At 71.4% G+C, this 43,992-nt stretch carries 43 protein-coding genes and 1 riboswitch; of the genes, 12 read left to right on the top strand and 31 right to left on the bottom strand.

The genetic code is table 11. The annotated features are described in order from the left end of the window. Positions 1–173 precede the first annotated feature (173 nt). The 8 genes from AB0F11_RS28935 to AB0F11_RS28900 all read right to left on the bottom strand — a co-directional run bounded on the left by AB0F11_RS28935 (position 174) and on the right by AB0F11_RS28900 (position 6,713). Positions 174–662, bottom strand: coding sequence for a hypothetical protein (locus AB0F11_RS28935; RefSeq protein WP_362179759.1), 489 nt, complete (start codon positions 660–662; stop codon positions 174–176). A 134-nt stretch (positions 663–796) separates the two neighbouring features. Beyond that, on the bottom strand, positions 797–1,465 hold the full coding sequence (locus AB0F11_RS28930; RefSeq protein WP_362179756.1) for a uracil-DNA glycosylase: 669 nt from the start codon (positions 1,463–1,465) through the stop codon (positions 797–799). A gap of 159 nt (positions 1,466–1,624) precedes the next feature. Further along, entirely contained in the window at positions 1,625–3,208 is a 1,584-nt protein-coding gene (locus tag AB0F11_RS28925) for an ABC transporter substrate-binding protein (RefSeq protein ID WP_362179747.1), read from the bottom strand. 152 nt (positions 3,209–3,360) lie between these two features. Continuing rightward, entirely contained in the window at positions 3,361–4,122 is a 762-nt protein-coding gene (locus AB0F11_RS28920; RefSeq protein WP_362179745.1) for an SDR family oxidoreductase, read from the bottom strand. A gap of 20 nt (positions 4,123–4,142) precedes the next feature. Beyond that, complete coding sequence (gene fabG, locus AB0F11_RS28915) at positions 4,143–4,904, bottom strand: 3-oxoacyl-ACP reductase FabG (protein WP_362179742.1); 762 nt, start codon at positions 4,902–4,904, stop codon at positions 4,143–4,145. A gap of 141 nt (positions 4,905–5,045) precedes the next feature. Beyond that, positions 5,046–5,429, bottom strand: a complete 384-nt coding sequence (locus tag AB0F11_RS28910) for a DUF3037 domain-containing protein (RefSeq protein WP_362179739.1) — start codon at positions 5,427–5,429, stop codon at positions 5,046–5,048. Then, a complete protein-coding gene (locus AB0F11_RS28905) occupies positions 5,426–6,271 on the bottom strand; it encodes a HipA family kinase (RefSeq protein ID WP_362179736.1) in 846 nt (281 codons plus the stop codon). The genes AB0F11_RS28910 and AB0F11_RS28905 overlap by 4 nt, the downstream gene beginning before the upstream one ends. Positions 6,272–6,290: 19 nt before the next feature. Then, positions 6,291–6,713: an ATP-binding protein gene (locus AB0F11_RS28900; protein ID WP_362179732.1), complete on the bottom strand. Its 423-nt coding sequence runs from the start codon at positions 6,711–6,713 to the stop codon at positions 6,291–6,293. A 329-nt stretch (positions 6,714–7,042) separates the two neighbouring features. Here AB0F11_RS28900 and AB0F11_RS28895 point away from each other — a divergent pair, with 329 nt between their 5' ends. Continuing rightward, positions 7,043–8,413 carry an NAD(P)/FAD-dependent oxidoreductase gene (locus tag AB0F11_RS28895; RefSeq protein ID WP_362179729.1) on the top strand — a complete coding sequence of 457 codons (1,371 nt, stop codon included), beginning with the start codon at positions 7,043–7,045 and terminating at the stop codon, positions 8,411–8,413. Between the two features lie 27 nt (positions 8,414–8,440). Here AB0F11_RS28895 and AB0F11_RS28890 read toward each other — a convergent pair whose 3' ends face one another. Then, positions 8,441–9,064 carry a TetR family transcriptional regulator gene (locus tag AB0F11_RS28890; RefSeq protein ID WP_362179726.1) on the bottom strand — a complete coding sequence of 208 codons (624 nt, stop codon included), beginning with the start codon at positions 9,062–9,064 and terminating at the stop codon, positions 8,441–8,443. Positions 9,065–9,163: 99 nt separating this feature from the next. On the opposite strand from AB0F11_RS28890, the gene AB0F11_RS28885 reads away from it, so the two are divergent. Together AB0F11_RS28885 and AB0F11_RS28880 are read left to right on the top strand one after the other, a co-directional pair. Continuing rightward, a complete protein-coding gene (locus tag AB0F11_RS28885) occupies positions 9,164–9,355 on the top strand; it encodes a hypothetical protein (protein WP_362179753.1) in 192 nt (63 codons plus the stop codon). Beyond that, positions 9,352–9,624, top strand: coding sequence for a DUF4190 domain-containing protein (locus tag AB0F11_RS28880; protein ID WP_362179723.1), 273 nt, complete (start codon positions 9,352–9,354; stop codon positions 9,622–9,624). Before AB0F11_RS28885 ends, AB0F11_RS28880 begins: the two co-directional genes overlap by 4 nt. Positions 9,625–9,640: 16 nt before the next feature. On the opposite strand, the gene AB0F11_RS28875 is transcribed toward AB0F11_RS28880, so the two are convergent. The 3 genes from AB0F11_RS28875 to AB0F11_RS28865 are packed head-to-tail and all read right to left on the bottom strand — an operon-like array spanning position 9,641 to position 14,160. Further along, positions 9,641–10,615, bottom strand: a complete 975-nt coding sequence (locus tag AB0F11_RS28875; protein ID WP_362179720.1) for an antibiotic biosynthesis monooxygenase — start codon at positions 10,613–10,615, stop codon at positions 9,641–9,643. 3 nt (positions 10,616–10,618) lie between these two features. Further along, entirely contained in the window at positions 10,619–13,336 is a 2,718-nt protein-coding gene (locus AB0F11_RS28870; RefSeq protein WP_362179717.1) for a molybdopterin-dependent oxidoreductase, read from the bottom strand. Further along, positions 13,333–14,160 (bottom strand): FAD binding domain-containing protein, encoded by an 828-nt coding sequence (locus AB0F11_RS28865; RefSeq protein ID WP_362179715.1) that lies wholly within the window; start codon positions 14,158–14,160, stop codon positions 13,333–13,335. Before AB0F11_RS28865 ends, AB0F11_RS28870 begins: the two co-directional genes overlap by 4 nt. Positions 14,161–14,501: 341 nt before the next feature. On the opposite strand from AB0F11_RS28865, the gene AB0F11_RS28860 reads away from it, so the two are divergent. Continuing rightward, on the top strand, positions 14,502–15,704 hold the full coding sequence (locus AB0F11_RS28860) for an IS110 family transposase (RefSeq protein ID WP_362179712.1): 1,203 nt from the start codon (positions 14,502–14,504) through the stop codon (positions 15,702–15,704). Between the two features lie 111 nt (positions 15,705–15,815). Here AB0F11_RS28860 and AB0F11_RS28855 read toward each other — a convergent pair whose 3' ends face one another. Further along, positions 15,816–16,454, bottom strand: coding sequence for a cysteine hydrolase (locus AB0F11_RS28855; RefSeq protein WP_362179710.1), 639 nt, complete (start codon positions 16,452–16,454; stop codon positions 15,816–15,818). Between the two features lie 76 nt (positions 16,455–16,530). On the opposite strand from AB0F11_RS28855, the gene AB0F11_RS28850 reads away from it, so the two are divergent. After that, the gene (locus AB0F11_RS28850) at positions 16,531–16,998 is read left to right on the top strand and encodes a pyridoxamine 5'-phosphate oxidase family protein (RefSeq protein WP_362179707.1); all 468 of its coding nucleotides are present in this window, start codon (positions 16,531–16,533) and stop codon (positions 16,996–16,998) included. A 140-nt stretch (positions 16,999–17,138) separates the two neighbouring features. On the opposite strand, the gene AB0F11_RS28845 is transcribed toward AB0F11_RS28850, so the two are convergent. After that, a complete protein-coding gene (locus AB0F11_RS28845; protein ID WP_362179704.1) occupies positions 17,139–18,038 on the bottom strand; it encodes a LysR family transcriptional regulator in 900 nt (299 codons plus the stop codon). A 74-nt stretch (positions 18,039–18,112) separates the two neighbouring features. Between AB0F11_RS28845 and AB0F11_RS28840 the strand changes: the two genes are divergently transcribed. Then, positions 18,113–19,165, top strand: a complete 1,053-nt coding sequence (locus AB0F11_RS28840; RefSeq protein ID WP_362179702.1) for a DMT family transporter — start codon at positions 18,113–18,115, stop codon at positions 19,163–19,165. A 256-nt stretch (positions 19,166–19,421) separates the two neighbouring features. On the opposite strand, the gene AB0F11_RS28835 is transcribed toward AB0F11_RS28840, so the two are convergent. After that, positions 19,422–20,753 carry an aminotransferase class I/II-fold pyridoxal phosphate-dependent enzyme gene (locus tag AB0F11_RS28835; RefSeq protein ID WP_362179699.1) on the bottom strand — a complete coding sequence of 444 codons (1,332 nt, stop codon included), beginning with the start codon at positions 20,751–20,753 and terminating at the stop codon, positions 19,422–19,424. A 37-nt stretch (positions 20,754–20,790) separates the two neighbouring features. On the opposite strand from AB0F11_RS28835, the gene AB0F11_RS28830 reads away from it, so the two are divergent. Next, complete coding sequence (locus tag AB0F11_RS28830) at positions 20,791–21,486, top strand: pyridoxamine 5'-phosphate oxidase family protein (protein ID WP_362179696.1); 696 nt, start codon at positions 20,791–20,793, stop codon at positions 21,484–21,486. Here the strand turns inward: AB0F11_RS28830 and AB0F11_RS28825 are convergent. Both AB0F11_RS28825 and AB0F11_RS28820 read right to left on the bottom strand, forming a co-directional pair. Next, positions 21,468–22,442, bottom strand: a complete 975-nt coding sequence (locus tag AB0F11_RS28825) for an EamA family transporter (RefSeq protein WP_362179693.1) — start codon at positions 22,440–22,442, stop codon at positions 21,468–21,470. The genes AB0F11_RS28830 and AB0F11_RS28825 overlap by 19 nt on opposite strands. 163 nt (positions 22,443–22,605) lie before the next feature. Continuing rightward, positions 22,606–23,568: an EamA family transporter gene (locus tag AB0F11_RS28820; RefSeq protein ID WP_362179691.1), complete on the bottom strand. Its 963-nt coding sequence runs from the start codon at positions 23,566–23,568 to the stop codon at positions 22,606–22,608. A gap of 170 nt (positions 23,569–23,738) precedes the next feature. Between AB0F11_RS28820 and AB0F11_RS28815 the strand changes: the two genes are divergently transcribed. Then, positions 23,739–24,170, top strand: coding sequence for an SRPBCC family protein (locus AB0F11_RS28815; RefSeq protein ID WP_362179688.1), 432 nt, complete (start codon positions 23,739–23,741; stop codon positions 24,168–24,170). A gap of 81 nt (positions 24,171–24,251) precedes the next feature. Here the strand turns inward: AB0F11_RS28815 and AB0F11_RS28810 are convergent, their stop codons facing one another. Next, positions 24,252–24,878, bottom strand: a complete 627-nt coding sequence (locus AB0F11_RS28810) for a PadR family transcriptional regulator (protein ID WP_362179685.1) — start codon at positions 24,876–24,878, stop codon at positions 24,252–24,254. Between the two features lie 182 nt (positions 24,879–25,060). Here AB0F11_RS28810 and AB0F11_RS28805 point away from each other — a divergent pair, with 182 nt between their 5' ends. Then, on the top strand, positions 25,061–25,879 hold the full coding sequence (locus AB0F11_RS28805) for a PhzF family phenazine biosynthesis isomerase (RefSeq protein ID WP_362179683.1): 819 nt from the start codon (positions 25,061–25,063) through the stop codon (positions 25,877–25,879). Between the two features lie 26 nt (positions 25,880–25,905). Here AB0F11_RS28805 and AB0F11_RS28800 read toward each other — a convergent pair whose 3' ends face one another. Further along, positions 25,906–26,706 (bottom strand): type II CAAX endopeptidase family protein, encoded by an 801-nt coding sequence (locus AB0F11_RS28800; protein WP_362179680.1) that lies wholly within the window; start codon positions 26,704–26,706, stop codon positions 25,906–25,908. A gap of 128 nt (positions 26,707–26,834) precedes the next feature. After that, on the bottom strand, positions 26,835–28,376 hold the full coding sequence (locus AB0F11_RS28795; protein ID WP_362179677.1) for a glutamate-cysteine ligase family protein: 1,542 nt from the start codon (positions 28,374–28,376) through the stop codon (positions 26,835–26,837). A gap of 494 nt (positions 28,377–28,870) precedes the next feature. Between AB0F11_RS28795 and AB0F11_RS28790 the strand changes: the two genes are divergently transcribed. Both AB0F11_RS28790 and AB0F11_RS28785 read left to right on the top strand, forming a co-directional pair. Further along, the gene (locus AB0F11_RS28790) at positions 28,871–29,488 is read left to right on the top strand and encodes a hypothetical protein (protein WP_361916323.1); all 618 of its coding nucleotides are present in this window, start codon (positions 28,871–28,873) and stop codon (positions 29,486–29,488) included. Positions 29,489–29,755: 267 nt separating this feature from the next. Further along, the gene (locus tag AB0F11_RS28785) at positions 29,756–29,962 is read left to right on the top strand and encodes a DUF5999 family protein (protein WP_356852505.1); all 207 of its coding nucleotides are present in this window, start codon (positions 29,756–29,758) and stop codon (positions 29,960–29,962) included. A 119-nt stretch (positions 29,963–30,081) separates the two neighbouring features. On the opposite strand, the gene gcvP is transcribed toward AB0F11_RS28785, so the two are convergent. Further along, positions 30,082–32,967, bottom strand: coding sequence for an aminomethyl-transferring glycine dehydrogenase (gene gcvP / locus AB0F11_RS28780; protein ID WP_362179674.1), 2,886 nt, complete (start codon positions 32,965–32,967; stop codon positions 30,082–30,084). 198 nt (positions 32,968–33,165) lie between these two features. Next, a riboswitch (glycine riboswitch) is annotated at positions 33,166–33,264 on the bottom strand. A 113-nt stretch (positions 33,265–33,377) separates the two neighbouring features. Here gcvP and AB0F11_RS28775 point away from each other — a divergent pair. Further along, positions 33,378–33,752: a PRC-barrel domain-containing protein gene (locus tag AB0F11_RS28775; RefSeq protein WP_362179671.1), complete on the top strand. Its 375-nt coding sequence runs from the start codon at positions 33,378–33,380 to the stop codon at positions 33,750–33,752. Here AB0F11_RS28775 and AB0F11_RS28770 read toward each other — a convergent pair. The 10 genes from AB0F11_RS28770 to AB0F11_RS28725 all read right to left on the bottom strand — a co-directional run bounded on the left by AB0F11_RS28770 (position 33,749) and on the right by AB0F11_RS28725 (position 43,829). After that, positions 33,749–35,155: a DNA polymerase IV gene (locus AB0F11_RS28770; RefSeq protein ID WP_362179668.1), complete on the bottom strand. Its 1,407-nt coding sequence runs from the start codon at positions 35,153–35,155 to the stop codon at positions 33,749–33,751. The genes AB0F11_RS28775 and AB0F11_RS28770 overlap by 4 nt on opposite strands. Positions 35,156–35,223: 68 nt before the next feature. After that, positions 35,224–35,862, bottom strand: a complete 639-nt coding sequence (locus AB0F11_RS28765; RefSeq protein ID WP_362179666.1) for a MerR family transcriptional regulator — start codon at positions 35,860–35,862, stop codon at positions 35,224–35,226. Between the two features lie 180 nt (positions 35,863–36,042). Next, positions 36,043–36,516: a bifunctional nuclease family protein gene (locus AB0F11_RS28760; protein ID WP_030009777.1), complete on the bottom strand. Its 474-nt coding sequence runs from the start codon at positions 36,514–36,516 to the stop codon at positions 36,043–36,045. A gap of 52 nt (positions 36,517–36,568) precedes the next feature. Next, positions 36,569–37,321: a MerR family transcriptional regulator gene (locus AB0F11_RS28755; RefSeq protein ID WP_362179663.1), complete on the bottom strand. Its 753-nt coding sequence runs from the start codon at positions 37,319–37,321 to the stop codon at positions 36,569–36,571. A gap of 44 nt (positions 37,322–37,365) precedes the next feature. After that, positions 37,366–38,307, bottom strand: coding sequence for an FHA domain-containing protein (locus AB0F11_RS28750; protein ID WP_362179750.1), 942 nt, complete (start codon positions 38,305–38,307; stop codon positions 37,366–37,368). A gap of 82 nt (positions 38,308–38,389) precedes the next feature. Further along, on the bottom strand, positions 38,390–39,313 hold the full coding sequence (locus AB0F11_RS28745; protein WP_362179660.1) for a DUF881 domain-containing protein: 924 nt from the start codon (positions 39,311–39,313) through the stop codon (positions 38,390–38,392). Positions 39,314–39,320: 7 nt separating this feature from the next. Further along, positions 39,321–39,653, bottom strand: coding sequence for a small basic family protein (locus tag AB0F11_RS28740; RefSeq protein ID WP_030158423.1), 333 nt, complete (start codon positions 39,651–39,653; stop codon positions 39,321–39,323). Beyond that, the gene (locus AB0F11_RS28735; protein ID WP_362179657.1) at positions 39,650–40,549 is read right to left on the bottom strand and encodes a DUF881 domain-containing protein; all 900 of its coding nucleotides are present in this window, start codon (positions 40,547–40,549) and stop codon (positions 39,650–39,652) included. Before AB0F11_RS28735 ends, AB0F11_RS28740 begins: the two co-directional genes overlap by 4 nt. A 93-nt stretch (positions 40,550–40,642) precedes the next feature. Beyond that, complete coding sequence (locus tag AB0F11_RS28730; protein WP_362179654.1) at positions 40,643–43,138, bottom strand: mannose-1-phosphate guanyltransferase; 2,496 nt, start codon at positions 43,136–43,138, stop codon at positions 40,643–40,645. Between the two features lie 100 nt (positions 43,139–43,238). Beyond that, entirely contained in the window at positions 43,239–43,829 is a 591-nt protein-coding gene (locus tag AB0F11_RS28725) for a CDP-alcohol phosphatidyltransferase family protein (RefSeq protein WP_361919386.1), read from the bottom strand. Positions 43,830–43,992 lie beyond the last annotated feature (163 nt).

The raw sequence follows: 43,992 nt of genomic DNA, 5'->3' as shown, positions 1-43,992 counted from the left end.
AGGTCCGGGCGGAGCCCGGTGCCCGGCGAGCCGGGATCCTTGGGGCGCCGCCCCAGACCCCGCGCCTCAAACGCCGGCGGGGCTGATTTGGCGGACCCACCTCCCAGAAGAGGCGGGCTGCTCCGGCAGCCGGGGTGGGGCTGGGATTGCCCCCGCTTCGGCGGCGCGGGCTGCTAAGGGTGCTGGGACGGGAAGGGGCCCGGGGGTGGGTCCGGAGGGCTCGCGAGGCGGTGTTCCAGGCGGGTGATGGCGGTGCGGATGCCATTGGCCCAGCCGTCGTCCGGCAGGACCCCGGCGGCGGCCCGGGCCCGGGCCAGGTGGACCCGCGCCTCGGCCGGCCGCTGCAGCTTCGCGTAGTCCGCGGCCAGGCTGAGGTGCAGGGAGGGGTAGAACCCCCGGACGGCGGGATGCGGCTCGTCCCGTACCCCTGGCCCCTCCCCCGCCCCCTCCCGCAGCCCGTCGGCGGCGGTCAGGGCCCGCAGGTCCCAGGACAGCTCGTCGGCGGGATCGTCCTGGGCGTCGGCCATGTAGTGCGCGAGCGTGCACCGGTGGAGCCCGTCGCCGTCCTCCCCGATCTCGGTCCACAGCTCGCGCAGCCGGTTGCGGGCCTCCTCCCGGTCCCCGGCGTGCAGCAGGATGACCGCCTGGCCGATCCGCGTCATGACCGCGTCCTCCGACGCCTCCTGCTGCTGCTCCCGCACCGCGGCCTCCGGCTGGCTCCGCCGGACCCGCTGCGGTCCGGTCGTCCCGACGCTAGCCGGAGGCACCGGGGATGGCGCCGAGGCGCGGTCGGCCGTCAGCCCAGGTTCGGGATCGTCCAGTCGATCGGCTCATGGCCCTGCGCCGCGACGGCCTCGTTGATCTGGGTGAAGGGCCGGGAGCCGAAGAACTTCTTCGCCGACAGCGGGGAGGGGTGGGCGCCCTTGACGACGACGTGCCGCTCCTCGTCGATCAGCGGGAGCTTCTTCTGGGCGTAGGCGCCCCACAGCACGAACACGGCCGGGTCGGGGCGGTCGGCGACGGCGCGGATCACCGCGTCGGTGAACTTCTCCCAGCCCTTGCCCTTGTGCGAGTTGGGCTCGGCCTCGCGGACGGTGAGCACCGCGTTCAGCAGCAGGACGCCCTGCTCGGCCCACGGCATCAGGTAGCCGTTGTCCGGGACGGGGGTGCCGAGATCCTGGTGCATCTCCTTGTAGATGTTGCGCAGCGAGGGCGGCGTCTTGACCCCGGGCCGGACGGAGAAGCACAGGCCGTGGCCCTGGCCGGCGCCGTGGTACGGGTCCTGGCCGAGGACGAGGACCTTCACCTTCTCGAAGGGGGTGGCCTCCAGGGCCGCGAAGACCTGCTCGCGGGGCGGGTAGACCGGCCCGTTCGCCCGCTCCTTCTCGACGAACTCGGTGAGCTCCTTGAAGTAGGGCTGGTCCAGCTCTCCGCCGAGGACGGGGAGCCAGGACTCGGGCAGCATCTGGGTCACGTCTACAACCTCCGGTAGTACAAGTACACGCCACTGCGCGGTGCAACAGCTCAGAACCTACCGGGGGCCACTGACAACGCCGCACCCGCCGGGGGTCGAAGCCCCCGGCGGGTGCGGCCGCCGGCTGCCGTGGCCGGCTGCGGACGCCCGCTACCAGCTGGTCTTGCGGTACAGCTCCCACATCTGGAAGACGGTCTGCGGGTCCAGCGCCCGCTCGCCGCCCGCGATGTCCTCCCGCGCGGCGACGTACAGCTTGCCCTGCCACAGCGGCAGCAGCCGGACGTCGTCGGCGAAGATCTGCTGCGCCTGCTCGAACTGGTGGATGCCGGCGGCGCGGTCGCTCTCGCGGCGGGACTTGGGCAGCAGGTCGGTCAGGATCTCGTTCTGCTCGTACGGGGTGCCGACCGCGTTCTCCTTGCCGACGAACGGCGCGATGAAGTTGTCGGGGTCCGGGAAGTCGGGGAACCATCCTCGGCCGAACACCGGGAACTGGCCGTTCTTGTAGCCCTCCTGGAAGGTCTTCCAGGGCTGCCCGCGCAGAGTGATCTTGAACAGGCCGCTCTCGTCCAGCTGCCGCTTGATCTCGGTGAACTCGTCGGCGGTGGAGGCGCCGTAGCGGTCGGTGGTGTACCAGAAGGTCAGCTCCACCTGCCCGTTGATCCCGGCGTCCTTGAGGATCTTCTTGGCCTTGGCGACGTCGGGCTGGCCGTACTTGTCGAAGAACGGCGTCTTGTGGCCCACGACGCCCTTGGGGACCATCGAGAACAGCGGCTCGGCGGTTCCCTGGTAGACCTTGGACACGAGCGCGCCGCGGTCGATGATCTGCGCGATCGCCTGGCGCACGGGGAGCTTGTTGACGTTGGGGTCCTGGGGGTTGAACACCAGGTAGCGGATCTCCGAGCCAACGTTCTCGACGACCTGGACGCCCAGCCCGTGCGCGGCGGGGCTCTGGAGGTCCTTGATCTCCGTGGCCGACAGGCCTCGGTAGGTGGCGTCGATCTCCTTGCTCTTGAGCGCGGCGACCATCTTCGTGGAGTCCGTGAAGTAGCGGATGGTGACCCCGTCGTTACGGCGGTTGGCGAAGCCGTTGTAGGCGTCGTTCTTGCCGAGGACGGCCTCGCTGCCCTCCTTGTACGAGTCCAGCAGGTACGGGCCGGAGCCGGTGATCTTGCCGTCCTCGCGGACCTTGTCCGCGGGGTAGTCCTTGGGCGCGACCAGCGAGGCGGCCGGCGAGCCGAGGACGAAGGGGAAGGTGGCGTCCGGGACCTTCAGGTGGAAGACGACGGTCTGGGGGTCCGGGGTCTCGATCTTGTCGAGGTTGCCGAAGAGGTCCTTCGGGCCGACCTTGGAGCCGATGGTCCGGATCCGGTCGAGGGAGTACTTGACGGCCTTGGCGTCGAGCGGCTCGCCGTTGGAGAACTTCAGGCCCTTGCGCAGCGTGCAGCGGTACGACTCGTTCGCGGAGTCGGTGAAGTCACAGGCCTGGGCCGCGTCCGGCTGGGGCTTGCTGGAGCCCGTGGGGAAGGCCAGGAGGGTCTGGTACACGTTGCGGTACAGCTCCCAGGAGCCGTCCCAGGCCGCGGCGGGATCGAGGGTGCTCGGAGCGCTCGTCGTGCCGACGACGATGCGCTTCTGGGCGTCTTTGCTGTCATCCGAAAGCAGACCGCATCCGGCGAGCAGGGATATGGACGCCAGGGCCGCAGTGATCTGCAGGCTTCTGGTCCGGTTGAACACGTGCACGCTCCTCGATCAGCCAGGGGTGCCGCAAACCCTAGCGCAGTGCGTCACAAATCCAAGGGGCAGGTTTGGTGTGACACTTGACCGATTTCGCGCATGTTCGATACGTATTTGCCTCCCCGACGGAGGCAAATACGTCCGATTATCGATCAGTGAACTCCGGCATTGAGGAACATTCCTCCGTCAACGACCAGAGTTTGACCGGTGATCCATTCCGCTTGTGCAGATGTAAGAAAAGCCGCAGCCCCGCCGATGTCCTCCGGCCGGCCCAGTCGGCCCAGCGGATAGGCCGCAGCGGCCTCCGCCTCGCGCCCCTCGTAGAGGGCCTGGGCGAACCTGGTCTTGACCACGGCCGGCGCGATCGCGTTGACCCGGACCCCCGGCGCCATCTCGTGGGCGAGCTGGAGGGTGAGGTTGACCATGGCGGCCTTGCTCATCCCGTACGCCCCGATGAAGGGCGAGGCGGAGACCCCGGCGATGGAGGCGATGTTCACGATCGCCCCGCCGTTGTCCTTCTGCCAGGCGTGCCAGGTCCGCTGGGCGAAGCCCAGCGCCGAGATCACGTTCGTCTCGAAGACCTTGCGCGCGACCCCGAGGTCCAGGTCCGCGATCGGGCCGAAGACCGGGTTGGTGCCCGCGTTGTTGATCAGGAAGTCGACCCGCCCGAAGGCCTCCATCGTGCGCTCGACCGCGACGGCCTGGTGGGCCTCGTCGTGCGCCTTGCCGGCGACGCCGATCACCCGGTCCGCGCCGAGCGTCTCGACGGCCTCCTTGAGGGCCTCCTCGTTGCGACCGGTGATGCACACCCGGTCGCCGCGGGCCACCAGCGCCTCGGCGATGCCGTAGCCGATGCCCCGGCTCGCGCCGGTGATCAGCGCGACCTTGCCGCTGTCCGTTCCTTCGTACGCCATGTCGGTGCCCTTGCCTCTCGTCAGTTGAGCGGGCCGCCGGCCACGTACAGGACCTGGCCGGAAACGAACCCGGCCGCATCGCCCGTGAAGAAGGCGATCGCGTTGGCGATGTCGTCGGGGAAGCCGACGCGCTGCACCGGGATCTGGGTGGCCGCGGCGGCCTTGAACTCCTCGAAGCCCATGCCGACACGGGCGGCGGTCTGGGCGGTCATCTCCGTGGCGATGAAGCCGGGGGCGACGGCGTTGGCGGTGACGCCGAACTTGCCGAGCTCGATGGCCAGGGTCTTGGTGAAGCCCTGCAGACCCGCCTTGGCGGCCGAGTAGTTGACCTGGCCGCGGTTGCCCAGCGCCGAGCTGCTGGAGAGGTTGACGATGCGGCCGAACTTGGCGTCGACCATGTACTTCTGACAGGCCCTCGACATCAGGAACGCGCCGCGCAGGTGCACGTTCATGACGGTGTCCCAGTCGCTCTCGCTCATCTTGAACAGCAGGTTGTCGCGCAGCACGCCCGCGTTGTTGACCAGGATGGTCGGCGCGCCCAGCACGCCCGCGACGCGCTCGACGGCCGCCTCCACCTGCGCCGCGTCCGAGACGTCGCAGCCGATCGCCACGGCCTTGCCGCCGGCCGCGGTGATGGCCTCGACGGTGTCCTTGCAGGCCGCCTCGTCGAGGTCGAGTACGGCGACCGCCCGGCCCTCTGCGGCCAGACGCACGGCGGTGGCCGCGCCGATGCCCCGGGCCGCCCCGGTCACGATGGCGACGCGCTGCTCGGTGGTGGACATGCTGGATCTCCTCGCGCTTGGAATCCTCTGGGCGGCCCTCGAAGGTGAGCAACCGCTTAGTAGCTTCAGCTGAGGAGACGCTAGGAGCCCTGGCACCCGGTGTCAACGGCACCGGGCCCAGGGCCCCTCGGGTCGTCCGGATCAGCGCACCAGCAGGTCGAGCAGGCGTTCCACTTCGGCCTCCGGATCGGCCGTCAGCCCGGTGTGCACCGGGCCGGGCTGCACCACCGTGCTGCGGGGCGCGATCAGCCAGCGGAACCGGCGGCCCGCGTCGTCGCCCGCCGCCTGGCCGGCCTGTTCACCGCCGGTGCACACGCCCTCGACGCCGTGCAGGGCGGCCCGTACGCCGACCACGTCGGCCTCCGGGTCGAGCGCGAGGAGCTTGGCCTCGTCCAGGTGGGTGCGGGCGGCGACGTACGAGCGCGCCCGGCAGTAGACGATCACGCCGGCGTTGAAGCACTCGCCGCGCTCCACCCGGGGCACCACGCGCACCAGCGCGTATTCGAACACGTCCCGCTTGGTCACTCGTCGCCGCTCTTCTGCTTGTTCTTGTCGGGCTGGGGAGGGAGGCGCTCGGCGAGCCAGCCCGGCGGACCGGACTGCGGCCTGACCTCGCCCTCCATGGTGATCCTCTCGTGGATCGTGGCCGCGCGCGGCAGCAGTGCCTCCACATAGGCGCGTCGCACCGCGCCGGTGGAGTCGAAGCCCGGCTCGTCGACGAGCCACTCGTCGGGGACGTCCGCCGCGACCTCGGTGAGCAGCTCCTCGGTCACCAGCGGAGCCAGCTCTGCGGCCGCGGCCGCGATGTCCGGGCCGACGGGGGCCAGGACGTGGTCGGAGGCGTTGTAGGGCTTGGCTGCGGCGGCCTGGGCGGTGGGCCAGTTGTGGTGCCAGATCATCGTGGCGCCGTGGTCGATGAGCCACAGGTCCCCGTGCCAGACCAACATGTTCGGATTGCGCCAGGACCGGTCGACGTTGTTGATCAGCGCGTCGAACCAGACCACGCGTCCCGCTTCGAGGGGGTCGGCCCGGTACGCGAGCGGGTCGAAGCCGATCGAGCCGGGCAGGTAGTCCATCCCGAGGTTGAGCCCGCCGCTGGCCTTGAGCAGCTCCTGGACCTCCTGGTCGGGCTCGCCGAGCCCGATGACGGGGTCGAGCTGCATCTGCACCAGCCGCGGGACCCGCAGGCCGAGCCGCTGGGCCAGGCGGCCGCAGATGACCTCCGCGACCAGGGTCTTGCGCCCCTGGCCGGCTCCGGTGAATTTCATGACGTAGGTACCGAGGTCGTCGGCCTCGACGATCCCGGGAAGCGAGCCGCCCTCACGCAAGGGCGTAACGTAGCGGGTCGCTGTCACTTCTGTAAGCATTTCCCGAGGTTAAGGGGCGTCAGGCCGTTCGGTCGTGCGGGGAGGGCCGGTCCGGCGGGTGGAAGCAGGCCGTGATCGCCTTGCCGCCGTGGACCGCGTGGGCGTCCCACTCGTCGGCGAGGGCATCGATGATCGCGAGGCCCCGGCCGGAGGTCGCCTCGCGGGACGCCTGGCTGGGGGCAGGCAGCTTCGGGTCCTCGTCCGCCACGCTGACGTGCAGACACGTACCGTCCCAGGTCAGGACGAGGTGGGCGCTGCTGTCGGCGTGCACGTGCGCGTTGGTGACCAGTTCGGACACCGTGAGCACGATGGAGTGGACCGTGTCGGGGGCGCGCTCGGTCCACGGCAGGGTCCTCAGATGTGCCAGACACCACCGACGGGCCTCGCGGGCCCCGTGGTGGACGGGAAACGACCGGGCCCAGCCCACTGCTCGCACCGGCACGGTCCCACCTCGCCCTCACTCGTCGGGTCGTTCGTCAGCTGCGGCCGGCCCGGTGGCGGGGACGGCGGCCGGCCGACCCGCGGGTGACCAGCAGCAGGGCCAGCAGCATCGGCGCGATCAACAGAATCATGGTGGCCACGGTGGTCCGTCCCCTCGCGATCGGTACCTCTTCGACCTGCTCGACCTCTTCTCGTATTGCCGCCCGGCCGTGGCCGAAACTTCCGATTCGGCAGCCCGCTCTCCCCGCTGCGGAGCGCCTTCGCGTGCAGAGCGGGCTCCGGGCGGGCATGTGCGGATGGACCTGGCAGGCCCGAGAAAGGACGGACACCGTGGTACGACCGAGGATCCTCGTGGTGGGAGCCGGATTCGCCGGGGTCGAGTGCATCCGGCGGCTGGAGCGCAGGCTGTCGCCCTCGGAGGCCGACATCGCCCTGGTCACGCCGAGTTCCTACCAGCTGTACCTGCCGCTGCTGCCCCAGGTGGCCTCCGGCGTGCTGACCCCGCAGTCCGTCGCCGTCTCGCTCCGCCGCAGCAGCCGCTACCGGACCCGGATTATCCCCGGCGGGGCCGTCGGCGTGGACACCCGGGCGAAGATCTGCGTCGTGCGCACCATCACCGACGAGCTGACGAACCATGCGTACGACCACCTGGTGCTGGCCCCCGGCAGCATCACCCGCACCTTCGACATCCCCGGCCTCATTGAGAACGCTCGTGGCATGAAGACCCTCGCCGAGGCCACGTACCTGCGCGACCACGTCATCTCCCAGCTCGACCTGGCGGATGCGAGCGAGGACGAGGCGGAGCGGGCGGCGCGGCTCTGCTTCGTCGTGGTCGGCGGCGGGTACGCCGGCACGGAGACGGCCGCCTGCCTCCAGCGGCTCACCCACCACGCCGTGAAGCGCTACCCCCGGTTGGACCCCCGTCAGATCACCTGGCACCTCCTCGACCTCGCCCCGAAGCTGATGCCCGAGCTCGGCGACGCACTGGGACAGGCGGCCCTGGGCATCCTGCGGCGCCGCGGCATCCAGGTCTCCCTCGGCGTCAGCGTCGCCAAGGCGGGCCCCACGGAGATCACGCTGACCGACGGCCGGGTGCTGCCCAGCCGGACCCTGATCTGGACCGCCGGAGTGGCCGCGAGCCCGCTGATCGGCACCCTCGACATCGACGCGGAAACCGTCCGCGGCCGGCTGCTGGTGACTCCGGAGATGACCGTGCCCGGTGCGCCCGGCGTGTTCGCGCTGGGAGACGCGGCGGCCGTCCCCGATCTCGCCGCGCAGGAGGAGGGAGCAGTGTGCCCGCCCACCGCGCAGCACGCCCTGCGCCAGGGGCGTACGCTCGCGGACAACCTGATCGCGACGCTGCGCCACCAGCCGCTGCGGCCCTACGTGCACCAGGACCTGGGGCTCGTCGTCGACCTCGGGGGCACCGACGCGGTGTCCAAGCCGCTGGGCGTCCCGCTGCGCGGCCTCCCGGCCCAGGCCGTGGCCCGCGGCTACCACTGGTCCGCGCTGCGCACCAACGTCGCCAAGACGCGCGTGCTGACCAACTGGCTGCTCAACGCGCTGGCCGGGGACGATTTCGTCCGGATCGGGATGCGGTCCGCCAAGCCGCCGACCCTGCGGGAGTTCGAGTACACCGACGCCTACCTGAGCCCCGAGCAGGTGAGGGCCCACACTGCGGCGCTGCGCGCCACGGGCTGAGGGACGGCGGCTCGCGCCCTTTGCGGATCACCCCGGCCAGTGCACGCGCCCGAGATGGATCAGGCGGAGCTGGCTGCGGGCCGTGGCTGTGGCGGCCGACCAGTCCTCACCTCGCAGCGAGGCCGCGAGGAACGCCGAAGCCGTCATGAACATGTGGTCCACCAGGAGCCGGGACAGCATCGTCACGTCGGGGGCGTCCCAGCCCGCGCTCGTGGGGTCGGCTCCCAGCGCCACCCCTATCTCGTCGGCCAGGGCGTCGAGTTGTCCGGCGATGGCTTCCCGTACCGCCGGGACCCCGCCGTGGCGTTCGCGGACCAGGAAGCGGACGTGGGCGGGTCGGCCGCGCACCAGTTCCGCGACGAGCCGTACCACGGCGTCGCCGCGCCGTTCAGCGTCGCCGGTTGCGGCGAGGATGCCCCGCACCGTCTCGTGCAGGCTGGCCAGCGCCTCCTCGACCAGCGCGGCACCCAGCTCGTCCATGCCCCGGAAGTGGCGGTAGAAGGCGGTGGGGGTGACTCCGGCCGCCCGGGCCACCTCCCTGAGGCCGAGACTGCCGAGGCTGCGCTCCTCCAGCTCCGCCAGGGCGGCGTCGAGGAGGGCGCGGCGGGTACGGCGGCGCTGGGCTTCACGGACCCCGGTGGACGCACTCATGACGCGAAGTCAACCTCGTCACAGTCAACCGACGCCAGCATGAGGCAAACTGAACCGGGTAGTCAGTGAACAACTGTTACCTGAATGGAAGGACGTCTCATGCTCTTCCTCGTAGGTGCGTTGCTGGTCCTCGGTGTCGTGATCGGGGCCGCGGCGCACGTCCCCGTGCCCGTCAGCGTGGTCGCCGGCTGCGCCATCGCCCTGTGGCTCGCTCTCTTCGCCGTGCGCGAGCGCCTCTGGGGCCACCGCCGGGCCGGGCGTCCGGACCACGAGCGCGGAGGTCTGCGATGAGCCGGACCGAATCCCGCGTGGGCGCTGTGAATCCGGGCCGTGATGCCGATGCGATGGCGGTCACCGCGTTCGTGCTCGGTCTGGTGGGGCTGCTCGTGATGAACCTCGTGCTCGGTCCGACCGCCGTCGTCCTCGGCGCCCTCGCCCTGTGGCGGCGGACGAGCAGGCCCGGCCGGGCCCGCCTGGGCATCGCCCTGGGCGTGGCCGACGTGGTGGTCCTCGCCTTCCTCGTCACCGCCGACGGGACCTGGTCGTGGAGCCTGGCCTGAGCGTCGCCCCACGCGGTCAGGGCAGGGTCCAGATCTGAGTCGTCATGAGGTAGAAGACGGCGACCCAGAACACCGTCACCGCGGCGACGAGGCCGAGGCCGATCCGGTTGCTCTTCGCCCGCGGTTCGTCCGGGCGCGGGCGCAGCCACCGCTTCAGCAGCGGGTTGACGTAGTACGGCATCGTCAGGAAGGTCATCAGGAGGCTGGAGAGCAGGTTCCCGACCAGCATGCCCAGCCAGAACGGCATGTGCAGCGGCGACAGGGCGAGCGTCAGGAACACGACGGTCGGGTACAGGCCGACCCACACGGCGATGGCGGTCTTCGTCTCGGAGGGGGCAGGCGCCGCTGTGCCGTCCTCCTCGAAGGCGAACCAGCTGCCGAACGAGTTGTCGATCGTGCTCAGCTTGAAGTCGCTGAACTCCCGGCCCTCGGCCAGTATTTCCTGCCGCCTGGACGAGGTCAGCCAGGCGTCGAGGTGCTGGGCGCTGTCGAACCGGTACATCGTGGTCCATTCGTCCTGGAGCCCCTCGATCGGCCGGAACATCTCGGTTCCGCGGAAGCCCTCGAACGTGCTCTCCGCTTCGCTCATGCGGCGCTGCCACGCGAGGAACTCGTCCACGCGGTCCGGGTGGACGCGGTGGGTGATCACCACGGTCACGAGCGGATCAGGGGTCTTGGTGTTGCCGCCGGTGAGGACCCGCTGGGTTCCCGGGCCGTCGAGATAGGTGTCGCCGACCTCCAGCAGCCGCTGCCTGGTGGCGCTGTTGATCCACGCCTGGAGGTGGGGTATCGAGTCGAACCGGTAGACGATGACCCATTCCGGCTGCAGGGCGGTCGGCCGGGAGACCTCCACTCCGAGGTACCCGGGGTAGTCGGCCGCAGCGGCGTTGACCTCGTCCTGCCAGAGCTCGTAGTCGCGCTCCCGGCCCGGCAGGACCTTCTGGCCGATGATGGCCGTCGCCGCGGCGTCCTCGTGCTTGTCGGTGTCCATGGCTCAGGCCTTCGAAACGGGCTGCTTCTCATCGAGCCGGCTGTAGATCCGTTCGGGGGTCAAGGGCAGGGCACGGTAGCGGATGCCGGTGGCGTCGTGGAGCGCGTTCGCCAGGGCGGGGGCCACCGGGTTGATGCTGCACTCCGCCATCCCTTTCGCCCGCAGGGGGCCGACGGAGTCCGCCGAGTCCACCAGGAGCACCTCGGTGCGCGGGACGTCGGCGTAGGTGGGGATGCGGTAGTTGCGGAAGTTCGGGTTGACCACGGCCCCGTCCGCGTCGACCTGGAAGTTCTCGGTCAGCGCGAAGCCGATGCCCTGGGCGACGGCGCCCTCCACCTGCCCCCGGACCTGTTGCGGGTTGATGACCACGCCGGCGTCGGTCGCCTGGACGCTGTACAGGATGCGGATCTCCCCCGTCACCCGGTGGACCGCGATCCGGAACCCCTGGGTGTTGGAGGTGACGCTGCGGGGCGAGCCGTAGGCCTTGCGGGCGGCGGTGAACCGGATGCCGCGCGTTCGGGCCAGCGCCACGAGCTCGGCCAGGGTCACGCGCCGGTCGCCGCAGGTGACGCCGTCGTCGTCCATGGAGCACATCACGAGGTGGACGCCCGTGTGGGCGGCCGCGAACTCCAGGATGCGGTCGCGTACGGCGTTGGACGCGCGCAGCACCGCGTTGCCCGACACGAACAGACCCGCGCTCGCGAAGGCGCCGGTGTCGAATCCGGTGCGGTCGGTGTCGGACTGCACCAGACGGATCCGGGAGGGGGTGGTACCCAGTTGGCCGGCCGCGATCTGGACGTGGGCGGTCGAGGTGCCCTCTCCGAACTCGCTGGTCCCGACGGCCACCTCGTAGACGAGGTCGTCGCCGAGGGTGACCCAGGCCTCGGAGATGTGCTCGGTCGGTGGTGCGGTCTCGTGCAGGGAGCTGGCGACGCCGGAGCCGATGAGCCAGCCGGGGCCGAGGTTCGGCTCCGGCGCCGGCCGGGCCATGGCCCGGTCCACCAGGTCGATGCACTTCGCCAGTCCGTCCTCGGTGAACGTCACGTCGTCCGGGCCGTCGTGCATGGCGACGAGCGGGTCGCCGGGCCGCACGATGTTGCGTCGCCGCAGTTCGAGCGGGTCCATGTGCAGGGCGAGGGCGAGCTCGTGCATCGCGGACTCCATGGCGAACGCCGGCTGCGTCATGCCGTAGCCGCGCAGGGCCCCGCTGGGCACGGTGTTGGTGTAGACCGAGTACGCGTCGTACTTCTTGTTGGGGCAGCGGTAGATCATCACGGCGGCGCCGCCCGCGTACAGCGTTTCGCCGCCGTGGTTGCCGTAGGCGCCGGTGTTCGACACGTTGCGGACCTGGACGGCCGTGAGCGTTCCGTCCGCCTTGGCACCCAGTCTGACCGTCAGCTGCATCGGGTGCCGCGGCGAGGCGGTGGTGAACTCCTCCTCGCGGGTGTACTCGAAGCAGACGGGCCGCCCGGTGTCCAGCGCGGCGAGCGCCACCAGGTCCTCCGAGATCACTTCCTGTTTGCCGCCGAAGCCGCCGCCCACCCGCTTGCAGAACACGCGCAGCTGGTCGGGGCGCAGCGCGAACAGATAGCTCAGCTTGACCTTGGCGATCGACGGCGACTGCGAGCTGGTGCGGACGTTCAGCCGCCCGTCCTCCATCCAGGCGATCGAGCCGTGCGTCTCCAGGTGTGCGTGTTGCACGCGTGGTGAGAAGTACGTGCCTTCGTGTATCACGTCGGCTTCGGCGAACCCCGCCTCCACGTCCCCGATGTGGGAATGGAGTTCGAGCAGGATGTTGCGGACGGGATCGCGGACGAAGGGATCGGGCGTTCCGTGTATCTGCGGTGCCCCCTCGGCCATGGCCTCCTCGGGGTCGAACACCGCCGGCAGCCGCTCGTACTCGACGTCCACCTTGCGGCAGCCCTCCTCCGCCGCGCCGGGGGTGTCGGCCAATACCGCGGCGACGCGCTGGCCCACGAAGCGGACCGTGTCGTCGAGGATGTAGGTGTCGTCCGGATCGACCAGGTGATCGGTGTGGATGGCCGTGGTGAAGCGCCTGCGCGGCACGTCCTGCCAGGTGTAGACGCGGTGCACACCGGGCACCGCGAGGGCGGCGGTCTTGTCGATCGAGACGATGCGGGCGTGCGCGTGGGGCGAGTGCACCACCTTGAGGTGCAGCATTCCCTCCATCCGGGTGTCCATCGTGAACTCGGCCCGGCCGGTCACCACGTCGTTGGCCGCGGGTGCGCCGACGCTCGTTCCGACGGCCTTTCCCGGCTTGGCCGTCTCCACGCCGACGACGCCCTTCACCGCGTCCTCCACGGCTCGGTAGCCGGTGCAGCGGCAGAGGTTGCCCTTCAGCGCCCGGGGCAGGTCCCCCTTCTGGGCCTCGGTGAAGGCCGCCGAGGTCATGATCATCCCTGCGGTGCAGAAGCCGCACTGGAATCCGGGCGCGTCGCGGAACCGGCGCTGCATCGGATGGAGGTCGCCTGGCGAGCCGAGACCCTCGATGGTGGTCACCTCGTGGCCGTCCGCACGGAACGCGGGAGTGATGCAGCTGTGGATCGGACTGCCGTCCAGCCACACCGTGCAGGCGCCGCAGTCGCCCGCGTCGCACCCCTTCTTGACGCCGTGGTGGCCGAGCGAGCGCAGGAAGGTGCGCAGGCACTGGCCCGGCTCCGGCTCCCGGTCGAAGGCCTTGCCGTTGACGCTGTACGTCATGACGGGTTCCCGTCCGTGAGTTCGCTGCGGATCTCTTCGACGAAGTGCTTCGTCAGATGGCGGCGGTGGTCCGGGGTCCCGTTGGGATCGGCGAACCAGACGTCGCCCGGAATGGCGTCGATGCTCTGCTGCAGGCCGGGGGCATCGGGCATGGTGTCGAAGGCCAGGCGCACCGGTCGCGTGGTGCCCGCCGTGACGGTGAGCAGCAGGTCGTTCGCGCCGGGCGTCCGGGTACCGATGATGAAGACGGTCGAACGGCCGAGGTGGGTGAGGGTGAAGCGGCGGTGGGCGGCGCGTTTCCTCAGGGCGCTCGCCGGGATGCGGACGCGCCGCAGTACCTCGCCGGGAGTGAGGATGTTGCGGTGGTCGCCGGTCACGAAGTCGAGGGCGTCCACGGTGCGCTGGGAGCCGTCCGGGGCCCAGAGTTCGTACGTGGCCTCCAGTGCCACCGTCAGCGTGATCATGGGGCCGGCCGGCAGCGACATGCAGATGTTCCCGCCGACGGTCGCCGCGTTCCAGACCTTGAAGGAGGACAGGAAGGCCTCGCAGCTGGCGGTGAACAGCGGGCCCGCGGTCCAGTCCTCCGGATACGCGAAGGCGTAGAGGTCGCGGATGGTGCACGTGGCACCGATCTCCAGGCCCCTGTCGCTCGGGACGAGGGGATCCCAGCGCAGTGCGGTGAGATCGATCAGGCGGCGCAGGTCGGGCTGGTCCGCGGAGTACAGCCAGGTTCCGCCCGCCAGCCAGGCGTCGCCCTCGCGCCAGTCGGCGGCCGGCCGCTCGGAGGGCCGCCGGACGACTTCGGTGATGGTGTTGAGGTCCAAGGGGACCGACCTCCCTCAAGACGAGCGTGGTGCGACCGAGGGGCGGCCTGGCGACTGCCGTTCCAGTCTAGAGAGCGCAGCCGCGCGACGCAGGGCGACCGGTACCCCCATTACCTTCTTGGTGGCCCGCAATGGGGCGCCCGGCCTCCGGAGTTGGCATGACTTTCTCCCCCTGTCGAACGCATGGCCTGGGGGGTGGTGTCACCGGCTCCGGAGGCATCGACAGACCGCTGATTAGGGGCATGACCACCGACCTTTCCGCAGGTCGGGAGGCTCTTCGTAATGTGGATGTGGCGATCGGTGCCGTGGGACGGCCGGGCAGGGACGACCGGAGGACGCACGTGATCGACGTCAGCGACATCGGTGTCTTCCTCGGCCTGGACGTCGGCAAGGGCGAACACCACGCCACCGCCGTCACCCCGGCCGGGAAGAAGACCTTCGACAAACGGCTCCCCAACAGCGAGCCCAAGCTCCGCGAGGTCTTCGGCAAGCTGCAGGCCAAGCACGGAACCGTGCTCGTGGTGGTCGACCAGCCGGCCTCCATCGGGGCCCTGCCCTTGGCGGTCGCCCGGGACATGGACTGCCCGGTCGCCTATCTGCCCGGACTGACAATGCGGCGGATCGCGGACCTCTACCCAGGCGAGGCCAAGACCGACGCCCGCGACGCCTTCGTCATCGCCGACGCGGCCCGTGTCATGCCGCACACCCTCCGCTCGGTCGATCTCGAAGACGAGACGATCGCCGAGTTGGAGATGATCGTGGGCTTCGACGACGACCTGGCCGGCGAAGCAACGAGGATCAGCAACCGGCTGCGGGGCCTGCTGACACAGATCCACCCGTCGCTGGAACGGGTGCTGGGCCCGCGAGTGCAGCACCCGGCGGTGCTCAGGCTTCTCGACCAGTTCGGCTCCCCTGCCCAGATCCGCAAGGCCGGACGCCGACGGCTCGTGACGTTGATACGCCCGAAAGCACCGCGGATGGCCGAGCGACTGGTCGAGGACATCTTCACCGCCCTGGACGAACAGACCGTCGTCGTTCCTGGCACGGACGCGGCCGCACTGATCGTCCCCAGCCTCGCCAACTCGCTGCAGGCAGTGCTTGACCAGCGGAAACTCCTCGCCGCCCGGATCGAGGAACTGCTGGAGAGCCACCCTCTTTCCAAGGTCCTGACGTCCATGCCGGGGATCGGCGTCAGGACCGGAGCACGGATCCTCATCGACGTCGGCGACGGCACTTCGTTCCCGTCCGCCGCCCACCTCGCCGCCTACGCCGGCCTCGCCCCGGCGACCCGCAGCTCAGGCTCCTCGATCCGGGGCGAACAACCCTCCCGCCGCGGAAACAAGCAGCTCAAACGGGCCTTCTTCCTATCCGCGTTCGCGGCTCTGGCCGACCCGACGTCCCGGGCCTACTACGACAAGAAGATCAGCCAGGGCAAGCACCACACCCAAGCCCTCCTCTGCCTCGCCAGACGCCGAGTCGACGTGCTCTTCGCGATGCTCCGCGACGGCACCTTCTACGAACCCCAACCCGCCCCCACGGGTTGACGAAACCCATAGGGGCACCCCCCCGCCCCCCTCACGCAGGGGCGTCAAGCGGCGGCTTCACGCAGCGCGGCGCGACCGCTTCGGACAGCAGCCGCCCCGGGCCGGCGGCGGTCACCGCGCCGCACCCCACCGTCGTACGAGCGCCTCGGTGGTGGTCACCTCGGCGACCAGGGCCAGGCAGTGGCGGACCACCTCGGCGGTGTAGGCGGCGGGCACCCCGGCGATGGCGTCGGCGGGGACCACGGCGCGGTAGCCGAGGTTGACGGCGTCGAAGACGGCGTTGGGGACGGCGATGTTGGCGGAGACGCCGACCACGACGAGGGTGCGGATGCCGAGGTTGCGCAGCAGGGCGTCCACATCGGTGCCGGCGATCGGCGAGAGCCCGTGCAGCCTTCGGACGACCAGGTCATGTGGCGCCACCTCGATGGGGGCGGCCACCTGCACCGCGGGGCTCCCGGCCAGCTGGCGCACGGGCAGCCGCCCGGCGGCCCGGAACAGCCGGGCGTTGGCGTTGGCCCCGAGCCCGTCGGGCCGCCGCTCGGCCACCGCGTGCAGCACCTGTACGCCGGCCCCGTGCGCGGCGTCCACCAGTGCGGCCACGCGCGCCAGCATCCCGGAGTCCCGGGCCTCTTTCGCGAGCTCGGGCAGGGCGCTCTCCTCGCCGACGACGCCGCTCTGGCACTCGACGGTGAGCAGTGCGGTGGTGGCGGGATCGGCAGCGGGTTCCCGCAGCGGTCCGGATTCCGTCATGGCTCCCCCTGGCGTGGCAACGGCGGAGCCCGCATGCTTCCTGACACACAGTCAGATGTGAAGGGGCGTGGGACGGATGGACACGGCACGCGGGACCCAGCGGCGGGGCCGCCGCATCATGATGACGGACGAGGAGGTGGGCGCCTTCCTGCGCGAGCAGCGCACCTGCCGGGTGGCCACCGTCTCCCCCGACGGCCGCCCCCACGTGGGCGCCCTGTGGTTCGCGTGGGACGGCCGCTCGCTGTGGCTGTACTCGATCACCCGCAGCCGCCGCTGGTCCGACCTGGCCGGGGACCCGCGGATCTCGGTGGTCGTGGACGCGGGCGAGGAGTACGGGGAACTGCGCGGGGTGGAACTGTCCGGCAGGGCCGTCTTCGTGGGCGAGGCCCCGCGTACGGGGGAGCCGTGCCCGGAGCTGGCGGAGGTGGAACGCATCTTCCCGGCCAAGAACTTCGGGATCCCGGACATGCCGCACGACGGACGCCACGCCTGGATCCGCCTCACCCCGGAGTCGGTGGTCTCCTGGGACTTCCGCAAGCTCTAGTGTCGCGAGTCGGAGATGTGCCGGCGGATCGGCCAAAGGAATCTCCGACTCAGGCACCAGGGCAGAAGTGTCGACGATCGGTCCCGGCCTTGCCCTGGCGCCGCAGTGGACCGGACAGGACCTGGCCCAGGAGGTACGCGTCAGAGGTCGGCGGCGACCTGCTCGAGGGCCTCGACGGCCGCCCGGATCGAGGGCCGCCGGTCGGCGTCCGCCCGCCAGACCACGTACACGTGCCGCCGGACCGCCTCCGCCACCGGCAGCAGCCGGACCCCGGGCGGCACCGGGCCGCGCCCGAGCCGGGGCGTCACGCACACCCCGAGACCGGCCTCCACGAAGGCCAGCTGTGTGTGGTGCTCCTCGGCGATGTGCCGGACGCGCGGCTCGATGCCGATGCCGCGCAGGGTGAACACCAGCCACTCGTGGCAGAACTGGCCCTCGTTCCAGGAGATCCAGTCCTCGTCTGCGAACTCCGCGAGCGAGATCCGGGAGCGGCCGGCGAGCCGGTGGCCGGCCGGGACCGCGATGTCGCAGGAGTCGTCGAGCAGGTGGGCCCGCGCGAGCTCCGCCGGCACCGGCATCCGCTTGTTGTGCCAGTCGATGGCCAGGGCCAGGTCCAGGTCCCCGCGCACGACCGCCGCCATGCTCTCCTCGGGCTCCTGCTCCCGCACCAGGGGCCGCAGTTCGGGGTGGGCCCCGCCCAGCACGGTCAGGGTCTGGGGCAGCAGCCCGCGCATGGCGGTCGGGAAGGCCCCGATCCGCAGCTCGCCGATGGCGCAGCCGCGCCGGGCCTCGACATCGGCCTGGGCCAGCTCCACCTGGGAGATGATCCGGGCGGCGTGGTCGGCGAGGAGCCGCCCGGCGTCCGTGAGGCGGACCCCGCGGCCGTTCTTGGCCAGCAGCGGCTGGCCGACCTCGCGCTCCAGCTTGGCCATCTGCTGGGACACCGCGGAGGTGGTGACGTGGAGCCCGTCGGCCGCGCCGCTGACCGAGCCGTGGCGGGCGAGGGCGTCGAGGGTGCGCAGGCGCTCCAGGTTCAACATGTAAGCAATGCTACGCGGTGGTACCAAAAGAGTCTCGCTTGTCCTACGTAGTTGCGCCGGGGAGAGTACTCCTCATGAGCACACCCACCACCGCGCGCCGCCTGCTCGGGACGACCTCCGCCCTCTCCCCCACCGCCCGTACCGCCCGCAGCGCCCGTGTGGACTGGCGGCTGCGGTTCGCCCTGCTGTCGGTGGTGTGGGGCTTCAGCTTCCTGTTCATCAAGCTGGGCACCCAGGCGTACGCGCCCTTCCAGGTCGCCCTCGGCCGCGTCTTCTTCGGCTCGCTGGCCCTGCTCGCCGTGCTCCTGGTCCGCCGCGAGCCGCTCCCCAGGGGCCGCCGTACGTGGGCCCACCTCACCGCGGCGGCGCTCCTGCTCAACACCGCCCCCTTCGCGCTCTTCTCGTACGCCGAGCTCAGCATCCCCTCCAGCCTCGCCGGCATTTGCAACGCCACCTCCCCGCTGTGGGGCATGGCGCTGTCGCTGGTGGCGCTGTCCGAGGACCGCCCGACGCGGCGCCGCTTCGCGGGCCTGGGCCTGGGCTTCCTCGGCGTGCTGACCGTCCTCGGCGCCTGGCAGGGCTTCGCGGGCATCGACGCCACGGGCACCGCCCTGGCCCTGCTGGCCTCGCTCTGCTACCCGATCGGCTGGATCTACGTCCGGCGCACGCTGGCCTCGGTGCCGGGCTCGCCGGTGGCGCTGACCGGGGCGCAGCTGATGGCCTCCACGGTCCAGCTGCTGCTGCTCAGCTCCCTGTTCACGTCGGCGCCCGCCTCGTTCCCGCTGTGGCCGACGCTGTCGGTGGTCGCGCTGGGCGCCCTGGGCACGGGGATGGCCCTGCAGATGCAGTACGGGCTCGTGGCGGAGATCGGCCCGACCACGGCCCAGATGGTCACGTACTTCATCCCGGTCATCGCCACCACGGCGGGCGTGGTCCTGCTCGGCGAACAGCTCCACTGGAACACCCCGGTGGGCGCGGCCGTCATCCTGGCCGGCGCGGCCCTCAGCCAGACCCGCGCCCGCCCCCGCGCCACCACCGGCGCCACCGGCGCCACCGGCACCAGCACCAGCACCAGCACCAGCACCAGCACCAGCACCAGCACCAGCACCAGCACCAGCACCAGCTGACCGGCTCGCCGCCACCCCGCGCCGGAATCCGACCCGCCCCGCCGCACGGGGCGGGTCGCCGGACATCCTCCGGCGACCGTTCACCACGCATGGGGGGATCCATGCCGGTCTTCTAGCTCCTGCTCGCGCCTGCGGGCCGGCTTGGCGTCCCGCAGGCGCTGCTGAACGCGACGGCCGCCCGCTTCCTGGGCGCCGTCCTGGCGGTCCTCGGCACGCTCACGGCCCTGACGGCAGCGCGGGCACGAGACCGCGGCGGTCAGCCGAAGCGGCTGCCCGGGGAGGGGCGGACCGCGGCCGCCAGGGCGTCGGCGAGCTCCACCACCTGCGCCGGCTGCAGCCGGGACACGGAGAGCCGTACCGCCGGCGGCGACTCCAGACGGAACCGGCCGCCGGGGGCCACGACCCAGCCCGCGGCCAGCAGCCGGGCCACGACCGCCGTCTCGTCCGCGACCGGCACCCACACGTTCATCCCGCTGCGCCCGTGCGCGGGCACGCCCCGCTCGCGCAGCGCGGCCACCAAGGCGTCCCGCCGCTCCCCGTACGACCGGGCCACCGCGGCGTGGTCGACCGCCCCGGACTTCCACAGCTCGACCACCGTGTACTGCAGCAGCCGGCTGACCCAGCCCGGGCCCAGGCGCTGGCGCCCGCGGACCCGGTCCATCGTGACCTCGTCGCCGGTCAGCACCGCCAGCCGCAGGTCCGGCCCGTACGCCTTCGCCGTCGAGCGGCTCAGCGCCCAGTGCCGGGTGACGCCGACGAGCGGGTGCAGCGGGACGTCCACGATGCCGTGCCCGTGGTCGTCCTCGATCAGCAGCACCTGCGGATACCGGGCGAGCACGGCCCTCAGCTCCCGGGCCCGCGCGGCGCTCACGGCCGCCCCGGTCGGGTTCTGCGCCCGCGCGGTGACCACCACCGCCCGCGCCCCGTCCGCGAGCACCCGCTCCAGCGCCTCGACGCGCGGCCCCTCGTCGTCCAGTGCCATAGGCAGCACGCGCAGCCCGAGCGCGGGCACGAGGTCCAGCATGCTGCCCCAGCCCGGGTCCTCGACCGCCACCGCGTCCCCCGGCCGCAGGTGCGCCGACAGCACCCGCTCGATGCCGTCCAGGGCACCCGAGGTGAGCGCCACCGGCCCGGCCGGCACCCCGGCGGCGCCGAAGTCGGCGCGGGCCAGCCGCTCCAGCTCGGGCACGACCGGCTCCTGCCCGTACAGGGTCGGCTCAGCCGCGTACCGCCGGGCCGCCGCGGCGAGGGGCGCATCCAGGGAGGGCAGCAGCGAGACGTCCGGGTTGCCCTCCTGGACGTCGCGCATGCCCGGCGGCACCTCCATCCGCATCGCGTCGCGCGGGGTGGTGGCGGGGCGCGAGCGCACCCGGCTGCCGCGCCGGCCGTCAGTCTCGATGACCCCGCGCTCGCGCAGGGTCCGGTACGCGGCGGCGACGGTGTTGGGGTTGACGCCCAGCGCCCCCGCGAGCTCCCGCATGGGCGGCAGCAGCGTTCCCGGCACCAGGGCCCCCGAGGCCACGCCCGCTTCGACACTGGCCGCGATATCCGATGCGCGGCGCCCTTCGATCCGATACTCTCCTAGCACAAACAACATTATGCACTAGTGCAATGGAGTTCGCACCATGACCGCCACGCCCGAGACGACCGAAGCGCACGCAGCAGCCGACGGCGGCTACGCGCCCACCGACCGCACCGTCCCGAGCCGGGCGCGCGAGCGGGCGCACTACGACCGCGAAACGGTCCACGCGATACTCGACCAGGCCTACGTCTGCCACCTCGGCTTCGTCCGCGACGGCGCCCCCGTGGTCCTGCCCACCCTGTACGGCCGGGTGGGCGAGACCCTCTACCTGCACGGCTCGACCGGCTCCCGCCCGCTGCTCGCCGCCGGCAAGGCCGACCCGGGGCTCCCCGTCTGCGTGACCGTGACGCACGTCGACGGCCTGGTGCTGGCCCGCTCGGCCTTCCACCACTCGATCAACTACCGCTCGGTGGTCGTACACGGCACCGCCTACCAGGTGACCGACGAGGACGAGCGCCGCATGGCCCTGGACGCCCTCGTCGACCACGTGGTCCCGGGCCGCTCGGCGGACTCCCGGCCCGCCAACGCCAAGGAGCTCGCCGCCACGGCCGTGATCCGCCTCGACCTCGCCGAGGTCTCGGCGAAGATCCGCACCGGCGGCCCGAACGACGAGCCCGAGGACATGGACCTGCCGTACTGGTCGGGCGTGGTCCCGGTCGCGCCGGTGCACGGAACCCCCGTCCCGGCCGACGACCTGGCGCCCGGGATCGCCGCCCCGGACTACCTCGCGGCGCTCTGAACCGGCACGGCGGCAGGCCTCGGCCCGGGCCTGCCGTCCGCCGGCCGCCGCGCCTCGGCGGCGATCAGCGCCGCCACCGCGGTCAGCAGCAGTACGGTGCCCAGCACCACCGCGCCGGTCAGCCGCTCCCCCAGCAACAGCACGGCGATCACCGCCGCGCTGACCGGCTCGATCAGCATGATCACGGACACGGTCGCGGCCCGCACTGCCGCGGCCCCGGTGAAGTAGAGGGCGTACGCGAGGGCCGTCGGCACGGTGGCGACGTACGCCAGCAGCCACAGCACCCGCCCCACCTCGGCGGTGTGCGGCCACAGGCCCTCCGCCGCGGCGAGCGGCAGCAGGCACAGCGCGCCCACCCCGGCCGACCAGGCGGTGGTGACCAGGGGATCACCGCCGGCCCCGCGCCGCCCCAGCAGGCGGGCCCGCAGGGTCATCCCCGCATACCCGGCGGCCGAGAGCAGCGCCCAGCCGACGCCCAGCGGCCGGACCTCGCCGCCGCCGCTGCCCAGGACGAGCACGGCCAGCCCGGCCAGCGCCCCGGCGACGGCGGCCGCGCCCCCGCGGCCGAGCCGCTCGCCCATCCAGCGGCGGGCGCCGAGGGCGATGAGCACGGGCCCGGCGCCGAGGGTGACGACGGTGCCGACGGCGAGGCCGGTCTCGCGCACGGCGGCGAAGTACGCGGCCTGGAAGACGGTGAAGAGCAGCCCGGTGCCGATGAGCGAGGCCACCGACGGGCGGGCGCCGCCGGCCGCGCCCCCGCGGGGCCTGCGGCGCACGGCGAGCACGCCGAGCAGCACCGCCAGCCCGCCGGCGCACCGCCAGAAGGTCAGGGAGAGCGGTCCGAGGTCACTGGCCAGGAACAGCAGGGAGGCCGCCGCCCCGGCGGTGCCCCAGGCGGCGCCGGCGACGACGAGGTACAGGAGGGAACGCCCGGCAGCGGGCGAGGAATGTGACACGTTGTTCTCCGCGCATGCGTGAAGGATGAGGAAGAGAAGGTCATCGCTTCGCGGGCAGCGCCGACCGGCCCGGGGACCACCCGGGTCGGGCTCTCGTCTGGCCGAGGGCGGCCCGCGCTACGCGGCAGGCGGCGGAAGAACGGTCGAATGCATGGTTCGCACCCTATGCGGCGGTCGTCGCCCGGTCCAGCGGAGCCGGATCGGTTCCTTCCGCCCCCGCCGGGGCCGACCGCGAGGACTGGGCGATGAAGGCCCCGCCCAGCACCAGCGCGCCGCCGACGACCTGCGGGGTCGAGAGGTGCTCGCCGAGCAGGATCCAGGCGAAGACGGTGGCCACGACCGCCTCCAGGCAGGCCACGACGCCGGCCACCTGCGGCGAGAGGCTGCGCACCGAGACCACTCCGGTCAGGTACGCGAACACCGTCGCGACCAGCACGACCCAGGCGAGCAGGAGCGCCGCCGGCACCTCGGTGGAGCCCATCAGGGCCTTGCCGGCCAGCACATCCCAGTCGATCTCCCAGGGCCGGGCGATCACCGTCATGACGAGCGCGCCGACGATCATGCCGTACGCGATCACGCCGATCGGGTCGGGCGCGTCGTCGCCGTCGGCGCCCTGGTCCGCGAAGATGAAGTAGAAGGCCTGGCAGCAGGCGGCGCACAGGCCGAGGAGCACGCCGAGCGGGTCCAGGCTCAGCCCGGACCAGACCTCGACCACGCAGGCCAGCCCGACGACGGCCACCGCGGCACCGGCCGCGGCCGCCCGCGTCACGGGCTTGCGCTGCACGAAGCGGATCCAGCCGAGCAGCAGCGCCGGGCCCAGGTACTCGAGCAACAGGGCCACCCCGACCGGGATCCGCGAGAGCGAGGCGAAGTAGAAGGCCTGCACGCCCGCGACGGCGACGATGCCGAACCCGGCGAGCAGCAGGGGTTTGCGCCGCAGCAGGCCGCGGTGGCGCCAGGCCAGCGGCGAGAGCACCAGCGCCGCCCCGCCCACCCTGAGCCAGACCATGTGGAGCGGGTCGATACCCGCCTCGATCAGCGGCTTCGCCGCCACTCCGGAACCGCCGAACGCGAACGCCGAGACCAGCGCGAGGACCAGCCCGGAGTTCTTCCCTGTCGCCTGCATCCGGCCATCATGTCAGGGCGGGTAAGGAGCGTCACGATCATGACACCTGTTGAGACGCACACAACACCCACGGCGACTGGGCGGCCACTTCTGACAGGTCGTCAGTATTGAATGTTCCGCCCTCCGGGGCTACGTTCCGCCGCACGTACCCGACGGGAAGGGGTGGCCCCATGGCCGAAGTCACCGCGGAATCACGCATCGAGGCGTCCGCCGCGAAGCTCTGGGCCCAGCTGACGGACTGGGCGGCGTACGGCCAGTGGAGCATGACGCACACCGGCTTCCCGAAGGGCGGACCCGAGACCCTCGCGCTCGGCGTGACCTTCGAGGAGAACATGAAGATGATGGGCTTTCCCGCCGAGGTGCTGTGGACCGTCTCGGAGCTGGAGGAGGAGCGCGTCTTCGCCATCACGGGCAAGGGCCCGATGGGGGTCGCCGTCCTGACCCGCTACACCCTCGCCCCCGACGGCGACGCGACCACCGTCCGCATCGACGGGGAGTTCACGGGCGCGGCCGTCTCCCTCATGGCGGGCAAGCTGAAGGACTCCGCCACCGCCGCCCTGAACGAATCGCTGCGCAGGCTGGCCGGCCTGGTCACCGCCTGACCCGCCACCCGCCCGCACGTACGCGAGCGCGCCCCGCGAGAGGACTCGCGGGGCGCGCTGCGCTGCAGTGGCCGGACGGGCTCAGTGCTCGTCGGCCAGGATCAGGTAGAGCTTCCTGCGGGCGTCGTTGATGACCGCGAGGGCCTTCTCACGCTGCTCGGCGCTGCCGGTCTTGAAGACCTGGCCGAAGGCCTCCATCAGGCCGACCCCGGCCGTCCGCACCTCGTGCATCGCCTCGAAGTCGAAGCCGCGCCCGGCCTCGGCCCAGGGGGCCTCGGACCCGGACTCGGCCTCGGTACGGCCGGCGTCGGTGAGCGTGAACAGCTTCTTGCCGCCCTCGCTCTCGCTCGCGATGAGCCCCTCGTCCTCGAGCAGCTGGAGGGTCGGGTAGACCGAGCCGGGGCTGGGCTTCCAGGCCCCGCCGCTGCGCTCGCCGATCTCCCGGATCATCTCGTAGCCGTGCATCGGCCGGTCCTTCAGCAGCGCCAGGATCGAGGCGCGCACGTCGCCGCGCCGGGCCCGGCCGCGCGGTCCGCCGCGGCCGCCGCGCCCGCCGAAGGGGCCGGCGCCGAAGGGCGGCCCGAACGGGCCGAAGGCAGCGCGCCGCCCCGGGAACTCCTCCCGACGATCGGGCCCGCAGTGCCCGTGGCCCCGTCCGTGCTCGTGCCCGGTGCCGTTGCCGTGTCCGTGCTTTCCGCGTGAACGCATGGCTGCGCTCCTTTCGCCTTGGTGTCTTCTCGTGTCGCTGTTTGCGATGCTCCAACTATCACCGACCGTTCGCGATGCGTCAACGATATATCGGAAACTCGTACCGAACATGTCTCTGACCAGGCCAGTCATCCCGAATTGGCCTTTGTTGACGATCAGATGCGGCCCCTACCGTCGGGGGCATGCGCCTGAGAATCGTCGACGCCTTCACCGACCGGCCCTTCCGCGGCAACCCCGCCGGGGTCCTGCTCCTGGAAGACGGCTTCCCCGCGGACGCCTGGCTCCAGCAGGTCGCCACCGAGGTCAACCTCTCCGAGACCGCCTTCGCCCATCCCCTGCCGCCGGGCGGGGAGGCCGACTGGGCGCTGCGCTGGTTCACCCCGGTCGGCGAGGTCGACATGTGCGGCCACGCCACGCTCGCCACGGCGCACGTCCTCGCCTCGAACGGCCTGGCCGAGGGCCTGATCCGGTTCACGGCCCGGTGCGGCATCCTCACCGCCGAGTCCGCGCCCGACGGGACCGTCACCCTGGACTTCCCCACCTCGTCCCTGACGCCGGTGGCCCCCGAGGCCGCCGTACGGGACGCACTCGGCGCCGAGATCAGGTCCGTCCACGACACGGCCGGGCACATCGGCGACCTGCTCGTGGAGCTGGCGGACGAGCGGACCGTGCGCGAGCTCACCCCCGACATCGCCGCCCTGCGCGGCTACGCCCGGCGCGGCGTCGTCGTCACCGCACCCGCCGAGGACCCCTCCCGCGGGTACGACTTCGTCTCGCGCGGCTTCTTCCCGGCCTTCGGGATCGACGAGGACCCCGTCACCGGCAGCGCCCACACCGCCCTCGCCCCGTTCTGGGCCGCTCGCCTGGGCCGCACACAGCTGACCGGCCTGCAGGGCGGCGCCCGGACCGGGCTGGTACGGGTCACCCTGGCGGGCGAGCGCACGCTGCTGACGGGCAGCGCGGTCACGGTCATCGACGGCGAGCTCCTCGCCCGCCCCTGAGGCCAGACCGCGGGGCCGGCCGCCGGCTACGGGGTGGGCAGCCAGCCCACCTTGCCGGCGAGCAGCGCGTACCCGCCGAAGGCCACGATGTCGAGCAGCGCGTGCGCCACGACCAGCGGAGCCACCCGGCCCCACCGGCGGTAGGCCAGCACGAAGACCGCGCCCATCACCATGTTGCCGACGAACCCGCCGATGCCCTGGTAGAGGTGGTAGGAACCGCGCAGCACCGAGCTCGCGACCAGCGCCCCGGCCGGGGACCAGCCCAGCCGGTCGAGCCGGCGCAGCAGGTAGGCCAGCACGATGACCTCCTCCACCACGGCGTTCTGCACCGCGGAGAGGACCAGCACCGGGAACTTCCACCACACGTCGGGCAGCGCCTCGGGCACCACCGTGAGGTTGAACCCGCTCGCCCGGGCCGCCAGGTAGAAGGCCAGCCCCGCGCTCCCGATCCCGGCGGCGACCAGGGCCCCGCGGCCCAGGTCCCAGCCGGGCCGGGTGCGGTCGAAGCCCAGGACCCGCAGCCCCGGGACGCCCTCGCGGGTGAGCAGGTGGGCGACCAGCAGCACGGGCACGAGGGCGGTGCAGATGCCGAACAGCTGCCAGGCGAGGTCCAGCCAGGGGCGGCCGGGGGCGTACGAGCCGTTGAGGGTGGCGGCCTGGTCCTTCAGGCCGCCGGGCTTGGTCAGCGAGCCGATGAAGCTGATCAGCGAGGAGACGGCGCTCGCCCCCAGCGACAGCGCCAGCACGAGCAGCGTCTCGGCGCGCAGGATCCGCCGCTGCCCGTCCTCCTGCAACGACCCGACCACCGGCTCCGGCTGCGCCCGCACGTCCGACTCCCGTCCGCCCTCTGCGTTCCGACCACCCCATACTGCCTCGTCGCCGGGGCAGCGGGATCACCGGCCGGTGCCGGGGCACGCCGGGCCCGGTGGCGGAAGCACACCGGACCCGGCGCGGTTCAGGGCCGGCGGGCCGGTACGGGGGCCGGTGCGGCCTCCTCCTCCACCAGGCCCACGGGCCAGGTGTGGACGGGATCGCCCTTGTGCATCAGCTCGCTGTAGCGCCGGGTGATCGCGGCGAGTGCGCTGTCCCGGTCCATGCCGCCCGCGAGGGCCCGGTGATAGGTGTCCACCTGCCAGGTCGCCCCGTTCACCCGGCGCTGGCAGCGCTCTTCGATGATGCCGAGGTAGTGGTCGCGGTCGGCCGGCTCGATGCCCCACGCGTCCAGGCCCGCCGCCGCCATCGGCAGCAGCTCGTCCAGGACCAGCCGTACGGCGGGGACGCTCGCGAGGCCTCCGCCGCGGCCGCGGCGCGGCCACCGCAGCCGGGCGTCGATCCCGTACCGGCAGGCGGCGTCGAAGTTGGCCTCGGCCTCGGCGAACGGCAGCCGGGTCCACACCGGGCGCGGCTCGTCGGCGAGGGTGCGCACGAGTCCGTAGTAGAAGGCGGCGTTCGCGACGACGTCGGCGACCGTCGGCCCGGCGGGCAGCACCCGGTTCTCCACGCGCAGGTGGGGCACCCCGTCGGCGATCCCGTAGACGGGCCGGTTCCACCGGTAGACGGTGCCGTTGTGCAGGACCAGTTCCTGCAGGCTCGGCACCCCGCCCTCGGCGAGCACCCGCAGCGGCTCCTCCTCGTCGCAGATGGGCAGCAGGGCGGGGAAGTAGCGGACGTTCTCGGCGAAGAGCTCGTACACCGACTCCACCCAGCGCTCCCCGAACCAGGTCCGCGGCCGTACTCCCTGCGCCTGGAGCTCGGGCGGCCGGGTGTCGGTGGCCTGGGTGAACAGCGGCGGCCGCGATTCGCGCCACAGCTCGTGCCCGAACAGGAAGGGGGAGTTGGCGCCGACGGCTATCTGTACGGCGGTCACCGCCTGGGCCGCGTTCCACACGTCGGCGAACCGGGCCGGCGTGACCTGCAGGTGCAGCTGTACGGAGGTGCAGGCGGCCTCCGGGACGATCGACCCGGTGCTCCAGGTGAGCCGCTCGACCCCGTCGATGTCGAGCAGGAAGTCCTCTCCGCGCAGCATGAGGATCTGCTCGTTGAGCAGCGAGTAGCGGTCCACCGCCGAGAGGTTGGCGGTGACCAGGTCGGAGCGGGTGAGCGTGGGCAGGATGCCGATCATCACCACCCCGGCGTCGATCTCCGCGGCCTGCCGGTGGGCGTAGCCGAGCCCGGCGCTCAGTTCTTCGGCGAGCTGGTCGAATACCCGGCCGCCGAGCCGGTGCGGGAGGACGTTCACCTCCAGGTTGAACATTCCGAGTTCGGTCTGGAAATCCTGGCTCGCAATCCGCTCAAGAACCTGTGCATTCACCATGCGCGGCATCCCGTCGGCTCCCGCGAGATTCAGCTCGATCTCCAGCCCCATCATGTTCTTGGGGCGATCGAACCTCTTCTCCGCCAGAAGCCGCTCCAGTCCCTCCAGGCACTCGTGGAGCTTCCTCCGATACCGTTGCCGATCGGACAGGTCGAATCCGCCCGCCACGACCTTCTCCCCCATCGAAGCGTCCCTCCTCGAGTGGGCGTCGCCCGGGCACCCGGGCGCGCGTGTACGGTCGATGATGCCCCGGCGGCGTGATCGATAACGCGGCGGGGGCATGCACGGCGGGGAGCGTGCGCCGGTTTGGCCGAAGGGCGCCATGGCACATTCACCTGGCAAGGCGTCGTATGCAATTTCCACATCGGATTTGCCGGCTCCGCATATTCGGCGCTTTTCAGCCGAGCCCCTTTCCGGTAACCTCCGAGGTCAGCGCGACATGTTCGCGTGTATCCGACATGAATGCCATGACAGCGGGACCGGTAAGCGCCTTGTCGGCAATGGGCGGGACAGCTAGCCGAAACACTGTGTGAACACATGTCGTATAAACTCCGCAAACGAGGCAGAGAGTTGGCGCGCGGCCATTGCCCCTCAGCCCCCCTCTGGCCCCAGAATGCGACAGCGCCGTCCGCACCTGCCCCCGTTCCACAGGTCTCCCAAGTGAGAGGCGACCCACCATGCCGCTGCATGTCCCCCCGGCTCCCGCGCCCGCCCTGCGCAGCGTCCTCGCGGCACTCGGTTCCCCCACGGCCCTCGCGGCGGGTACTCCCGCCCTGCGCGCCTTCCAGGGTCCGCTGACCGCCGAACTGCCCCTGCCGGTCCACGTACTCGACCGGCTCGGCATGGCCCAGCCGGCCGTCGGGGCCCGCCCGCCCCGCACCCGGCTGACCGGCTGGCGGTTCCTGATCCGCGGCGGCGACCGCCACGTCGCCGCCGCCGACACCCGGCTGACGCCGGACGGCTGGGTCTTCTCCCATTTCTTCGAGGGCCCCTACGTCGCCGCCACCGAGCGCGCCCTGCGCCAGGCGGAGTCGCTCGGCAAGAACTACCAGCCCCGGCTGCTGTCCGTACCGGAGCTGTACATGCTGACCCTCTGGCTGCACGGGTCGGTGGGCGCCGATGCCTCCGCCGGGCTGCCCGCCGCCGCGGACCTGCTGGTTCCACTGGCGCCGGCGCCGCCCGGGATCGCCGCGTACCGGCCGCATCCGGTGTCCGAGCTGCTGCCCGTGATGACCCACCGGCTCACCCCGCCGGCCCCGCCGGTCCGCCCGCCGCTGGCCGCGCCCGCTGCCTGACCGGCCGCACCACCCGCACGACCCATTCGGTCTAGCCCGCTCGTGCCATCCCCGAACCATCCGAAATGACAGGGGAGTTGGGCTGAACCGCCCGCACGAGTGATGCGTCATCAATCTGTGAGGACAGCTGCCGGAAATCCCTGCGGACGCGAGTCCCGAGGGGAACACTGGGACCCTGACCACACCGAGACGTTGATACGGGGGGCGGCCATGAACAAGGCATCGAGCCGCAGCACACAGACCACACCGCAGCGAAAGAACGCATCCATGTGCCAGCACCAGCCAGCGTGCCCGTCAGCCGACTCCGCCGACCGGGAGGCCGCCAAGCCGGTGGCCAACCACCCGGAACAGGGCTGGAGCCTGCTGTGCAACGGCGTCCTGCTCTTCGAGGACACCGGTGAGCTGCTGCCGGACGGCCAGATCATCGCACCGCACCGTCCGTTGGCGGCGGCGCACGTGGTGAAGGCGGCCTAGGCGGCCCGGTCGACCACAGCGCTGACGAGAACAGTAGAGAAGCCGGCCCGGGAGCGTCGCTCCCGGGCCGGCTTCTGTGTCAGTTCACACCGTGGTGTGTCAGGTGTGGATCAGGTGTGTCAGTTGTCGTACTCGTCCAGCGGCGGGCAGGAGCAGACCAGGTTCCGGTCGCCGAAGGCACCGTCGATGCGGCGCACCGGCGGCCAGTACTTCTCCGCGGCCACGACACCGCCGGGGAAGACGGCCTCGTCGCGGGTGTACGGGTGGTTCCACTCGCCGCCCAGCGAGGCAGCGGTGTGCGGGGCGTTCGCCAGCGGGTTGTCGTCCGCCGGCCACTCGCCGCCCGCGACCCGCTCGATCTCGGCGCGGATGGCGATCATCGCGTCGCAGAACCGGTCGATCTCGACGAGGTCCTCGGACTCCGTCGGCTCGATCATCAGCGTGCCGGCCACCGGGAAGGACATGGTCGGGGCGTGGAAGCCGTAGTCGATCAGACGCTTGGCGATGTCGTCCACGCTCACGCCCGTCGCCTTCGACAGCGGGCGCAGGTCGATGATGCACTCGTGCGCGACCAGGTTGCCCGGGCCGGTGTAGAGCACCGGGTAGTGCGGCTCCAGGCGCTTGGCGATGTAGTTGGCACCGAGCACCGCGACCTGGGTCGCGCGCTTGAGGCCCTCGCCGCCCATGAGGCGCACGTACGACCAGGAGATCGGCAGGATGCCGGCCGAGCCCCACGGCGCGGCCGAGATCGGGCCGACGCCCGTCTCCGGGCCGGCGGTCGGCTGCAGCGGGTGGTTCGGCAGGTACGGGGCCAGGTGCGCCCGGACACCGACCGGGCCGACGCCCGGGCCGCCGCCGCCGTGCGGGATGCAGAAGGTCTTGTGCAGGTTCAGGTGCGAGACGTCGCCGCCGAAGTGACCCGGCTTGGCCAGGCCCACCAGGGCGTTGAGGTTCGCGCCGTCCACGTACACCTGGCCGCCGGCCTCGTGCACCTGGGCGCAGATGTCGGCGACGTGCTCCTCGAACACACCGTGCGTCGACGGGTAGGTGATCATCAGCACGGCGAGCTCGTCGCGGTACTGCTCGATCTTGGCGCGCAGGTCGTCCGCGTCCACCTCGCCGTCGTCGGCGGTCTTGACGACGACGACCTTCATGCCGGCCATCACGGCGGAGGCCGCGTTGGTGCCGTGCGCGGAGGACGGGATCAGGCAGACGGTGCGCTGCTCGTCGCCGTTGGCCCGGTGGTAGGCGCGCACGGCCAGCAGGCCGGCGAGCTCACCCTGGGAGCCGGCGTTCGGCTGGATGGAGACCTTGTCGTAGCCGGTGACCTCGCAGAGACGTTCCTCCAGCTCGGAGATGAGCGTGAGGTACCCCTCGGCCTGCTCGACCGGGGCGAACGGGTGCAGCTGGCCGAACTCGGGCCACGTCACCGGCTCCATCTCGGTGGTCGCGTTGAGCTTCATGGTGCAGGAGCCCAGCGGGATCATGCCGCGGTCCAGCGCGTAGTCCTTGTCGGCGAGCTTGCGCAGGTAGCGCAGCATCGCGGTCTCGGAGCGGTGCTGGTGGAAGACCGGGTGGGCCAGGTACGCGTCCGAGCGCAGCAGGCCCTCGGGCAGCGCGTCGGCGGTCGTCTCGTCCAGCGCCTCGATGTCGGCGGTGACACCGAAGGCGGTCCAGACGGCCTCGACGTGGGCGCGCAGGGTGGTCTCGTCGACGGAGAGGGAGACGTGGTCGGCGTCGACCTGGAACAGGTTGACCCCGGCCTCGCGGGCGGCGGCCACGACCTCGGCGGCCTTGCCGGGCACCTTGGCGGTCAGGGTGTCGAAGTACGAGCCGTGCACGAGCTCGACCCCGCCGGCCGTCAGACCGGCCGCGATCAGCGCCGCGTAGCGGTGCGTGCGGCGGGCGATCGAGCGCAGGCCGTCCGGGCCGTGGTAGACGGCGTACATGCCGGCCATGACGGCGAGCAGCACCTGCGCGGTACAGATGTTGCTGGTGGCCTTCTCGCGGCGGATGTGCTGCTCGCGCGTCTGCAGCGCGAGGCGGTACGCCTTGTTGCCGTCCGCGTCCACGGAGACGCCGACGAGGCGGCCGGGCAGCGAGCGGGCGTGCTTGTCCTGGACGGCCATGTAGCCGGCGTGCGGACCACCGAAGCCCATCGGGACGCCGAAGCGCTGCGTGGTGCCGACGGCGATGTCGGCGCCGAGCGAGCCCGGGGAGGCGAGCAGGGTCAGGGCGAGCAGGTCGGCGGCGACGGCGACGATCGCGCCGAGCCCGTGCGCCTGGTCGATGACCGGCTTGATGTCCCGGACGGCACCGGAGGCGCCCGGGTACTGGATCAGGACGCCGTAGACGCCGCGCTCGGCGATCTCGGCGGGGATGCCCGCGGACAGGTCGGCGACGACGACCTCGATGCCGATCGGCTCGGCGCGGGTCTCGATCACGGCGATCGTCTGCGGCAGGGCGTCGGCGTCGACGAGGAAGACGTTGCCCTTGGCCTTGCCCACCCGGCGGGCCAGGGTCATGGCCTCGGCGGCCGCGGTGCCCTCGTCGAGCAGGGAGGCGCCGGAGGTCGGCAGGCCCGTCAGGTCCGCGACGACGGTCTGGAAGTTGAGCAGCGCCTCGAGGCGGCCCTGGGAGATCTCGGGCTGGTACGGGGTGTACGCGGTGTACCAGGCCGGGTTCTCCATGACGTTGCGCAGGATCACCGGCGGGGTGAAGGTCCCGTAGTAGCCGAGACCGATCATCGGGGTGAGGACCTGGTTGCGGCCGGCGAGACCGCGCAGCTCGGCCAGCACCTCGGCCTCGGTCAGTGCCTCGGGCAGGTTCAGCGCCTCGGCGCTCTTGATCACATCCGGCACCGCGGCGGCGGTCAGTTCGTCCAGCGAGCCGTAGCCCACGTGGGCGAGCATCTTCGCCTGCGCCTCGGCGTCCGGGCCGATGTGGCGCTGCTCGAAGGGAATGCCTCGCTCAAGCTGGGAGAGCGGAATGCGGTTGGCGGTCATGTACGGAGGCCTCCTGGGTCGTACGACCTGCGAGGGGCACCACGGCGCGGGCGCCCGGACGGCCTCCCCCTCTGTCATCTCAACCTGAGAGCTTCACCGGGTCCTGCGGGGGTCACCCGAAGGATCCGGCTTTCACCGTCGGTGAGGAGCAGAACCGGCACTGCGCGCCCGGTACCCGCACCTGCTTTCCAGAGTGGCCTCGTCCGTGCGGTACGTATGCCTGAGAGATTCCGGGGAGGATTTGCTCCTTCGGCGCCTCCGTCGAACGTCGGTGGAGGACTCTCCCGCACAGGGTCAGCAGCCGACACCCAGCCTACCAGCGCGGTTCCCGGGCCTCCCTCGAGTGGCCCCCTCCCCGGATATGCCCTTTTGTAGTCATTACCGAGGAGCTGCGACCACGTGGAGGGACCGTGCAGACCGACATCGATCCGCGCAGCCTGATCGGCCGCAAGGCGTTCGACCGCAACGGCACCAAGATCGGGACCGTCGACGAGGTCTACCTCGACGACGCCACGGGCGTGCCGGAATGGGCCGCCGTACGGACCGGCCTGTTCAGCCGGGACGCCTTCGTTCCCCTGGAACCGAGCGAGGTGGTCGGCGACTCCCTGCGGGTCCCGTTCGAGCGCTCCCTGATCAGGGACGCCCCCGACTTCGGTGTCGGCCGCCACCTCTCCCCCGAGCAGGAGCTGCAGCTCTACCACCACTACGGACTGGACGTCTCCCTCCCGTCCGACTTCCACAGTGATTTCGGCCACCTGGCGAAGGGCGAACGCGAGGAGGACTAGCCCGCAGCCCGAGCCGAAGGCGACACCGAAGCCGGGCCGACCAGCGGCAGCGGGTCGGACGGCTCCAGCTCGGGGTCGTCCACCAGGAAGGTCCGGACCCGGCCGGGCTCCGATCCGGGCTGCTCGAACCGCACGGTCACCCGCCCGACCCCGCTGCCCTGCACCCACCCCGGCCCGTACACGGTGTGCCGTACGTCGCTGCCGGCCGCCCAGTGCCGCTCACGGGCCGGCTCCGGCGTCCCGGGCGCCCCAGGCGCCCCAGGGGCCTCCTCCGCCTCCAGAGCCCCTGTGGACCCCGCAGACTCCCCTTCTGCGGCCGGCTCCTCGGCGGCCAGCGACTGCGCGAACAGGTCCTCCTGCGTGTAGTCCGCCAGCCCGGTCACGCCGACGCCGAGCAGCCGCACACCGCCGGTGGTGTCCACGGCCTCCAGCAGCCGCCCCGCGGCCTCCCGCACCACCGACGGGTCGTCGGTCGGGCCGCGCAGCGTCTCGGAGCGGGTCAGGGTGGAGAAGTCGTAGCGCCGGACCTTCAGCACGATCGTCCGCCCGGAGTGCCCGGAGGCCCGCAGCCGCTGAACGCACCGGTCGGCGAGCCGCTGCACCTCGCCCCGGATCCGCACCCGGTCGTGCAGGTCCACGTCGAAGGTGTCCTCCACCGACACCGATTTCGCGTCCCGCTCGGCGACCACCGGCCGGTCGTCGAGCCCCAGGGCCATCCGGTACAGCCCGACCCCGTGCGCCCGCCCGACCATCCGGACCAGCTCGTCCTCGCCGGCCTCCGCCAGCTCCCCGATCGTCGTGATCCCGGCGCGCCGCAGGTGTTCTCCGGTGGCCGGCCCCACTCCCGGAAGGGTCCGCACGGACATCGGGGCGAGGAGCTCGCGTTCGGTCCCCGGCTCGATCAGCAGCAGCCCGTTCGGCTTGGCCTCCTCGGACGCCACCTTGGCCAGCATCTTCGAGCCCGCCAGCCCCACCGAGCCGCTCAGGCCGGTCGCGGCCAGGATGTCCGCCCGCAGCTGCTGCCCGGTGGCCAGCGCCGATTCGGCGTCCCAGGCCACCCCGCCGGCTTCGAGGTCCACGAAGGCCTCGTCCAGGCTGAGCGGCTCCACCAGCGGGGACAGCTCCCGCAGCAGGCCCATGACCACGTCGCTGACGGCCCGGTACAGGGTGAAGCGCGGGACCAGGTAGGCGCCGTTCGGGCACATCCGCCTGGCCTGGGCCATCGGCATCGCCGAGTGCACCCCGAAGCGCCGGGCCTCGTACGAGGCGGTGGCGACGACCCCGCGCGGCCCGAGCCCGCCGACGATCACGGCCTTTCCGCGCAGGCTCGGCTTCGACGCCTGCTCCACGGAGGCGTAGAAGGCGTCCATGTCCAGGTGGAGGATGGTCGGCGCGGCTCTCACGGCCCCGATGCTGCCTTACGCCACTGACAATGCGGTGGCCCGGTACGGGCGGCCGGCTGCCCCGGGGGTCAGCCGGCCCGGTTGCGGCGCGCCGCCAGCTCGTCCGCAGGGTTGTGCCCGACCACCGTCTCACCGGTGTCGACCCGTTCCCCGTGCAGCTGCGACAGCGCGTTCTCGACGTCGCGCCAGACGACGCCCACGGCGATGCCGAAGATGCCCTGGCCGCCCTGGAGCAGGCTGACGACCTGGTCCGGCGAGGTGCACTCGTACACGGTCGCGCCGTCGCTCATCAGCGTCATGCGCTCCAGGTCGGAAAAGCCCCGCTCCCGCAGGTGCTGGACCGCGGTGCGGATGTTCTGCAGCGCCACGCCGGTGTCCAGGAAACGCTTTACGATCTTGAGGACGACGACGTCGCGGAAGCTGTACAGGCGCTGGGTGCCGGAGCCGTACGCGGGCCGGACGGTGGGCTCCACCAGCCCCGTCCGCGCCCAGTAGTCGAGCTGCCGGTACGTGATGCCGGCCGCGGCGCAGGCCGTCGGCCCGCGGTAGCCCACCTGCTCGCCGGCCGGGGAGCCGACCGCCGACGCGGCCGGCGCGGTCTCCGGCTGACGGCGCGCGGAGCCCGCCGCACTGCCGTGGAGCGGGTACGGCCCAGCGTCACTCCGTGCGGGGATGCCCCCGGTCGTACCGTCGCCCGTGACTCTCACGCCGACCCTCCGTCCTTGACCTGCCCCCTCGAAGGTAGGCAGTCACCCGGGGTGCGTCAACGATCGCCACACTCGGCACGCCGAGTGATAATCACCCTGAGAGTGGTTTCCCGTGCCCCTTGACGGGGCAAGGCTAACCGAATGGGCCGACAGTCCCTGCGGCTTTCCGGATCCGGCCCCTCACTGGGGGCCGGTACCGAAGTCCTCGGGGGAAATCTGGTCGAGGAACTCGCGGAACTTCTCCACCTCGTCCTCCTGCTCGTCCGGAATGGCGATTCCGGCGTCGTCCAGCACGCCGTCGCTGCCGTAGATCGGCGTCCCCGTACGCAGGGCCAGCGCTATGGCGTCGGACGGCCGCGCGCTCACCTCGACCCCGCTCGCGAAGACCAGCTCCGCGTAGAAGACGCCCTCCCGCAGATCCGTGATCCGGACCTCGGTGAGCTCCTCACCGATCGCTTCCAGCACGTCCTTGAACAGGTCGTGGGTCAGCGGACGGGCAGGGGCCATGCCCTGTTGCGCGAAGGCAATGGCGGTCGCCTCCCCGGGTCCGATCCAAATGGGGAGGTACCGATCGCCTCCCACTTCACGCAGGAGCACGATCGGCTGGTTCGAGGGCATTTCCACCCGGACACCCACAACGTCGAGCTCGTTCACACAGCAACCCTAGGACCTGCCCGGCAGGTTTGGGTAGTCGGGCTCCCCCTGCTCAGTGCAGGCGGACCCCCAGAGCCGCCTGTACGAGGGCCTCGTGGAGCCGTACGGAGAGCCCGGCGAGCTCCTTCGCGGTGGCTTCGGCATGAGCCCGGGTCTGCGGGTTGCGGTGCCGGCGCAGCGGTGCCACGACCTGCTCCACCAGGCCCGCCTCCCGGTCCGCGGCGGCCTTCACGGCGCGCAGGTGCCGCGGCTCCAGCCCGTACCGGCCCAGGTCCGCCACCAGCCGGGCCACGGTCAGCGCGTCCGCGTCGAATCCGCCGCCCGGGGCCTCGGCGAGCAGCCCGTACGACTCCCACTCGGCCAGCTGGGCCTCGTCCACCTCGGCCGCGGCGATCAGCTCCGCCCGGCCCACCCGGGCCGTGGACGGCCGCTCCCGGCCCGTCCCGCCCTGGGCCGGGCCGTCGGGCGGTCCGTCCCCGTGCGCCGTGGGCGCCGGGATACGGACCTGTTCACCTCGGTCCAGTGCCTCCAGCTGCTCCCGGATGACCTTCAGGGGCAGGTAGTGGTCGCGCTGGAGCCGCAGGATGCGGGCCAGCCGCTCCACGTCCTCCGTGCTGAACTTGCGATATCCGGAGGGTGTGCGTCGGGGCTCGACCAGCCCCTCCGCCTCCAGGAAACGGATCTTCGAGATCGTGACTTCGGGAAACTCGTCGCGCAGCATCGTGAGCACCGTGCCGATGCTCACCAGCTGCCCGGCCGAGCCGGCGGTGCCGTTTCCGGCACCGCCCGTGGGAGTGCGCAGCATGGGACCTTCCCTGGGGTTCCCCCGGACACCGTCCGGGGGAAGGGTCAGACGCCCCGCAGGCTCGCGTAGAAGACCAGCCGGTACTTGCCGATCTGGACCTCGTCGCCGTTGTGCAGCGGCACCGAGTCGATCGGCTCGCGGTTGACGTACGTGCCGTTGAGGCTGCCGACGTCGGCGACGGTGAAGCCGCCGTCCTGGCTCCTGCGGAACTCGACATGCCGCCGGGAGACGGTGACGTCGTCCAGGAAGATGTCGCTCTGCGGATGGCGGCCCGCCGTGGTCAGCTCACCGTCCAGCAGGAAGCGGCTGCCCGAGTTGGGGCCGCGCCGCACGATCAGCAGGGCGGAACCCGGGGGCAGCGCCTCCACCGCGGCCTGGGCCTCGGGGGACAGCGACGACGACACGTGTTGCCCCGACACCTCGGCCTCGTAGGCCTCGAGGCCCGAGATCGAGATGGTGGACGTGGTCTCCGAGGCACGCTCCGGCGTCAGACCCGCCCGCAGCGGCGCACCGCAGTTGGAGCAGAACCGGCTGGCCGCATCGCTACGGTGCCCGCACCTGCTGCAAACCTGCTCGGCCGACATGGACGGCTCCTCGCGCCGCGGCTGCCCCGCGGAGGCATTGGTGGCATACGGGTCGGGAGCAAACCCTCCACCCGTACTCGAGGTTGATGGTTCACCGAAACCTATGCGGCCGGAACCGGCAGGGTCAACAGCCGACGCGCCCTGCGCACCCGAAACACCACCCGCACCCGCGACCTCGTCCCGGAAGAGCGGCCGATCCCCCTGGCCCTGCGCCTCTCCCTGACCCGCGCGGTGCGACTGCGCACCGCTTTCCCCGCGGTTCTTCTTTCCGAACAACTTCTCAAACAACTTCACGGGCGATTCCCCTTGAACGAAACAGACCCGCCCGTGGGGCAGGACGAACTCCGAATGCACACACCTGCCGACCCGGACATCTTCACAACGTCCGAAACCACCAGACAGTTTCCACCACGCACCACAACTTCGGTGCGCCGACCCCCCGCAGGCACCAGCCCGCGTGAGCCCGTCCGCTCTCCGTCCCGCATCACTGCGATGACGACCGAGCGTAGTCAGGCTGCTTCGCAGCCCGCAAGGCGTCCACAACGATCTTCGCCGACCGTGTGACGGCGACGGTGGCCTGTTCCTTCTCCAGCGTCTGCACGACACCGCCCGGGATGTTGAGCGCGGGCTCAAGATCCTGCGGCTTGCCGATCACCTTGAACTCGTAGGGCTGTGTGATCTTCTTACCATCGATACCGATCCCGCCGCCTTCGTCCGAGAAGTACGAGCCCGCCACCATCCGCACCCCGTTGACCTGGATCGCCTCCGCCCCGGCCGCCCGCAGCTCCTGGAGGGTGTCCAGCAGCTGGTCGGACTGCACCTGGCCCCGGGGATCGGTGATCCGCAGCGTGATGCCCGGCCCCTGGGCTGCCACCGTACCGGCCAGGATCCCGAGTTGACGCTCCTTCTCCACCGTCTGCTTGCGCGCCTCCTCGGCCTGGTTCGAGCTGCTCTCCAGCTCCCGGCGCTGCGCCTCCAGCTGCTGCTTCTCGTCCTCCAGGCGCTTGGTCCGCCCGTCCAGCTCGTCGAGGATGCGTACGAGGTCCTCCTGACGGGCCCCGCGCAGCGCACTGGAGTCGCTGTTGGACCGCACCTGGATGGCCAGGCCCAGCCCCAGGACGAACAGCAGCAGCGCGACGATCAGTTGGGCCCGGCTCACGCGTGGCGGCCACAGACCCGCCGCGAGCCGCTGCCGGCCCGTCTGCCCGGGCTGCGGCGCGGCCTGCGCCACGGGCTCCTCGCCGGGCCCGCCCGCCCCGGCCCCGGCCGGCGGCTCGGACTGCGCCGGCGACTCCTCGCCGGGCGGCGTCGCCGCGCCCCGGACCTCGTCGTGCTGCTGCGCCCGCTCGTCCCGCGGCGGCTGCTCCGGGCCCTTCGGCTCCTCGGACGGGATGTCGTTCGTACTCATCGGTGCCTCACGCCCGGAACACGTGCCGGCGGATGGCCGCGGCATTGGAGAAGATGCGGATGCCGAGGACGACCACGACACCCGTGGACAGCTGCGAGCCCACGCCCAGCTTGTCACCGAGGAACACGATCAGCGCCGCGACGACCACGTTCGACAGGAACGACACCACGAACACCTTGTCCACGAAGATGCCGTCCAGCATCGCGCGCAGACCGCCGAACACCGCGTCCAGCGCCGCCACCACGGCGATCGGCAGATAAGGCTCCACCACGGCCGGCACTTCGGGCCGGACCAGAAGTCCGACCACCACTCCGGCCACGAGGCCCAGTACCGCGATCACGATGCACCCTTCTTCGGCTCTTCTGCTGTAGCTGTACGCACGGTCAGGCTGGAGGCGGCCGGCAGCCGCACCTCGTCGGCCGGGGAAAGTGTGTACCGGATCCCGTAGCTCTCCTGCAGCACGTGCAGGTACTGGCCGTCCACGGAGTCCTGGAACGCAGTCGGCAGCCGCTTCCTGTCCCCCACCGCCAGCACCTCGTACGGCGGTACCAGCGGCCTGTTGTCGACCAGTATCGCGTCCCCCGCGGCCCTGATCGCCGACAGCGCCGTCAGCCGCTGCCCGTTGATGGAGATCGCCTCGGCGCCCGCCTGCCACAGCCCGTTGACGATCCTCTGCATGTCCCGGTCCCGCAGCCGACCGGTGTCGGAGAAGCCGGTGTTCTCCCGCGGCTTGCCGCCCCCGGCCGACGAGGAGCCCTTGGCGTCGTCCACCACCAGCTTCAGCCCCGGACCGCGTGCCTCCGTGGCCCCCGACAGCAGCGCCACCAGCTGCCCCTGGTCACCGCCCTGCTGCTTCAGCGCCGCCCGCTGCCGGCCCGCCACGTCCGCCCGCAGCCGCTCGATGTCCCGCTCCAGGCCGTCCGCGTGCCCGTCGGCCCGCTGCACCCGGTCGATCAGCTCCTGGCGCTCCTTGGCCAGCACCGGCGCGGCCACCCGCGCCTGCGCCGCCCCGAGCGTGACGACCATCGCGGCGAGCACGAGCCCGGCGGCGAGCGCCAGCTTGGCCTTGAGGGTCCGCGGCAGGCCTGCCGTGCCCTCTGCCTCGCGCCGGGCAGACGCCTCTGCGTAGCCCTCGTCGAGACTGTGGTCCATCACGTGCGTCAGCAGCGACATGGACGCGTCCGGGCGCGCGAACGGCGCCGGCGCCGAACTCCGGTTGTGGGGCGGCTGCGACATGCCGTCATCGTCGCACGTCGGCGCCGCCCGCACCGAATGCGCCCGACCGGTGGACCGGGGCACCACGCTCCGCACCCGGCCCACCGTCTCAGATCACCGTCCGGCGCCGTCCACCACCCCCGCCCACTCCTCCAGCAGGGCCTGCGCGGACGCGTCGTCGGGGCCCTCGGCCCACAGGTGCGTCACGGCCTCGGCCGGGTCCGGCAGCACCAGCGCCCACCGCCCGTCCGCCTCGACCACCCGCACGCCGTCGGTCGTGTCCACCTGCCGGTCACCGGCCGCCTCCACGACCCGCCGCATCACGAGCCCCTTCACCGCCCACGGGGTCGGCACATCGCGCTTGAGCACATGGGCGCGTGGTATCCGCGCATCGATCTGGCTCAACGTGAGCTGCGTCCGCGCCACCAGCCCGATCAGCTGCACGAACGCCGCCGACCCGTCGAAGACGCTGCCGAACTCCGGAACGATGTAGCCGCCCCGGCCGTCTCCACCGAAGATCGTGTTCTCGGCCCGGCCCACCCGCGTCAGATCGTCGGGCGAGGTCGTCGTCCACTCCACCTGCGTCCCGTGGTACGCCGCCACCTGCTCGGCGATCCGGGTCGTGGTCACCGGCAGCGCCACCTTGCCGCTGCGCCTCTCCGCGGCCACCAGGTCGAGCAGCACCAGCAGCGCCCGGTCGTCCTCGATGATCCGCCCGCGCTCGTCCACCAGCGAGATCCGCTCACCGACCGGGTCGAACCGGACCCCGAACGCGGCCCGCGCGGAGGCGACGATCTCCCCCAGCCGCACCAGCCCGGCCCGCCGCGACTCGGCGGTCTCCGTCGGCCGGGACTCGTCGAGCCCCGGATTGATCGTCAGCGCATCCACCCCGAGCCGGCCCAGCAGGCTCGGCAGCACCAGACCCGCACTTCCGTTCGAGGCGTCGACGACCACCTTCAACCCGGAGTCCGCGATGCCGGTGGTGTCCACCCGCCGCAGCAGCGAGCCGGTGTACGAGTCGAAGACGCTCGACGGGAACTGCAGGTCGCCGATCTCCCCCGGGAACGCCCGCCGGTACTCCTGGCGCGCGAACACCCGGTCGAGCTTGCGCTGCTGCGCCTGCGAGAGGTCCGCCCCTCGCTCGTCCAGGAACATGATGTCCACGGAGTCCGGCACACCGGGCGAGGTCCGCAGCATGATCCCGCCCGCACTGCCCCGCGCGGTCTGCTGTCGCGCCACGGGCAGCGGCACGTTCTCCAGGTCCCGTACGTCGATGGCACTGGCCTGGAGCGCCGAGATCACGGCCCGCTTCAGCGCACGGGCGCCTCGGGAGTGGTCGCGGGCGGTGGTGACGATGGCGCCCTTCTTCAGCATCGTCGCGTAGGCGCCCGCGAGCCGGACGACCAGCTCGGGGGTGATCTCCACGTTCAGGATGCCGGTGACGCCGCGCGCGCCGAACAGGTGCGCCTGGCCGCGGGACTCCCAGATGACCGAGGTGTTGACGAAGGCGCCGGCCTCGATCGTCTTGAAGGGGTAGACGCGTACGTTCCCCTGGACGATCGATTCCTCACCGACGAGGCACTCGTCACCGATGACGGCCCCGTCCTCGATCCGGGCGGCGCGCATGATGTCGGTGTTCTTGCCGATGACGCAGCCGCGCAGGTTGCTGTGGGGACCGATGTAGACGTTGTCGTGGACGACGGCCTTGTGCAGGAAGGCCCCGCTCTTGACGACGACGTTGGATCCGATGACGGTGTGCTCGCGGATCTCGACGCCCGCCTCGACCTTGGCGTAGTCCCCGATGTACAGCGGACCGCGCAGCACCGCGTCCGGGCTCACCTCGGCGCCTTCGGCGATCCACACGCCAGGCGAGATCTCGAAGCCGTCCATGTCGATCTGGACCTTGCCCTCGAGCACGTCGGCCTGCGCCTTGACGTAGCTCTCGTGCGTGCCGACGTCCTCCCAGTAGCCCTCGGCGACGTAGCCGTAGATGGGCCGGCCTTCCTTCATCAGCTGCGGGAAGACATCACCGGACCAGTCGACCGGAACATCCGGGTCCACGTAATTGAAGACCTCGGGCTCCATAACGTAGATGCCGGTGTTGACGGTGTCCGAGAAGACCTGGCCCCAGGTCGGCTTCTCGAGGAAGCGCTCGACCTTGCCCTCCTCGTCCACGATGGTGATGCCGAATTCCAGGGGGTTCGGCACCCGGGTCAGGCACACCGTGACGAGTGCGCCCTTCTGCTTGTGGAAGCGGATGAGATCGGTGAGGTCGAAGTCGGTGAGGGCATCGCCGGAAATAACGAGGAATGCATCGTCCTTCAAGGCCTCCTCGGCGTTCTTCACGCTGCCGGCTGTGCCGAGTGGCTTCTCCTCGTTGGCATAGGTGAGCTCCATTCCGAGCTCTTCGCCGTCACCGAAGTAGTTCTTGACGAGCGACGCCAGGAACTGGACGGTGACCACGGTTTCGTTGAGCCCATGCCGCTTGAGCAGCCTGAGAACGTGCTCCATGATCGGCCGGTTGGCAACCGGCAGGAGCGGCTTGGGCATGCTCGAGGTCATGGGGCGAAGGCGGGTGCCTTCGCCTCCGGCCATCACGACGGCCTTCATGTCGGAAGAGTCCTCCTTGGGAGACGACGTTCCGGCCGATCTCACCCGTCTCGGACGGTGACTCCGCAACCCCTCCGCGTCAGACCCTTGCCGAGCGAGTTCAATCGACCGCGGCGTCCGCCTTCACGAGTCGGCGGACCTGCACCACGTAAAGGATTCCTGCCCACCAGTAGAGCGTTGTACCCCAACCCGCGAACGCCCATCCGAAAACTGACCCCATCCAGGCCAACCAACCCGTTCCGTCACTGAGCAGCAGCAGGGGGAAGGCGTACATCAGGTTGAAGGTTGCGGCCTTGCCGAGGAAGTTGACCTGCGGGGGCGGATAGCCGTGCCGGCGCAGGATCCAGACCATCACCAGCAGCATCAGCTCGCGCGCGAGGAGGGCTCCGGTGAGCCACAGGGGCAGAATGTCGCGATAGGTCAGGCCGAAGAGCGTGGAGAGGATGTAGAGCCGGTCGGCGGCAGGATCCAGCAGCCGGCCGAGGCTGCTGATCTGATTCCACTTCCGTGCCAGCTTCCCGTCGAGGTAGTCACTGACGCCGCTGAGCATGAGGACGGCGAGCGCCCATCCGTCGTGCTCCGTCAGAATCAGCCAGAGGAACACGGGCACGCCGACGAGCCGAGCCATGCTCAGGATGTTCGGAATGGTGAAAATTCGGTCCGTCTGAACCCGAGTCTCCTGGACCTCCACCCGGGGGCCTCCACTTTGAACGTACGAACGATGCCACTTGACCCTACAGGAACCGGCACCCGCTCCTGAACGCAGAAAAGCCCCGCACCAGAGCTGGTGCGGGGCTTTCCCACAATGATTGTTCGGCGGCGTCCTACTCTCCCACAGGGTCCCCCCTGCAGTA

Source organism: Streptomyces sp. NPDC032472, assembly GCF_040636955.1.
Lineage (GTDB): Bacteria > Actinomycetota > Actinomycetes > Streptomycetales > Streptomycetaceae > Streptomyces.
This window is presented reverse-complemented; position numbering and strand designations above follow the sequence as displayed.

What these genes read in the sequence shown, in the direction of transcription:
- AB0F11_RS28935 (WP_362179759.1), bottom strand. Translation starts at nt 662, where the DNA reads ATGACGCGGATCGGCCAGGCGGTCATCCTGCTGCACGCCGGGGACCGG.
- AB0F11_RS28930 (WP_362179756.1), bottom strand. Translation starts at nt 1,465, where the DNA reads ATGCTGCCCGAGTCCTGGCTCCCCGTCCTCGGCGGAGAGCTGGACCAG.
- AB0F11_RS28920 (WP_362179745.1), bottom strand. Translation starts at nt 4,122, where the DNA reads ATGGCGTACGAAGGAACGGACAGCGGCAAGGTCGCGCTGATCACCGGC.
- fabG (WP_362179742.1), bottom strand. Translation starts at nt 4,904, where the DNA reads ATGTCCACCACCGAGCAGCGCGTCGCCATCGTGACCGGGGCGGCCCGG.
- AB0F11_RS28905 (WP_362179736.1), bottom strand. Translation starts at nt 6,271, where the DNA reads ATGCTTACAGAAGTGACAGCGACCCGCTACGTTACGCCCTTGCGTGAG.
- AB0F11_RS28890 (WP_362179726.1), bottom strand. Translation starts at nt 9,064, where the DNA reads ATGAGTGCGTCCACCGGGGTCCGTGAAGCCCAGCGCCGCCGTACCCGC.
- AB0F11_RS28885 (WP_362179753.1), top strand. Translation starts at nt 9,164, where the DNA reads ATGCTCTTCCTCGTAGGTGCGTTGCTGGTCCTCGGTGTCGTGATCGGG.
- AB0F11_RS28880 (WP_362179723.1), top strand. Translation starts at nt 9,352, where the DNA reads ATGAGCCGGACCGAATCCCGCGTGGGCGCTGTGAATCCGGGCCGTGAT.
- AB0F11_RS28875 (WP_362179720.1), bottom strand. Translation starts at nt 10,615, where the DNA reads ATGGACACCGACAAGCACGAGGACGCCGCGGCGACGGCCATCATCGGC.
- AB0F11_RS28870 (WP_362179717.1), bottom strand. Translation starts at nt 13,336, where the DNA reads ATGACGTACAGCGTCAACGGCAAGGCCTTCGACCGGGAGCCGGAGCCG.
- AB0F11_RS28855 (WP_362179710.1), bottom strand. Translation starts at nt 16,454, where the DNA reads ATGACGGAATCCGGACCGCTGCGGGAACCCGCTGCCGATCCCGCCACC.
- AB0F11_RS28850 (WP_362179707.1), top strand. Translation starts at nt 16,531, where the DNA reads ATGGACACGGCACGCGGGACCCAGCGGCGGGGCCGCCGCATCATGATG.
- AB0F11_RS28845 (WP_362179704.1), bottom strand. Translation starts at nt 18,038, where the DNA reads ATGTTGAACCTGGAGCGCCTGCGCACCCTCGACGCCCTCGCCCGCCAC.
- AB0F11_RS28840 (WP_362179702.1), top strand. Translation starts at nt 18,113, where the DNA reads ATGAGCACACCCACCACCGCGCGCCGCCTGCTCGGGACGACCTCCGCC.
- AB0F11_RS28830 (WP_362179696.1), top strand. Translation starts at nt 20,791, where the DNA reads ATGACCGCCACGCCCGAGACGACCGAAGCGCACGCAGCAGCCGACGGC.
- AB0F11_RS28820 (WP_362179691.1), bottom strand. Translation starts at nt 23,568, where the DNA reads ATGCAGGCGACAGGGAAGAACTCCGGGCTGGTCCTCGCGCTGGTCTCG.
- AB0F11_RS28815 (WP_362179688.1), top strand. Translation starts at nt 23,739, where the DNA reads ATGGCCGAAGTCACCGCGGAATCACGCATCGAGGCGTCCGCCGCGAAG.
- AB0F11_RS28810 (WP_362179685.1), bottom strand. Translation starts at nt 24,878, where the DNA reads ATGCGTTCACGCGGAAAGCACGGACACGGCAACGGCACCGGGCACGAG.
- AB0F11_RS28805 (WP_362179683.1), top strand. Translation starts at nt 25,061, where the DNA reads ATGCGCCTGAGAATCGTCGACGCCTTCACCGACCGGCCCTTCCGCGGC.
- AB0F11_RS28795 (WP_362179677.1), bottom strand. Translation starts at nt 28,376, where the DNA reads ATGGGGGAGAAGGTCGTGGCGGGCGGATTCGACCTGTCCGATCGGCAA.
- AB0F11_RS28790 (WP_361916323.1), top strand. Translation starts at nt 28,871, where the DNA reads ATGCCGCTGCATGTCCCCCCGGCTCCCGCGCCCGCCCTGCGCAGCGTC.
- AB0F11_RS28785 (WP_356852505.1), top strand. Translation starts at nt 29,756, where the DNA reads ATGTGCCAGCACCAGCCAGCGTGCCCGTCAGCCGACTCCGCCGACCGG.
- gcvP (WP_362179674.1), bottom strand. Translation starts at nt 32,967, where the DNA reads ATGACCGCCAACCGCATTCCGCTCTCCCAGCTTGAGCGAGGCATTCCC.
- AB0F11_RS28755 (WP_362179663.1), bottom strand. Translation starts at nt 37,321, where the DNA reads ATGCTGCGCACTCCCACGGGCGGTGCCGGAAACGGCACCGCCGGCTCG.
- AB0F11_RS28745 (WP_362179660.1), bottom strand. Translation starts at nt 39,313, where the DNA reads ATGAGTACGAACGACATCCCGTCCGAGGAGCCGAAGGGCCCGGAGCAG.
- AB0F11_RS28735 (WP_362179657.1), bottom strand. Translation starts at nt 40,549, where the DNA reads ATGTCGCAGCCGCCCCACAACCGGAGTTCGGCGCCGGCGCCGTTCGCG.
- AB0F11_RS28730 (WP_362179654.1), bottom strand. Translation starts at nt 43,138, where the DNA reads ATGAAGGCCGTCGTGATGGCCGGAGGCGAAGGCACCCGCCTTCGCCCC.